47 protein-coding genes (1 of these 47 running past the window's edge) are annotated in these 57,221 nt (G+C 70.3%); 20 read left to right on the forward strand and 27 right to left on the reverse strand.

All coding sequences use genetic code 11. From position 1 onward, the window contains the following. Positions 1-20 precede the first annotated feature (20 nt). From D7X30_RS41775 to D7X30_RS36365, 5 genes are all read right to left on the reverse strand, one after another. A complete protein-coding gene (locus tag D7X30_RS41775; RefSeq protein ID WP_147443409.1) occupies positions 21-284 on the reverse strand; it encodes a hypothetical protein in 264 nt (87 codons plus the stop codon). 262 nt (positions 285-546) lie between these two features. After that, positions 547-927 (reverse strand): hypothetical protein, encoded by a 381-nt coding sequence (locus tag D7X30_RS41780; protein ID WP_147443410.1) that lies wholly within the window; start codon positions 925-927, stop codon positions 547-549. After that, positions 920-1,489, reverse strand: a complete 570-nt coding sequence (locus tag D7X30_RS41785; RefSeq protein ID WP_147443411.1) for a hypothetical protein — start codon at positions 1,487-1,489, stop codon at positions 920-922. The genes D7X30_RS41780 and D7X30_RS41785 overlap by 8 nt, the downstream gene beginning before the upstream one ends. Before the next feature lie 38 nt (positions 1,490-1,527). Then, positions 1,528-3,807 carry a glutamine amidotransferase gene (locus tag D7X30_RS36360; protein ID WP_120567572.1) on the reverse strand — a complete coding sequence of 760 codons (2,280 nt, stop codon included), beginning with the start codon at positions 3,805-3,807 and terminating at the stop codon, positions 1,528-1,530. A 28-nt stretch (positions 3,808-3,835) separates the two neighbouring features. Next, positions 3,836-4,594 (reverse strand): DUF4159 domain-containing protein, encoded by a 759-nt coding sequence (locus tag D7X30_RS36365; protein ID WP_120567573.1) that lies wholly within the window; start codon positions 4,592-4,594, stop codon positions 3,836-3,838. Positions 4,595-4,650: 56 nt separating this feature from the next. Here D7X30_RS36365 and D7X30_RS36370 point away from each other — a divergent pair, with 56 nt between their 5' ends. From D7X30_RS36370 to D7X30_RS36385, 4 genes are all read left to right on the forward strand, one after another. Then, on the forward strand, positions 4,651-4,959 hold the full coding sequence (locus D7X30_RS36370; RefSeq protein ID WP_120567574.1) for a molecular chaperone DnaJ: 309 nt from the start codon (positions 4,651-4,653) through the stop codon (positions 4,957-4,959). Positions 4,960-4,986: 27 nt separating this feature from the next. Beyond that, entirely contained in the window at positions 4,987-5,694 is a 708-nt protein-coding gene (locus D7X30_RS36375) for a hypothetical protein (protein ID WP_120567575.1), read from the forward strand. A gap of 81 nt (positions 5,695-5,775) precedes the next feature. Continuing rightward, complete coding sequence (locus D7X30_RS36380; RefSeq protein ID WP_120567576.1) at positions 5,776-7,251, forward strand: hypothetical protein; 1,476 nt, start codon at positions 5,776-5,778, stop codon at positions 7,249-7,251. A 29-nt stretch (positions 7,252-7,280) separates the two neighbouring features. Beyond that, a complete protein-coding gene (locus tag D7X30_RS36385) occupies positions 7,281-8,846 on the forward strand; it encodes a beta-ketoacyl synthase N-terminal-like domain-containing protein (RefSeq protein ID WP_120567577.1) in 1,566 nt (521 codons plus the stop codon). Positions 8,847-8,895: 49 nt separating this feature from the next. Here the strand turns inward: D7X30_RS36385 and D7X30_RS36390 are convergent, their stop codons facing one another. Then, positions 8,896-10,029, reverse strand: coding sequence for an RNA polymerase sigma factor RpoD/SigA (locus tag D7X30_RS36390; RefSeq protein ID WP_120567578.1), 1,134 nt, complete (start codon positions 10,027-10,029; stop codon positions 8,896-8,898). Between the two features lie 68 nt (positions 10,030-10,097). Here D7X30_RS36390 and D7X30_RS36395 point away from each other — a divergent pair, with 68 nt between their 5' ends. Next, entirely contained in the window at positions 10,098-12,524 is a 2,427-nt protein-coding gene (locus D7X30_RS36395) for a DEAD/DEAH box helicase (protein ID WP_120567579.1), read from the forward strand. Positions 12,525-12,557: 33 nt separating this feature from the next. Here D7X30_RS36395 and D7X30_RS36400 read toward each other — a convergent pair whose 3' ends face one another. Further along, a complete protein-coding gene (locus tag D7X30_RS36400) occupies positions 12,558-13,052 on the reverse strand; it encodes a helix-turn-helix domain-containing protein (protein WP_120567580.1) in 495 nt (164 codons plus the stop codon). Positions 13,053-13,120: 68 nt separating this feature from the next. Here D7X30_RS36400 and D7X30_RS36405 point away from each other — a divergent pair, with 68 nt between their 5' ends. The 4 genes from D7X30_RS36405 (at position 13,121) to D7X30_RS36420 (ending at position 22,543) form a co-directional block, all read left to right on the forward strand. Next, on the forward strand, positions 13,121-14,350 hold the full coding sequence (locus tag D7X30_RS36405) for a Glu/Leu/Phe/Val dehydrogenase (protein ID WP_120567581.1): 1,230 nt from the start codon (positions 13,121-13,123) through the stop codon (positions 14,348-14,350). Between the two features lie 86 nt (positions 14,351-14,436). Further along, positions 14,437-15,654, forward strand: a complete 1,218-nt coding sequence (locus tag D7X30_RS36410; RefSeq protein ID WP_120567669.1) for a threonine ammonia-lyase — start codon at positions 14,437-14,439, stop codon at positions 15,652-15,654. A 52-nt stretch (positions 15,655-15,706) separates the two neighbouring features. Then, positions 15,707-17,077 carry a hypothetical protein gene (locus D7X30_RS36415; RefSeq protein ID WP_120567582.1) on the forward strand — a complete coding sequence of 457 codons (1,371 nt, stop codon included), beginning with the start codon at positions 15,707-15,709 and terminating at the stop codon, positions 17,075-17,077. Between the two features lie 117 nt (positions 17,078-17,194). Next, positions 17,195-22,543 carry a hypothetical protein gene (locus tag D7X30_RS36420; RefSeq protein WP_120567583.1) on the forward strand — a complete coding sequence of 1,783 codons (5,349 nt, stop codon included), beginning with the start codon at positions 17,195-17,197 and terminating at the stop codon, positions 22,541-22,543. Between the two features lie 101 nt (positions 22,544-22,644). Here the strand turns inward: D7X30_RS36420 and D7X30_RS36425 are convergent, their stop codons facing one another. Next, entirely contained in the window at positions 22,645-23,271 is a 627-nt protein-coding gene (locus D7X30_RS36425) for a YceI family protein (RefSeq protein ID WP_120567584.1), read from the reverse strand. Positions 23,272-23,305: 34 nt separating this feature from the next. Then, positions 23,306-24,181, reverse strand: a complete 876-nt coding sequence (locus tag D7X30_RS36430; RefSeq protein ID WP_120567585.1) for a dioxygenase — start codon at positions 24,179-24,181, stop codon at positions 23,306-23,308. Between the two features lie 145 nt (positions 24,182-24,326). Between D7X30_RS36430 and D7X30_RS36435 the strand changes: the two genes are divergently transcribed. Next, complete coding sequence (locus D7X30_RS36435) at positions 24,327-25,967, forward strand: sigma-54-dependent Fis family transcriptional regulator (protein WP_120567586.1); 1,641 nt, start codon at positions 24,327-24,329, stop codon at positions 25,965-25,967. 23 nt (positions 25,968-25,990) lie between these two features. On the opposite strand, the gene D7X30_RS36440 is transcribed toward D7X30_RS36435, so the two are convergent. From D7X30_RS36440 to D7X30_RS36470, 7 genes are all read right to left on the reverse strand, one after another. Next, positions 25,991-26,722 carry a rhomboid family intramembrane serine protease gene (locus D7X30_RS36440; protein WP_120567587.1) on the reverse strand — a complete coding sequence of 244 codons (732 nt, stop codon included), beginning with the start codon at positions 26,720-26,722 and terminating at the stop codon, positions 25,991-25,993. A 131-nt stretch (positions 26,723-26,853) separates the two neighbouring features. After that, positions 26,854-27,051: a hypothetical protein gene (locus tag D7X30_RS36445; protein WP_120567588.1), complete on the reverse strand. Its 198-nt coding sequence runs from the start codon at positions 27,049-27,051 to the stop codon at positions 26,854-26,856. A gap of 188 nt (positions 27,052-27,239) precedes the next feature. Beyond that, positions 27,240-27,455, reverse strand: coding sequence for a hypothetical protein (locus tag D7X30_RS36450; RefSeq protein ID WP_014399195.1), 216 nt, complete (start codon positions 27,453-27,455; stop codon positions 27,240-27,242). 57 nt (positions 27,456-27,512) lie between these two features. Continuing rightward, on the reverse strand, positions 27,513-28,709 hold the full coding sequence (locus D7X30_RS36455; RefSeq protein WP_120567589.1) for an acetyl-CoA C-acetyltransferase: 1,197 nt from the start codon (positions 28,707-28,709) through the stop codon (positions 27,513-27,515). Positions 28,710-28,783: 74 nt separating this feature from the next. Further along, complete coding sequence (locus D7X30_RS36460) at positions 28,784-29,434, reverse strand: hypothetical protein (protein ID WP_120567590.1); 651 nt, start codon at positions 29,432-29,434, stop codon at positions 28,784-28,786. After that, positions 29,431-30,111, reverse strand: coding sequence for a 2-hydroxychromene-2-carboxylate isomerase (locus tag D7X30_RS36465; RefSeq protein ID WP_120567591.1), 681 nt, complete (start codon positions 30,109-30,111; stop codon positions 29,431-29,433). Before D7X30_RS36465 ends, D7X30_RS36460 begins: the two co-directional genes overlap by 4 nt. Before the next feature lie 27 nt (positions 30,112-30,138). Continuing rightward, positions 30,139-33,789 (reverse strand): serine/threonine-protein kinase, encoded by a 3,651-nt coding sequence (locus tag D7X30_RS36470; RefSeq protein WP_120567592.1) that lies wholly within the window; start codon positions 33,787-33,789, stop codon positions 30,139-30,141. Positions 33,790-34,141: 352 nt separating this feature from the next. Between D7X30_RS36470 and D7X30_RS36475 the strand changes: the two genes are divergently transcribed. The 5 genes from D7X30_RS36475 to D7X30_RS36495 all read left to right on the forward strand — a co-directional run bounded on the left by D7X30_RS36475 (position 34,142) and on the right by D7X30_RS36495 (position 38,419). Then, positions 34,142-34,807, forward strand: a complete 666-nt coding sequence (locus tag D7X30_RS36475; RefSeq protein ID WP_120567593.1) for a serine protease — start codon at positions 34,142-34,144, stop codon at positions 34,805-34,807. A gap of 120 nt (positions 34,808-34,927) precedes the next feature. Next, complete coding sequence (locus tag D7X30_RS36480; RefSeq protein WP_120567594.1) at positions 34,928-35,212, forward strand: hypothetical protein; 285 nt, start codon at positions 34,928-34,930, stop codon at positions 35,210-35,212. 149 nt (positions 35,213-35,361) lie between these two features. Then, the gene (locus tag D7X30_RS36485) at positions 35,362-35,760 is read left to right on the forward strand and encodes a response regulator transcription factor (protein WP_120567595.1); all 399 of its coding nucleotides are present in this window, start codon (positions 35,362-35,364) and stop codon (positions 35,758-35,760) included. A 150-nt stretch (positions 35,761-35,910) separates the two neighbouring features. Continuing rightward, entirely contained in the window at positions 35,911-37,566 is a 1,656-nt protein-coding gene (gene pruA / locus D7X30_RS36490) for an L-glutamate gamma-semialdehyde dehydrogenase (RefSeq protein WP_120567596.1), read from the forward strand. Positions 37,567-37,570: 4 nt separating this feature from the next. Next, a complete protein-coding gene (locus D7X30_RS36495; RefSeq protein ID WP_120567597.1) occupies positions 37,571-38,419 on the forward strand; it encodes an aldose epimerase in 849 nt (282 codons plus the stop codon). Positions 38,420-38,444: 25 nt separating this feature from the next. Here D7X30_RS36495 and D7X30_RS36500 read toward each other — a convergent pair whose 3' ends face one another. After that, entirely contained in the window at positions 38,445-39,632 is a 1,188-nt protein-coding gene (locus D7X30_RS36500; RefSeq protein WP_120567598.1) for a cytochrome P450, read from the reverse strand. An 86-nt stretch (positions 39,633-39,718) separates the two neighbouring features. Between D7X30_RS36500 and D7X30_RS42110 the strand changes: the two genes are divergently transcribed. Both D7X30_RS42110 and D7X30_RS36505 read left to right on the forward strand, forming a co-directional pair. Continuing rightward, positions 39,719-39,862 carry a hypothetical protein gene (locus tag D7X30_RS42110; RefSeq protein ID WP_158619453.1) on the forward strand — a complete coding sequence of 48 codons (144 nt, stop codon included), beginning with the start codon at positions 39,719-39,721 and terminating at the stop codon, positions 39,860-39,862. 107 nt (positions 39,863-39,969) lie between these two features. Further along, positions 39,970-40,593: a glutathione S-transferase family protein gene (locus D7X30_RS36505; RefSeq protein WP_120567599.1), complete on the forward strand. Its 624-nt coding sequence runs from the start codon at positions 39,970-39,972 to the stop codon at positions 40,591-40,593. Between the two features lie 118 nt (positions 40,594-40,711). Here D7X30_RS36505 and D7X30_RS42455 read toward each other — a convergent pair whose 3' ends face one another. From D7X30_RS42455 to D7X30_RS36530, 3 genes are all read right to left on the reverse strand, one after another. Continuing rightward, complete coding sequence (locus D7X30_RS42455) at positions 40,712-41,347, reverse strand: hypothetical protein (RefSeq protein ID WP_233592025.1); 636 nt, start codon at positions 41,345-41,347, stop codon at positions 40,712-40,714. Further along, positions 41,340-43,352, reverse strand: coding sequence for an AHH domain-containing protein (locus D7X30_RS42460; protein ID WP_199724650.1), 2,013 nt, complete (start codon positions 43,350-43,352; stop codon positions 41,340-41,342). Before D7X30_RS42460 ends, D7X30_RS42455 begins: the two co-directional genes overlap by 8 nt. 229 nt (positions 43,353-43,581) lie before the next feature. Further along, positions 43,582-44,508 carry a S9 family peptidase gene (locus tag D7X30_RS36530; protein WP_158619454.1) on the reverse strand — a complete coding sequence of 309 codons (927 nt, stop codon included), beginning with the start codon at positions 44,506-44,508 and terminating at the stop codon, positions 43,582-43,584. A gap of 407 nt (positions 44,509-44,915) precedes the next feature. Here D7X30_RS36530 and D7X30_RS36535 point away from each other — a divergent pair, with 407 nt between their 5' ends. The 3 genes from D7X30_RS36535 to D7X30_RS36545 are packed head-to-tail and all read left to right on the forward strand — an operon-like array spanning position 44,916 to position 50,057. Further along, positions 44,916-46,205 (forward strand): O-acetylhomoserine aminocarboxypropyltransferase/cysteine synthase family protein, encoded by a 1,290-nt coding sequence (locus D7X30_RS36535; protein WP_120567601.1) that lies wholly within the window; start codon positions 44,916-44,918, stop codon positions 46,203-46,205. Positions 46,206-46,209: 4 nt separating this feature from the next. Beyond that, complete coding sequence (locus D7X30_RS36540) at positions 46,210-47,547, forward strand: alpha/beta fold hydrolase (RefSeq protein WP_120567602.1); 1,338 nt, start codon at positions 46,210-46,212, stop codon at positions 47,545-47,547. Next, positions 47,544-50,057, forward strand: coding sequence for a bifunctional aspartate kinase/homoserine dehydrogenase I (locus D7X30_RS36545; RefSeq protein WP_158619455.1), 2,514 nt, complete (start codon positions 47,544-47,546; stop codon positions 50,055-50,057). Before D7X30_RS36540 ends, D7X30_RS36545 begins: the two co-directional genes overlap by 4 nt. Positions 50,058-50,063: 6 nt before the next feature. On the opposite strand, the gene D7X30_RS36550 is transcribed toward D7X30_RS36545, so the two are convergent. The 7 genes from D7X30_RS36550 to D7X30_RS36580 all read right to left on the reverse strand — a co-directional run. Further along, positions 50,064-50,873 carry a transglycosylase SLT domain-containing protein gene (locus D7X30_RS36550; RefSeq protein WP_120567604.1) on the reverse strand — a complete coding sequence of 270 codons (810 nt, stop codon included), beginning with the start codon at positions 50,871-50,873 and terminating at the stop codon, positions 50,064-50,066. A gap of 200 nt (positions 50,874-51,073) precedes the next feature. After that, on the reverse strand, positions 51,074-51,745 hold the full coding sequence (locus D7X30_RS36555; protein WP_120567605.1) for a hypothetical protein: 672 nt from the start codon (positions 51,743-51,745) through the stop codon (positions 51,074-51,076). A gap of 97 nt (positions 51,746-51,842) precedes the next feature. Further along, positions 51,843-52,934 carry a TrkA family potassium uptake protein gene (locus tag D7X30_RS36560; RefSeq protein ID WP_120567606.1) on the reverse strand — a complete coding sequence of 364 codons (1,092 nt, stop codon included), beginning with the start codon at positions 52,932-52,934 and terminating at the stop codon, positions 51,843-51,845. 12 nt (positions 52,935-52,946) lie between these two features. Beyond that, complete coding sequence (locus D7X30_RS36565; RefSeq protein WP_120567607.1) at positions 52,947-54,152, reverse strand: twin-arginine translocase subunit TatC; 1,206 nt, start codon at positions 54,150-54,152, stop codon at positions 52,947-52,949. Between the two features lie 39 nt (positions 54,153-54,191). Next, the gene (tatB, locus tag D7X30_RS36570) at positions 54,192-54,689 is read right to left on the reverse strand and encodes a Sec-independent protein translocase protein TatB (protein WP_120567608.1); all 498 of its coding nucleotides are present in this window, start codon (positions 54,687-54,689) and stop codon (positions 54,192-54,194) included. Positions 54,690-54,854: 165 nt separating this feature from the next. Continuing rightward, entirely contained in the window at positions 54,855-56,156 is a 1,302-nt protein-coding gene (locus D7X30_RS36575) for an MFS transporter (protein WP_120567609.1), read from the reverse strand. A gap of 30 nt (positions 56,157-56,186) precedes the next feature. Next, on the reverse strand, positions 56,187-57,221 hold the 3' portion of the coding sequence (locus D7X30_RS36580; protein ID WP_120567672.1) for a HAMP domain-containing methyl-accepting chemotaxis protein. 1,029 nt of this gene lie beyond the right edge of the window; only the last 1,035 of its 2,064 coding nucleotides appear in the window; the start codon falls outside the window, past its right edge; it ends in the stop codon at positions 56,187-56,189.

A 57,221-nucleotide genomic window follows, 5' to 3' on the forward strand; every position in this document is an offset into this window, starting at 1 on the left:
GCGCCGCTGACCCGCTCGAGTCACCCCTCCAGCCCAGTCCCTGACCAGCTCACTCCTCGCGGCGCTCGCTGAGCACGGCCGGGGCCTGTCTTCAAGCGTCCCGGCACGTCACTGGCCGGACGGATACGCAGGAAGAACTCGCCGCGCGGCCGCAGGTCGACGGCTTCCAGATTGCTCCAGTAACCCGCCGCCCACTCCCGGGTCGTGCCCAGGCGAGCTTTGACATCGGCCTGGACCTTCACCTGTCCGGACCGGTCATGGACCGTGAAGTCGAAGCCCGACATGTCTACACGTACCCGAACCGCCACCGCGCGAACCACTCCGCGCCGATTGCCACCAGATAGGACCAGAGGTCCCACAGCGACTGATCCTTCGCACGACTCATCTCCACCACAGACGGGACTAACCGTGGCACGTCCAACATTCCATCCTGAGCAGCTTGAACGCCTTGCCATCCATGAGGCTGGCATTCTGCTCCATACTATGCAGTCACCTCACGTCGTGCCGGTCTGCACAACCACTGGAGCCAAGGTTAAGAACAAGCCCTCATCCAACTTTCTTACAAGAAAACCGACCTGTATGAACCAGCGTAACAGCATCGCCATCCTCATTCCAAACGGTCTTCTTGAGCCCCCAATAAAAGACATGAAGCGTATCACCCACCCGATCTACCATCGAGCGATTATCGCCCTCCTTTGAATACAACAAAATATACGAACCAGCCTTGACCGGATACGTCGGAAACCAATACACATGCCTATTTAACTCAGAAACGCTACCATCACCAAGATACGTGTTATCAAGCAGAAGATAGTTCGCCAAATCACAATCGCGGTTGGCCTTTAAGATCACTCGTTCCCTGCTCAAATCCCCAGCATCGGAAACACCCAGAATCTCCAGATTCGTTATTGTCTGAAATTCAGCCATTCCCGCCACCCTCCTTCTTAGTCACCTTCTTCAACATTGAGATCACGGCAACAACGATCAGCAAGACACCTGTCGCACCTGCCAGGATTGCTTTTTCATTTGAAAATCCTGCCCCTGCCAACACCCCCCCGACAGCAAAGAGGAACGATTCCAGAACTCCTATTTGCCCAGCACTTCTCAAGCTATGTTCAGCAAGTGCGCACCTCTTATCCAAAGCGCCATTTGCATCTCTCAACCCCTGCTCTCGCACACGCAGTTCGCGGTTGCTCTCTTCCAACTCAGCAGACACACTGCGCCAGTAATCCCTTTCGTTGACTATGACTTGAGCCAGCGTGGGATCTCTGAATCTGTCCAACGAGATAGCAGTAGTTTGCGGCTCTACCCGGACAACCTCCGTACTTACTTTTTTATGAGTAACGGTCTCAGTCGTTGTTCGTTGAATTTCTACTGCCCCTTGAGCAAAGGCCCGTTCCTCCGAAAGAGATTGAAGCAAGGGCGATACGCCGGGCTGGGGTGTAGTCACTAGTTGGCCGTTTCCATCTTTCTTGTCATCCTGTTCCACAGGTTCCTCTCTGCGTATTACAGCCCTCATTAACAACGCTACACGTATCCGAACCGCCGCCGCGCGAACCACTCCGCGCCCAGGAGCGCGATGAGCGCCACCAGGTAGTACCAGCGGTCCCACAGCGGCTGGTCCTTCGCTCGTCCCACCTCCACCACCGGTGGATCCAACAGCGGTACGTCCGGCATGCCGTCCTGCGGCAGCTTGTACGCCTTGCCCTCCGTGATGCTGGCGATCTGCTCCATCAGCGTCGGCCGCACCGACGCGTCCGACAGCTCCGGGCCCACCGCGCGCACCGCCACCGCGTCCTCGCCCTTGCCCAGGTCCGTCTCGCCCTTCTTCGCGGACGCGAGCAGCTTGTACGGGCCCGGCGCCGGCGGCGCGAACTCCAGCCGCACCACGCCGTCCGCCCCCGTCGTGCCCGTCTGCACCGCCACCGGCTTCTGCGTCGCCACGGAGAACAGCTCCACCCGCACCTGCGCGCCGTCCGCCGGTTGGTAGTCCGCCATCCGCGCCTGCACCACCACGCCCACCGGACGCCCCGGCTCCACCGACGGCGGATCCGCTGTCACCTTCAGCGTCGTCAGGTCCGGGTCCCTCACCAGCCAGCGCAGCGCATTGCCCCAGAAGCGGTCATACGCCCGGTTCGGCGAACCATCCCGGTGCGCCGTGAACGCCCACGACCACGTCGCATCCGTCGCCACCACCATCGCCCGGCCCCGCCCGTAGTCCCACACCGACACGAGCGGCGCGTTCTTCCCGTCCACCGTCATGAACGGGTGGTCCATCAGCACCGTCGCGCCCGGCCGCGCCCGCGTCAGGTTCGCGCCCGGAATGGGCAGCAGCTCGCCCCACAAGCCTTCCGTGCTCGCCGCGCCCGTCCCAATGGACGTCACCGGATGCCGCAGGCCCTCTGGCGTCAGGCGCGGCTTGAACGGGTCCGCGTTCGCGGGGCCCGCGGCCTCCACCGGCAGCGCCTCCATCAGCGTGGGCATCGACGCGCGCCCTTCGCCCAGCACGCTGTCGCCGCCAATCATCACGAACGCGCCGCCCTCGTGGATGTAGCGCTCCAGGTTGCGCTCGTACTCCGCGATGGACAGCGAAGGGTCCGAGTAACCGAAGTTCTGGAAGATGACGACGTCGAACGTGTGCAGCTTCGTGTCGAAGATCTCCTCCATGGGGAACGGGATGAGCGACAGCTCCCGCTCGTTCGACACGCCCGGATCGTCCGACAGCGTGCGCAGGATGTAGAACGACACCAGGTCCACGTTCGCGTCCTGCTTGAGCAGCCCGCGCAGGAAGCGCTCGTCCCACGACGGCCGCCCCACCACCAGCAGCACGCGCACGCGGTCGCGAATCACCTTCAGCGTGAACGAGCGGCTGTTGTTGTCGCTCACCGCCTCATCCGGGAACGTGGGCACCGTCACCGTGTAGACGAACCGCCCCGTCTGGTCCGGCGTGAAGGTGAAGGACACCGGCTTCACGTCGTCGCCGGTGGTCATCTTCACCAGCTTGCTCGCCACCGTCTTGCCCTCCTGGCTCAAGACGACGGGGATGTCCTGCCCGGCGAACCCGCGGCCGTGGATCTCCACCTCCACCGTCAGCGAGTTGCGCACGAAGGCGAAGTCATCCACCTTCAGCCCCTCCACCGACAAATCCTTCAGCGCCTCCTGGCCCACCAGGAACGTGGACACCGGCACGCCCAGGTCCGTGAGCGCCGCGCGCGCCCGGCCCACCGCCCCGGCCTTCAATTCCGTGTTGTCCGCGCCGTCGCTGAACAGCATCACGCCGGACAGCTTGCGCGCCCCCTGCCCTCCGGACGCCGCCGACCGCAGCGCCGCGAGCAGGTCCGTCGTGCCCGCCCGCGCCGGCTCCTGGGCCAGCTGCGCGGCAGTCACCGGCGCCAGCTCCGGATCCACCCCGTACACCTCCACCGTGAAGCGGTCCTGCCAGGACGCGAACGTGGGCGCCGCCTTCTCCAGGAACGCCGCCACCTGCGCGCTGCGCGTGGGCCCGCCCGGCTCCGACGGGAAGTTCATGGACGCCGAGCGGTCCACCAGCACCGCCACCCGGTTCTTCATCCGCGCCACCTGCAGGTGCCGGATGCCGGGCTCCAACAGGAAGAAGAACGCCGCCACGCCCGCGCCGATGCGCAGGCCCCACAGCAGCAGCTTGCGGCCCCGGGACGGCTCGCGGCGCACGCCCCACGCCGCCAGCGCGATGCCCAGCACCAACCCCACGCCCAGCAGCACCAACGCCCAGACCGGCAGGGGCGACAGGCTGACGAGCTTCCACGCGTTGAAGGACGGGGAGTTCATTCGAGGGTTCGCGCGAGGAAACGCACTTTCAGCGCCGCTTGTTGAGGATGAGGGGCAGGTGCACCGCGTCGTCCTTGTAGTCCAGACAGAGCGCGTACATGCACAGGTTGATGCCCAGGCGGATGGCCAGCTCGCGCTGCGGCTCGCCACCCGGGGACACGTCGAACTCGTAGTCGCCGGACTCGCTGCGGCTCCACGCGCCCGCCACGTCGTTCTGCGAGTAGATGATCGCCGCGCGCTTGCCCACGCTCGACACCAGCGGCAGCGGCTTGTGCAGCAGCCGCCCCGGCGCCGCGTCCAGCAGGAAGAAGGACTTGAAGACGACGTGCGTGCTCGGCGCCTCCTTCAGCGGGCTCTGCGGCAGCACGCGCGCCATCTCCCGGCGGAAGCTGGCGTCGAAGCCGTCCCCGTCGCTGCCGTCGTTGGCGTCCCCGAACACGAAGCCGCCGTACGTCAGGTAGCGGCGCAGGTTGGACACCTCCGCGTCACTCAGCGGCGGGAAGGGCCCGTCCCCTCCGAAGTAGAGGAACGGGTACTCGAAGAGGTCCGGACTGTTCAGCGCGAACGGGCGCGCGTCCGGCACCACCTCCACGGACGTGCGCCGCTGCAGCTCCCACGCGAGCCGGCGCAGCCCCGACAGCCGGCCGTCCCAGCGGCCCCCGTGCCGGGCCACGGCGGGGATGAAGCGGCTCTTCTCACCGAAGGCGGCCGCACGCCGGGACAGCAGCGGGACGAGCGCGGACGTGGCGAGCAGGAGGTTTCGACGGGAGAGAGACCGCACAGGCATGGGGACCTGCTTATACCGTCGGCGGGTGCCTGCATTCCCTGGTATAGACGCGCCCCATGGCGAAAGGCGGACAGACGCCCCCGGAGCCCGGCGGCGCCCCCCAAGCTCCCGGCACCGCTCCCGGCTCCCTCCCAGGCTCCGAAGAAGTGCGCGCCGCCTGGGCCCGCAAGGACCAGGGTGACGTGGCCGGAGCCCGGCGGGACGCGCGGCGCATCCTCGCGGGCAGCCCCTCCCCGGAAGACCGCGAACGCGCGGAAGACCTGCTGCGTGCCACCGAAACGCCCCGCGCCCTCTACGGTTACGCGCTCCTGGGCGCCGTCATCCTGGCGATGCTGCTGGGGCTCGCCCTGACCCGCTATTCCTGACGGCCACAGCCGCTAGGATGCCGCGCCATGGAAGGCTTCCTCCAGGCGCTCAAGTCGTACCAGACCTTCAACCCCTCCGGCTGGGTGGGCATCTATCGACTGCTCCCCATGTGGGTGGGCGTGGTGGTCGCGCTCGTGGGGCTGGTGCTGCTGCTCGCGGGCGGCGGCAAGCTGTTCCGCGTCGTGGCGGGCCCGGTGGGCGCGGTGCTGGGCCTGGTGTGGACGGGCGCCATCACCCAGCGGCTGAACCTGGGCGACCTGGATCCGCGCATGCCCACCCTGGTGGCCGCGGCGCTGATGGCGCTGGGCTTCCTCTTCCCGCCCGCCGTCACCTTCGTGGGCGTGGGCGTGCCGCTGGGGCTGCTGGCGGGCCAGATTGCCGGCCCCAGCGACTTCCTGCTCGGCTTCGGGCCGGGCTTCATCGTGGGCGGACTGGTGGGCGCCATCCTCCACCGGCAGGTGAGCGGCATCGTCGCGTCGGTGGTGGGCGCGTGGCTGCTGGTGATTGGCGCATTGGCGGCGCTGCACCAGTTCGGCGGTCTGGTGGAGGCGGTGGCCAGCCGGCCCTGGGGCGTCATCATCGCCGCGCTCCTCTTCGCCCTGGCGGGCAGTGTCTACCAGTTGGCCGTGCGCCCCACGCCCGAGGAGTCGGATCAACAGAAGGCGGAGAAGCAGCGGCAGAAGCAACGCCTGGCGGAGCAGCAGGCGCTCGAGAAGCGCTGGGGGGTCAAGTAACCCCTGTCCCGGCAATCCTTTACGCCGGGGGGGCCGGGGCGTAGATTCCGCCGGCTTTCCCCTCCCCTTCCTCGAGCATCGATGGGCCAGGCCAGCCGCAAGGACAAGGACACGCAGAAGCAGGAAGGGTCGCCCCCGGCGGCCTCCGTCCCGTCTTCCCCGGACGCCGCCCAGCCCGCCGTGCCCCATGAGGGGTGGCGCAAGCCCGCCGGCATGAGCCGCAAGGGGTGGGCCATCCTCGCGGGTGCCGTCGCCTTCATCCAGCTCCCGCTCATCCACTACGCGCTCTTCCGGGGCCAGGCGGACGTCACCGCGACGGTGCCCTACCAGCAGTCGTTCAACGACCCGGCCGTCGTCGCGCGCGACTTCTTCTCCACCGGCGCCTACTGGCGCGTGACGAACGGGGAGCTGCTCGGCCCCGCGCCCAAGAACAACCCGCTGTGGCTCCAGGCCGCGCTGCCGGACGACGTGGCGGTGGAGTTCGACGTGCGCCCGGAGTACCCCGAGGGCGACATCCGCGTGGAGCTGTTCGGCAACGGCCGCGACCCGGCCTCCGGCTACGTGCTGGTGCAGGGCGGGTGGAACAACAGCCTGTCCGTCATCGCCCGGAAGGACATCAACGCCCCCGCGCTGGATGCGCTCCAGCGCAAGGCCGCGCGCGTCGCGGAGAAGGGCGGCGGCCAGGGCGCGGACCTCGTCGCCACCGGCGTCTTCAAGAAGGACACCCGGGTGCGCGTGGAGTCCCGCGTGGGCGCCCCCATCCAGTCCGGCCGCACGTACCACTGGCGCATCGAGCGGCGCGGCAACGTGCTCAAGTGGGCCATCGACGGACAGCTGGTCGCCGAGCTGGACGACCCGTTCCCCCTGAAGGGCAAGGGGCAGGACCGGCTGGGCCTGTCCGGCTGGGAGTCGCAGCTGTTCTTCGACAACCTGCGCATCGGCACGCCGGACTCCATGCCCGCCACCCTGGTGGCGAAGCAGGAGCCCACCCTGCCCCCGGGCCCCTCCGAGGACGACTTCAACCGCGACACCCTGGGTGACGCGTGGAACGTCACCAACCCCGCCGCCGTGAAGCTCGAGGACGGGGCGCTGGTGGTGCAGAACGTGGGCAACCGCCCGGTGTGGCTGAAGAAGCCCCTCCCGGAGAACGCCGTCATCGAGTTCGACGCCTGGGGTGACAGCCCTGACGGCGACATGAAGGTCGAGGCGTGGGGCGACGGCCGCTCCTTCTACGCGGGCGACCCGCGCCTGCAGTACACCGCCACCGGCTACGTCTTCATCTACGGCGGCTGGAAGAACACCCAGTCCATCATCGCGCGCCAGCACGAGCACACCAACGACCGCGCCGTGCGCGACGGCGCCGCGGTGGTGCCCGGCCAGCGCTACCACTTCAAGATCACCCGGCGGGACGGACTCCTGTCGTGGGAAGTGGACGGCAAGCCCTTCCTCACCCTCCAGGACGCGTCCCCGCTCTACGGCCCCCGGAACCAGTACTTCGGGTTCTCCGGCTGGCAGACGCGCGTCCACTTCGACAACCTCAAGATCCAGCCGCTGTAGCCTTCCCCCGGGCGGCGGAGGAAACACCCGTGCGCAGAGTCGGAATCTTCGGCTGGGGCGTGGTCGCCCCGCGTTCCCCCAACATCGAGGCCTTCGCGAAGAACCTCGAGTCGTCCGAGACCTGGCTGACCCCCTTCAACGGCTTCGGTCCGGACAACTTCCTCGTCGGCACGCCCACGTTCAACCTGGCGGACTACAAGCCGTGGATCGACGCGCGCTTCCCCGCCAACCGCTTCTCCCAGCTGGAGCGGAAGATGGGGCAGCCCACGCAGTACGCCATCGGCGCCTTCATCCAGTCGCTGTCGCAGAACCCGGGCATCGAGAAGGAGCTCCAGGCCCTGGGCACGAAGGCCCACGTCTACGTGGGCACCGGCCTGGGCGACCTGCCCACCATCCAGCACATCTCCCTGGACCTCTACCGCGCCCAGCGCCGGTGGGACCGCTTCTGGGCTTCCCCGGAGCGCAACGGCGCCGTTCGCCAGTGGCGTGAGACGCGCGAGCCCCTGCCCGGCCTGCCCCCGGAGCCCTCCACCATCGAAGAGGTGGAGCGCGACAAGGCGGAGGACGACTGGTGGCACTTCTGGGCCGGCCGCTCGCCGGAGCTGCGCGAGTACCTGGAGGAGCTGCGCGAGATTGAAGCCATTGGCGTGCCCGACGAGGGCGACGTGGAGTCCGCCAAGCTGGCCGTCATCAAGGAGAAGCGCACGCGCAACGGGCGCCTGCAGAAGAAGTGGAGCGCGCCCGAGCCGCCGTGGAACGCCGTGTCCTCCAACGTGCTGTGGAACATCCACAACACGCCCGCGTCCCAGGTGTCCATGCTGGGGCAGATCACCGGCATGACGTTCGCGCCGGTGGCCGCGTGCTCGTCCTTCGGCTACGGGCTGAAGCTGGCCATGAACGCCATCCGCCTGGGTGAGGCGAAGGCCGTGGTGCTGGGCATGACGGACGCGGCGCCCAACCCGCTGGTGGTGGGCGGATTCTACAACGCGCGCGTCATCTCCGCGGACGCCGCCGTGTCCAAGCCCCTCACCGCGCTGCGCGGCACGCACATCGCCGGAGGCTCGGTGGTGTGGGTGGTGGGCGACTACGAGCACTTCACGCAGAAGGGCTTCAAGGCGCTGGGCCTGGAGCCCGTCGCCGTGGGCGTCACCGCGGACGCGGACCACATCATCACCCCGTCCAAGGAAGGCCCCACGCTGGCCATCCGCGAGGCGCTGGGCGCCGCCGGTTGTCAGCCCCAGGACGTGGGCAGCTGGGACCTGCACGCCACCGCCACCCCGGGTGACTTCCTGGAGGTGCAGAACCTGCGCGACGTGCTGCCGGAGTCCGTGCTCATTACCGCGCGCAAGGGAACCTTCGGCCACGGCATGTCCGCGGGCGGCGGCTGGGAGCTCACGGCGCAGTACCTGGGCGCGGCGGCGGGCAAGGTGTACCCCACGCCGCTGGCCGCCCCGGAGCTCAACAAGCAGATCGCCAAGGTGCACGGCCGCTTCGTCTTCAACCAGGAAGTGGCGGCGCCCGAGGGGTGCTCGGGCAAGCTGTCCATGGGCGTGGGCGGCATCAACGCCTGCGTCATCTCCCGGCCCTGGAAGTAGCCGGGAGGCGCCGGGCCGCCGGTGGACGCGTTGTCCCGCGTCCCCCGGGTCAGCCCTTGGGCACCGCCACCATGTCGAAGTCCGGGATGCGTTCGCGCATGAACTCGCGCATCCGGTTGATGAGGGCCGCCTCAATCTGCCGGGCGCGCTCGCGGCTGACGCCGTACTTGTCGCCGATGTCCTGGAGCGTGAGCGGTTCGTCCGCGGTGAGGCGGTGCTCGAAGATGTAGCGCTCCTTGCCCTCCAGCGTCTGGGCGAAGGCGGCCAGGTTCTCCCGGAAGAGGGCCTTGAGCTGCTCGCCGCCCAGGCGCTCGTCGGCGGGCACCGCGCTGGACGGCAGGTAGCGGTCCGCCCGGGTGGAGCCCGAGTCCCCGTCGTTGCCCAGCGGCGCGTCGATGGACACCTCGTCGTGCCCCAGCCGCTGGTCCATCTCCACCACGTCCTGCTCGGTGACGTTGAGGCGCTCCGCCAACAGGCGCGGGCTGGCCTCGAAGCCCTGGGAGACGAGCTTCTCCTGCTCCTGGCGCAGCTTGAAGAAGAGCTTCCGCTGGGCCTCGGTGGTCCCCAGCTTCACCATCTTCCAGTTGTCCATGATGTAGCGAAGGATGTACGCGCGGATCCACCAGGCGGCGTAGGAGCTGAGCTTCACCCCTCGGTCCGGGTCGTACTTCTTCACGGCCTGCATCAGCCCGATGTTCCCCTCCTGCACCAGGTCCAGCAGGGACAGGGGGTTGCGGTGGTACTCGTGAGCCAGTTTCACCACGAGTCTCAGGTTGGAGGCCACCAGGCGGTAGGCCGCCCGCACGTCCCCCGTGGACTGGTACTCCTTGGCCAGCCGGTGCTCCTCCTCCCGGGTGAGCAGGGGGTGCTTCGTCACCTCGGCCATGTAGGCCTGGAGGGGGTCCCGGTTGGTGAGGGCGCTGCTGCCCTCCGCGCGCACCAGGGCGGCCGGCCGGGCGGCGCGGGCCGGAGCGGGGACCTCCTCGATTTCCGCCTCCGCTTCGTTCAGCTCCGCCAGGTCCGGCTCCAGGGCGTCCGGGTCCTGGGCGGCCTCCTCCCCCTCCTCCTCCGGAGCCTCAGGCGCGGATTCCCGGGCCTTCCCCGGCCGGGCGGAGGCCGCGGGGCGCTTCGCGCGGGGCCGGGGGGCGGCCGGACCATTGGTTCTCTTCCTCCCATTCGCCATGCGCGCTCCATACCCCAAAGTGCCGCGATTGTTGCCAGAGGGTAATGCAGGGGCTATGCCCATGCCCGATGAGCGACATCCAAGAGCCCACGCCGGGAGCCCCGGCACCTGACGAAGCCTCGACGCGTCCCGGCGAGTACATCGCGGACATCAGCTTCGAAGAAATGAACCTCTCCGAGCCCCTCCGCCGCGCGCTGGCGGAGCGCGGCTACACCAGTCCCACCCCCGTCCAGGCCAAGGCCTTCGGTCCCGCGATGGCGGGCAAGGACCTCATCGTCCGCAGCAAGACGGGCACGGGCAAGACGGCCGCCTTCGGCCTGCCCCTGCTGGAGAAGATCCCCGCGGACGAGAAGCGCGTGCGCGCCCTCATCCTCTGCCCCACGCGCGAACTGGCGCTCCAGGTGGCGGAGGAGCTCACCACCCTGGCCAAGTACAAGGGCGTGAAGGTGGCGGCCATCTACGGCGGCGCCTCCATGAAGCAGCAGGAGGACGCGCTGGAAGAGGGCACGCCCATCATCGTGGGCACCCCCGGCCGCGTCTTCGACCACATCAACCGTGGCAACCTCAAGCTGGACGGCTGCGACCACGCCATCCTCGACGAAGCCGACGAGATGCTGAACCAGGGCTTCTACGAGGAGGTCACGCGCATCCTCGACCGCCTTCCGAAGACGCGCCAGGTGCTGCTCTTCAGCGCCACCGTCCCCACGGACATCCAGAACCTCATCGCGCGCTACACGACGAACGCGGAGACGCTGCTGTTGTCCGGCGACGTCTTCACGGTGGAGCACATCCACCACATCCGCTACGACGTGTCGGACCAGTTCCCCAAGCCGCGCAACCTCATCTACATCCTGGAGAAGGAGGAGCCCTCCAACGCCATCATCTTCTGCAACACGCGGGATGACACGGCGCTGGTGACCGCGGTGCTCAACCGCAACGGCTTCGACGCGGAGCTGCTCAACGGAGACCTGCCGCAGAAGGAGCGCGAGCGGGTGATGGGCAAGGTGAAGCGCGGCGAGGTGGCCTTCATGGTCGCCACGGACATCGCGGCGCGCGGCATCGACATCTCCGGGCTGGAGTACGTCATCAACTACTCCCTGCCGGAGGACCCCGCCGTCTACCTGCACCGCGTGGGCCGCACGGGCCGCATCGGCAACAAGGGCACGGCCATCAACCTCTTCTCCGGGCGCGAGCTGGCGACGTTCACCGTGCTGGAGAAGAAGTTCGGCATCAAGTTCGAGATGCGCGAGATGCCCGCCCCCGAAGAGGCCATGCACCTGTGGACCGAGCGCCACTTGCGCGAGCTGCGCGAGGGCATGGGCTCCAGCATCTTCGAGGGCTTCCTGCCCCTGGCCTCGCAGCTCAAGCAGCGGCCGGACGCGGACGACCTCATCGCCTTCCTCATCAAGTACTACTTCAGCCGCCTGCGCATGGAGAAGGCCCAGGCCGCCGGTGAGACGGAGAAGCGCGAGCCGGCGCCGGAGCGCAAGCCCATGGAGCGCCGGGGCAAGGACCGCGACCGTGAGCGCGACCGCGAGCGTCCCCGCCGCGAGGAGCGCGGCGAGCGCACCGAGCGTCCGCGCCGCGACGAGCACCCGGACCGCGAGCGCCGTCCGCGCCGCGACGAGCCGCGCCGCGAGGACCGGGGTGAGCGCCGGGGTGCCGGTTCCGCCGCGCTGGAGGCGGGCCCGGGCGAGACGAAGCTCTGGGTGAACCTGGGCACCGCGGACGGCCTGGGGCCGGGCAGCATCGCCACGGCCATGGAGGACGCGGGCGCGCCGCTGGGCAAGATGGTGCGCGCGGAACTGCGCCCCACGTTCGCGTACGTCTTCGTGGCGGAGGAGGACTCCGCGGGCTTCGAGGCGCTCAACGGAAAGCAGCACGGCGGCAAGACGCTGCGCGTGGAGAAGAGCAAGCCGCGCAGCGAGCGCGACGCCACCAGCACCCGCCCGCCACCGTCCCCTGACGCGGGCCCCGGCGAGGTGAAGCTCTGGGTGAACCTGGGCATGGACGACGGCATGGACGAGGCGAAGCTGCCCGCCACGCTGGAGTCCCTGGGCGCGCCGGCGGGCAAGGTCATCAAGGCCCTCACCCGCCCCACCTACGGCTACGTCTACGTGCCGGAAGGTGACGCCGAGGGCTTCGAGTCGCTCAACGGCAAGGCGCACAACGACAAGCCGCTGAAGCTGGAGCGGCACCGTCCGCGCGGCCAGCGTGAAGAGCGCCGCCCCCGTCATGAGGCCCTGCAGGACATCCCCGGCCAGGCGCGCCTGTGGGTGGGCCTGGGCCGTCAGGAGGGCCTGGACGAGGCTGGCGTCACCGCCGCGCTGGAGGCCGCGGGCGCTCCGGCGGGCAAGGTGCTGCGCATCGACCTGCGCCCCACGTACGCGTATGTCTTCGTGGCGGAGGAGGACGTGGCGGGCTTCGAGTCCACCCACGGCAAGCCGCACGGCGAGGGCAAGACGCTCAAGGTGGAGCGCGCCAAGCGTAAGTAGTGTTTCCGTGCCTCGGGGGGGCTCACAGCTCCCTCAAGGCTCCGGAGCCGTCTTCTTCCTGCGGGCCCGGTGGTAGTGCGCCACGCACAGCCCCCGGGCCAGCACGGGCCGGCCGCACTCCGGTGAAGCGCAGGCCTCGCCGCCCACCTTCGCCGGAGGAGTCGAAGCGCCCGGCCCGCCGCTGAACATCGCCTCCGCCACCGCCAGCAGGCGGTCCACGTCGTCGCGCCCCAGCTTCTTCAGCCGCACCCACTCCACCAGCCGATGAGCCCCCGCGTCCTCCGCGTCCTCCAGCCGGAACAGCTCCCCCAGCGGCAGCTCCAGCGCGGCCGCGACCTGGAGGAGCGTGTCGTAGCTGGGGTTGCGCTCGCCGCGCTCCAGCAGGGACACGAAGCTCACGGAGATGTCGCACCGGGCGGCGAAGTCCTCCTGGGTGAGGCCCCGGCGCTCGCGCAACGTGCGGATCCGCCGCGCCAGTCCCTGCAGGGACGAACCGGCGTCGCTGTCGTCCGGGGAATGGGGGCGCATGGACGCCCTCATCGTAGCGCACCCCTTCTGTTAAGGTTTTCCGTCTGTCCTCAGGAGTGAAGCCCACCATGAACGCCGTCGACGGCACCAACTACTACTTCCGCAAGGCCGCGCGGGTGATGGACGTGGGCACGCCCATCGAGACGCTCCTGGCCACGCCCCTGCGCGAGGTGAAGGTCCAGGTGTCCATCGAGATGGACTCCGGCGAGATCCGCACGTTCCTGGGCTACCGCATCCAGCACGACAACAGCCGCGGCCCCATGAAGGGCGGCCTGCGCTACCACCCCGCCCTGGACCAGGACGAGTGCGTGTCGCTCGCGTCGCTGATGACGTGGAAGACGGCCGTGGTGAACGTGCCCTACGGCGGCGCCAAGGGCGGCGTGGCGTGCGACCCCGCGCAGATGAGCCTCAAGGAAGTGGAGCGGCTCACGCGCAAGTTCGTGGATCAAATCCAAGACGTCATCGGGCCCACGCGGGACATCCCCGCGCCGGACGTCAACACCAACCCCCAGGTGATGGCCTGGGTGATGGACCAGTACTCGCGCTACCACGGCCACTCCCCGGCGGTGGTGACGGGCAAGCCCCTGGAGCTGTACGGCTCCAAGGGCCGCGAGGCCGCCACCGGGCGCGGCCTGCTCTACGTGTGCCGTGAAATCCTGCGCGACCTGGGCATGCCGGTGAAGGGCACGCGCTTCGCCATCCAGGGCTTCGGCAACGTGGGCAGCCACATCGCGCAGCTCATCTGGGGCGACGGCGGCGTGGTGGTGGCCGCGTCCGACGTGCTGGGCGGCATGTACAACCCCATGGGCCTGGACGTGCCGTCCCTCTTCGAGCACGTGAAGCGCACCGGCACCGTGACGGGCTTCAGCGGCGGCACGCCGTGCTCCAACGAGGACGTGCTCGCGGCGGACTGCGAGGTGCTCATCCCCGCGGCGCTGGGCCACGTGCTCACCCGCGACAACGCCAACAGCGTGCGCGCGCGCCTGGTGGTGGAGGGCGCCAACGGCCCCACCCAGCCGGAGGCGGACGACATCCTGGAGAAGCGCGGCATCTTCGTGGTGCCGGACATCCTGGCCAGCGCGGGTGGCGTGACGGTGAGCTACCTGGAGTGGGTGCAGAACCTCCAGCACGTCTCCTGGGAAGAGGACCGCGTCAACGCGGAGCTGGAGAAGACGATGAAGGAGGCCTACGACCGGGTGGCGCAGATTGCACGGTCTCGTAAGGTTTCCATGCGGACGGCCGCTTACATCCTGGCCATTGGCCGGGTGGGCAAGGCCACGGTGCTGCGCGGCATCTGACGCACCCCGCCGCGCACGCGGCAGGCAGGCGTGGGGCTCCGGGCCGCTTCCGTGCGGGGCCCGCTTCCGCTAGACGCCCGGCCATGATGGTCACCCTGCAGGACATCCAGGCGGCGCGCGAACGGATCCGCACCGCGCTGCGCCCCACGCCGTGCCCCGCGTCGGACTACTTCACGGAGAAGACCGACTGCGCGGTGGTGTACTTCAAGCTGGAGAACCTCCAGCGCACCGGCGCCTTCAAGGAGCGCGGCGCGCTCAACAAGCTGCTGACGCTGACGGAGGAGGAGAAGCGCCGCGGCGTCATCGCGGCCTCCGCCGGCAACCACGCGCAGGGCGTGGCGTACCACGCGCGCCGGCTGGGCATCCGCGCCACCATCGTGATGCCGGAGCGCACGCCGCTCATCAAGGTGACTCGCACGCGTGACGACTACGGCGCGCGCGTGGTGCTCAAGGGCGCCAACTACGACGAGGCCTACGCGGAGGCCCTGCGCATCCAGGCCGCGGAGGACCTGGTGTTCGTGCATCCGTTCAACGACCCGCACGTCATCGCGGGCCAGGGCACCATCGCGCTGGAGCTGTTGGAGCAGTGCCCGGACCTGGAGCTGGTGGTGGTGCCGGTGGGCGGCGGCGGGCTCATCTCCGGCATCGCCGTGGCGCTGAAGCAGACGAACCCGCGCATCCAGGTGGTGGGCGTGCAGGCCTCCACCATCGCCAGCATGAAGGCGTCGCTGGATGCGGGGAAGCGCACGGAGCTCACCAACGCGGGCACCACCATCGCGGACGGCATCGCGGTGAAGGTGCCGGGGGAGCTCACCTTCGAGCACGTGCGCAAGTACGTGGACGCGATGGTGACGGTGGACGAGGAGGAGATCGCCGCCGCCATCCTGATGATGCTGGAGCAGGAGAAGTCGGTGGCGGAGGGCGCGGGCGCGGCGGGGCTGGCGGCGCTCGTCAACGGCCGGATTCCTCAGGCGAAGGGCAAGCGCGTCGCCATCATCGTGGGCGGCGGCAACATCGACATGAACGTCATCAGCCGCATCATCGAGCGGGGCCTCGTGAAGGCGGGCCGACTGGTGCAGCTGGAGGTGCGGCTGCCGGACCGGCCCGGCGTGCTCGCGCGGCTCACCACGCAGATCGCGGAGATGCGCGCCAACGTGGTGGACCTGCACCACGACCGCGCCTTCTCCAAGGCGGGCCTGGGCGAGGCCACGGTGGAGGTGATGCTGGAGACCACCGGGCACGCGCACATCCAGGAGCTGATGGCCGCGCTGGAGGCCCAGGGCTGGCAGGTCGCACGGACGTAGGGCGGGGAGGCTTGCGCGGGCGCTCGGGGCTTCGGCGATACTCCGGAAACCCATGAACACGCCCCTCATCGCCCTGCTGCTCCTCGCCGCAGCTCCTCCCGCGCAGAAGGCGAAGGAGCTGGCCGCCCACAAGGAGTGGGAGGAGCTGTACCTCGCGTTCGCCGCCGCGGATCCAGCCTCCTACCCGGAGGCGCAGCGGCCGTCCGTGGCGGGCCCGCTGCTCAAGGGCTGCGAGGCGCTGCTCGCTGAGGACGCGGTGATGGCGTACTCGCTGGGCGAGCGCGCCGTGGCCTTCCAGGAGACGTCGGGCGGCCTGCGCTGCCTGGCGCGCTCCGCGCTGAAGACGGATCAACGGGCCTCCGCGGAGGAGGCGCTGAAGAAGGGCCTGGCCAACTTCCCCAAGGACGGCGCGTTCGCGCTGGAGCTGGGCAGGTTGCAGTTGCTGGACAAGGACTCGGCGGGGGCGCTGGCCACGCTGCAGCAGGTGCCCGCGAAGTCGAAGGAGGCCGCGGAGGCGAAGAAGCTGATGCAGCAGGCGCGCGCTCAGGTGTCGGAGGAAGGGGCCGCGCGGCGCGAGGCGGAGCGCCTGGAGCAGCGGATGAATGGCGAGCCCTCCCCGGGGGACACGCGCCAGGTGAAGGGGACCGCGGGCGGAGAGGTCCGTCCGGCGAGCCTGAGCTACGAATCCGGCGTGGGCAAGGACGGCATGCGCGTGCGCCAGAACAGCCGCTTCGCCATCCGCTACTTCAACAGCGACCGGGACTTCGGGCAGCGCGCGGAGTACGAGGGCAAGGTCGTGTCCGCGCTCGATGAAGCCTATGACTTCACCCAGCGGACGCTGGGCCGGGCCCGCGAGCGGCAGCTGAACGTGGTGCTCTACACCCGCGACGAGTTCGCCACGCACCTGGGCCCCTCGTACGCGGCCCGGGTGGCCGGCCTGTACCACGACAACGCCATCCGCATGAACGACGCGGCGGAGCTGACACAGGCGACGAAGGCCACCCTGGTGCACGAGTACGTGCACGCGGCGGTGGACGAAATCTGCCCGCGCGGCGGCGGCGCCCTGCCCCGCTGGTTCAACGAGGGCCTGGCCGAGTACATCGAGTGGCGCTACCTGGGGCTGGACGGCCCCCCGCGCTACCTGCGCGACGTGATGAAGGGCCAGGCGAAGCAGGGGCGGCTGCCGAAGCTGTCGGACATGGACTCGCAGGCGCCCATCTCCATGTCCCAGCCGGAAGTCGCCTATGGAACATCCGCCATGGCGGTGCGGGAGCTGGTGCGGCTGGGGGGCCAGGAGAAGCTCCTGGACTTCATCCAGAAGGCGGGCCAGGCCGAGTCCTTCCAGGAGGCCCTGAAGGCCGCCTACGAGAAGGACTTCGCGGGCCTGGATCTGGCGGTGCGTGCCGCCCTCTCGGGGAGGTAGCGGCCGGTCGGGCGTGGCGGATTGGTTTACCCCCTGGCGGGAGTCCCCTACACTCGCGGGCCTCCAAGATTTTCGCTGCGGCGGTCCCCCCAAGACGCTGGCGCAGCAAGGTGACGGATGTCCGATACGCGCGCCGCGATGAGAGAGTTCCGCTTCCTGGATGAGAAGCGGAAGCTGGGAAGCCTGTCCGCTGTCGAGGAGGCTCGCTGGGTCGAGTTGCGCGGCCTTTTGGGCATCCAGGACGCGGCGGACACCGCGGCGGCGGCTCAGGCGTGGGCCCAGCCCGAGCAGCAGCCCCAGGGGTACTACGGCGAGGATGGCCAGTGGTACGCCTACCCCGCCGGCTACGACCCCAACGCCCAGGGCTACTACGGCGAGGATGGCCAGTGGTACGCCTACCCCGCCAGCTACGACCCCAACGCCCAGGGCTACTACGGCGAGGATGGCCAGTGGTACGCCTACCCCGCCGGCTACGACCCCAACGCTGCGGCGTATGATCCGAACACCGCGGCCCATGATCCGAACGCGGCGGCGGCCTGGGCGCAGCAGGGTTACGACCCGAACGCAGCGTATGACCCGAACGCGGCGGCGGGCTACGCGGCCCCGGTGGATCCGCAGGCCTATGCCCCGCAGGCGCCCGCCGAGCCGGACAGCCTGAACCTCAGCACGGACGACATCGACATCCCCTCTCTGAGTGAACCCGCGCCGTGGATGCCCCAGGCACCCGTGGCGACGGCGCCTGCTCCGGCGGAGACGTGGGACACGAGCGCCGAAGAGGACTTCTCCGGTCTGTCGACGGAGACGCCGCCCCCGGTGGCCGCCGCCGAGCCGGAGCCCTCGCTGGAGGATTCGTTCGCGGACCTGTCGATGGAGGTCGAGTCGGAGGCCCCGGCGACGTCCGGTCTGGATCCGATGGCGGAGGCGCTGGCCTCCGCGGAGCACGCGGTCGGAGAGGCGGAGCTGCTGGAGGCCGAGCCCGTCGCCGAGGCGGTGATGGCCGAGGACCTGTCGCCCGTGGACGCGGCGTGGGACGCGGCGCCGCTGGCGGTGGAGTCCGAGGAGTCCCGGGCCAGCGCGCTCGATACCGCGCCGCTCGCGGTGGAGCCGACGGCGCCGGCCGAAGGCGCGGCTTCGGAGTGGGACTGGAGCGACGTCGCGACGGCGGAGTCCTCCGCGCCGGTGGAAGCCGCCGTGCAGGAGGCCCAGGCGGTCGCGACGGAGACGGCGGGAGCGTGGGGGACGGATGCGGACCCTGTCGCTGGAGCGCCGGAGCAAGGTGGAGAGATCGCGCTCGGCGCGGGTGACATCGCGGAGGCGTGGACCGACGGCGCCGCAGCCACGGAAGTGCCCGCGGAGGAGATCGCCCTGGACGCGGGCGAGGTCGCCACGGAGTGGCAGCCGGAGACGGCCAGCGCGGAGACCTGGCAGTCCGGTGGAGAGGCCTTGGCGACCGGCACGACCGAGGTCGAGGCTGCGTGGCAGGCAACCGCGGAGGCGGAGGAGATCCCGCTCAGCACGAGCGACGTCGCCACGGACTGGCAGGCTGAGGGTGAGGCTCCGGCGGCCGATGCGATTGCGCTCGGCACGAACGACGTCGCCTCGGACTGGCAGACCGGCGGCGAGGCCGCGGCGGAGGAGGTCGCGGTCGCCTCGGACTGGCAGACCGGCGGCGAGGCCGCAGCGGAGGAGATCGCGCTCGGCACGAATGACGTCGCCACCGAGTGGCAGGCCGATCCGAGTGCTTCACCGGAAGGCGCGGGGGAGATCGCCCTCGGAGCCGAGGATGTCGCCACGGAGTGGCAGGCCGGCGCGACGGAAGCTCCCGCCGAGGAGATCGCGCTCGATTCGAGCGAGGTCGCCACGGATTGGCAGTCGGGCAACGCCCCGGCCAGCGAGGAGATTGCGCTCGGCGCGAGTGATGTCGCGACGGAGTGGCAGGCCGACAACACGGCTCCGGTGCAGACCTCCGCCGAGGAGATCACGCTCGGCACGGATGACGTCGCGACGGAGTGGCAGGCCAATGATCCGGCGGGGGTCGCCGCCGAGACGTGGCAGGCTGGCGCGGAGACGCCCGCCGAAGAGATCGCGCTCGACGCGAGTGATGTCTCGGCGGACTGGCAGTCCGGCGACGCCCCTGAGGCGGAAGTCCCCGCCGAGGAGATCGCGCTCGACGCGAACGATGTCGCCTACGAAGGCGCCGCGGATGGGTCCGTTGGCGGCGATGCTTCGGCGGTCGCGGCCGGTGTGGAGGCGCAGACCTTCGACGTGGCCGACCTGGGAGCCGAAGAGGAGCAGCAGCTCACTCCGCCGCCCTCCCCGTTCGCGAATGAGTCGGGCATTCCGTCGCTGCGGATCCGCAGCATCCCGGTCGGCCCGGACATCGAAGCCGACACGCTGGAGCTCGGCTCGGACGATGTCGAGCCTGCGGCCGAAGTGGCCCCTGCATCGGAACAGTGGGGTGAGCTGAGCGGCAGTGCCGACGACGCCGTGCCGCTGGCCACCGCCTCCGAGTCGCTCGCCGAAACACAGTCCACCGAGTCTTCCGCGTGGAACACCTCGGGTCAGGATGCGCAGGCGTGGTCCGCCGAGGGTGAGCCCTCGGACTCCACCGCCACCGTGGGCTTGCAGGACACGTCCGCCGCCATCGAGCTCCAGCCCGAGTGGGCCGCCGATGCCGTGGAGCCCGCCGCCCCCATCGAGCTCCAGCCCGAGTGGGCCGCCACCGCTGACACGGCGGAGGGCACCGGTTCGGAGCAGGCGTGGTCCGGCACCGCGTCGTCCGAACAGCCCACCGCGAACGCCGCGCCCGCGTGGGATGCCCCGGCCACCGAATCCGCATGGGCCGCATCCACGACGGCGCCCGTCGCGGATGCCCAGGGCGGATGGACGCCCCCGTCCGAAGAGGCTCCGCTGATCGAGGCCCAGTCCGAATGGGCCTCGCCGGAGGTCGACGCCGCGCAGCCGGCACAGACGTCCGACTGGAACGCCACGGAAGAAGCCGCCCCCATCGAGGCCCAGCCGGAGTGGGCCACGGAGGAAGCCGCGCCCGTCGCCGCGCAGCCGGAGTGGGCCGCCGCTGAAGAGGCCCCCATCGAAGCGCAGCCGGAGTGGGCCACGGAAGAAGCCGCGCCCATTGCCGCGCAGCCCGAATGGGCCGCCGCTGAAGAAGCCGCGCCGCTCGAGGCCCAGCCGGAATGGACCACCCCTGAAGGCAGCGCCACCGTTCCCACGCAGCCGCAGTGGGGAACCGCTGAGGCCGCCCCCATCGAAGGCCAGCCTGAATGGGTCGCGGCTGAAGAGACCGCGCCCGTCGCCGCGCAGTCCGAGTGGACCACCGAAGAGTCCGCACCGGTCGCAGAGCAGTCCGAGTGGGCCACGGAAGAAGCCGCCACACCGGTCGCCGCGCAGTCCGAGTGGGCGAGCACGGAAGCTGCCGCGCCCACGGCGCCGCAGTCGGAGTGGGCCACCGAGGAAGCCGCGCCCATCGAAGCGCAGCCCGAATGGGCGACCACGGAAGCCTCCGAGCCCGTCGCCGCGCAGCCCGAATGGGCCGCCGAAGAGGCCGCGCCTGTCTCGGCGCAGCCTGAGTGGGCCACGGAAGAAGCCACCGCGCCCGTCGCTGCACAGCCCGAGTGGGCCGCCGAAGAGGCTCCCATCGAAGCCCAGCCGGAGTGGGCCACGGAGGAAGCCGCGCCCGTCGCCGCGCAGCCCGAGTGGGCCGCCGAAGAGGCTCCCATCGAGGCCCAGCCGGAGTGGGCCACGGAGGAAGCCGCGCCCGTCGCTGCACAGCCCGAGTGGGCCGCCGAAGAGGCTCCCATCGAAGCGCAGCCGGAGTGGGCCACCGAGGAAGCCGCGCCCGTCGCGGCACAGCCCGAGTGGGCCGCCGAAGAGGCTCCCATCGAGGCCCAGCCGGAGTGGGCCACCGAGGAAGCCGCGCCCGTCGAAGCACAGCCCGAGTGGGCGACCACGGAAGCCTCTGAGCCCGTCGCCGCGCAGCCCGAGTGGGCGACCACGGAAGAAGCCGCGCCCATCGAAGCGCAGCCCGAGTGGGCGACCACGGAAGAAGCCGCGCCCGTCGAAGCACAGCCCGAGTGGGCGACCACGGAAGCCTCTGAGCCCGTCGCCGCGCAGCCCGAGTGGGCCGCCGCCGAAGAGGCCCCCATCGAAGCGCAGCCCGAATGGGCCACCACGGAAGCCTCTGAGCCTGTCGCCGCACAGCCGGAGTGGGCCGCTGCCGAAGAGGCCCCCATCGAAGCGCAGCCCGAATGGGCCACCACGGAAGCCTCTGAGCCTGTCGCCGCACAGCCGGAGTGGGCCGCCGCCGAAGAAGCCCCCCTCGAAGCTCAGCCCGAATGGGCGACCCCGGAGGCCGTGACCCCGGGCGCGGAGCAGCCGTGGGCCGCCACGGACGCCTCCGCGCAGTCGGAGTGGGCCGCCACCGAGGACTCCTCCGCGAGCTCCGCCTGGGCCCAGCCGTCCACCGACGCCCAGCAGCCCTGGGACGCCCCGGTCGAGGAGGCCGCCCCTGAGTGGAGCGCCGCTCCCTCCACGCCGGAATGGGGCGCCCCTGAAGCCCCTGCCGCGCGCTCCGCCTGGGCCGCGCCCCAGGAGGCCCAGCCCGAGTGGATGGCCGACGCCGCCCCCGCGGCGTCCACCTGGCAGGCCCCCCCCGCCCCCGCCGCCGAGTGGAGCGAGCCCGTCGCCGAGGAAGAGGTCTCCCTCACCGACATCACCGCCCCCACCCCGTCCGCCGGCTGGGAAGAGCCCGCCGTGGACGTGGACGCGGAGCTCGACGCCACGCCCGCCCTCGACGTCGAGGAGGTGGACTCCGAGCCCGTGGCCGACATCGAGCTCGTCGAGGAGCTCCCCGCCCTGCCTGTCGCGGCCATCCCTCCGCCGCCCGCGCCGGCCCTGTCACTCTCCGCCGCGCCCTCCCTGCCCGTGGCCCGGCTGACACCCGCCAGCCCGACACTCAAGAGCCCGGCGCCCGTGGCCCCCTCGGCACCGGCCGTCGCCGCGTCCGCCAACCACCTGCGCCCCACGGACGACACGCTCTTCGAAGTGCCGGGGCCCGGCTTCACGTCCGCCGCCAGCTCCTTCGTGGAAGGCGAACACCGCGTCATCATCCACACCGTCGAAGGACAGGTGAAGCGCGGCACCATCCGCGACGCGGACCTCCTGGAGGACACCATCTCCCTGGAGCAGCAGAGCGGCTTCGCCCCGGAGCGCATCCCCGGCAAGCGCGTGAAGGCCATCTTCTTCATGCTCGCCGCGGGCGCGCGTCAGCCGCAGGCGGAGGGCTCGAAGATCCGCGTCACCTTCAACGACGGCCGCCAGGTGGCCGGCTTCTCCCAGGACTTCAAGGGCCCCACCCCGGGCTTCTTCGTCATCCCCGCCGACACCCGCACCAACACCGCGCGCATCTTCATCTACCGCGCCAGCGTGCAGGCCGTGGCCGAGGGCTGAAGCGTCACACCGGGGGCGGCGCGGCCCGCCCCCACCGCGCATGAAAAGAGGGGCCCCGGTCACCCGAGGCCCCTCTCTTCATTTCAAGGCTGGGACGACGACTACTTCTTGTCGGTGGCCGTCGGGGCCGCCGCGTCCGGCTTCTTCGTGGTCTCCAGGTCCAGGGTGATGGTCACCTCGTCACCCACCGCCACGCCGCCGGCCTCCAGCGCCTTGTTCCAGGTCAGGCCGAAGTCGCTGCGCTTGATCTTCGTGGTCGCCACGGCGCCACGGCGCACGTTGCCCCACGCGTCCTTCGTCTCCGCCGTCGGGCCTTCCACGGCCAGCGTCACCGGCTTGGTCACGCCGTGCATCGTCAGGTCGCCCGTGACGTTCAGCTTGTCCTTGCCGGCCTTCGCCACCTTCGTGGACTTGAAGGTGATGGTGGGGAACTTCGCCGTGTCGAAGAAGTCCGGGCTCTTCAGGTGCTCGTCGCGCTTGGGCTCGTTGGTGTTGATGGTGGTCGCGTCGAGGGTCGCCTCGATGGTGGACTTGGTGATGTCCTTGTCATCCAGGTTGACGTTGCCCTTCACGTTGCTGAACGTGCCACGCACGTTGGACACCATCATGTGCTTCACGGCGAACTGCGCGCTGGAGTGCGACGAGTCGATCTCCCACGCGGACGCGAAGGCAAACGACGGGGCGGCGACGGCGAGCAGCGTGATGGCGGACTTGAGCGACATCTTCATGGTGTGAACTCCTTGAGGTTGCGGACTGCGAGGTTCAGGCGCGCAGCGCGAAGCTGCGCATGGACAAGGTTCCGTGATGGAAGCCCTCGAACACCGGGGTGATGCGGTCCTCGGGGAGGGCGGCTCCGAGGACGAAATAAATGGGCAACCAATGCTCGGCAGATGGATGCGCGACCCGCGCATTCGGTGCATCCATCCATGACTGAAGCCCAAGGAAGTCACGTGCGGCAAGTTTTCCGGCGACCCACGCGTCGAACTCGGCGGCCCATGGTTCGACGGACGCCAGCTTGGATCTGAAATTCACCCGGCGCAGGTTGTGCACCACCCCGCCGCTGCCCATGAGCAGCACGCCCTCCGAGCGCAAAGGACGCAGCGCCTCGCCCATGCGCGCCACCTGCGCGGGCGTCGCGTCCGCCGGCAGCGCCACCTGCAACACGGGCACGCGCGCCTCCGGGAACGCATGCCGCAGGGGCACCCAGACGCCGTGGTCCAGACCGCGCTCGCCGTCCGCCACCGCGGGCACACCCGCGGAGGACAGCCGCGCCACCACGTCTTGCGCCAGCGAAGGAGCGCCGGGCGGCGCGTAACGCAGCCGGTACATCTCCTCCGGGAAGCCGTAGAAGTCGTAGACGAGCGGCGGAGCGGCCATCGCAGTGACATGCACGCGCGCGTCCGTCTCCCAGTGCGCCGACACCACCACCAGCGCCTTCACCGCGCCCACGCCGTCACCAAAGCGCTTGAGCGCCTGGGGATATTCGTCCGCGTCCAGCGCCGTCATGGGCGAGCCGTGCGACACGAACAGCGCCGGCGCCACCTGCCGGGCGACCGAGGGACCGGGCCCCATCACTCCCGCCACCCCGGCGGCCGCCACACCCTGCAGCACCTCGCGTCTGTCCACCCCGGTTGGCATCGTGGCGGCTTGTACTGCAACCCCAGGACCAACGCAGCGGACGTGGCAACCACTGATAATTGCTCGACATCTCATTCCAGCACTGTGAAACGACTCTCAGATTGATAGAGAAGCACCTCAGACTGAGACACCTGGGAGAGACGTCGTGACGGGTCTGGAAGGTTTGGACTTGAAGGAGCTCCTGGCGTTCGAGCCGAAGGGCGGAGTCATCCGCTTCGCCGGGCAGCGGGCGCTGTTGATGGACCCGGTGACGCTGGGGCTCTTGCGCAAGGAGCTCATCGGGATGCTGGGGATGACAGCCGCGCGCGGCATCTTCACGCGGCTGGGCTACGCGCACGGCTGGCGCACGGCGGAGGCGATGAAGACCGCGGTGCCGTGGAAGGATGAAGCGGAGTGGCGCCGCTCGGGCGGTCGGCTGCACACGCTGATGGGCCAGGTGCGCGTGGAGCGCATCGAGCGCACGGCCCAGGACGGCCCGGAGCCCTTCGCGGAAGCGCAGTGGAGCGACTCCTATGAGGCCGAGCAGCACCTGCTCCACCTGGGCCAGGCGGAGGAGCCCGTGTGCTGGAGCCTCACCGGCTTCGCGTCCGGCTACCTGAGCTACTGCAACGGCAAGCCCATCTACTGCGCGGAGCTCAAGTGCGTGGGCAAGGGCGACGCGTTCTGCCACATCGTGGGCCGCCCGGAGGCGGAGTGGAGCACCGAGTGCACGGAGTTCCTGCGCTTCTATGAAACGCAGTGCATGGAGGGCGTGCTCGGACAGGTGACGGAGGCGCTGCGGCAGGCGGAGCGCAAGCTGCGCGCGAAGCGCCAGTCGCTGGCGCGCGTGTCCGGCGTGACGGAGGACCCCACCGGCATGGTGGCCCGCTCGGAGGCCATGCAGCGCGTGCTCAACCTGGCGCGCAGGTCCGCCAAGGTGGACACCACGGTGCTCGTCACCGGCGAGAGCGGCGTGGGCAAGGAGCGCATCGCCCGGCTCATCCACGACGAGTCCGGCCGCTCGCACAAGGCCTTCATCGCCGTGAACTGCGCCGCGGTGACGGAGAGCCTCCTGGAGAGCGAGCTGTTCGGCCACGCGAAGGGCGCCTTCACCGGCGCCACGCACGACCGGCCCGGCCTCTTCGAGGCGGCGCACGGCGGCACCCTCTTCCTGGATGAAGTGGGCGAAGTTCCCCCCGCCATGCAGGCGAAGCTGCTGCGCGCCCTCCAGGAGCGCGAGGTGCGCCGCGTGGGAGAGAACACCAGCCGCAAGGTGGACGTGCGCGTGGTGGCGGCCACCAACCGCGAGCTGTCCGAGGAGGTCCGCCTGAGCCGCTTCCGCCAGGACCTCTTCTACCGCCTGCGCGTCATCGAGCTGCGCATCCCGCCCCTGCGCGAGCGCCGCGAGGACATCCTCCCCCTGGCGCGGCTGCTGCTGGCGGAGACCGGTGAGAGGCTGGGCCGCCGCGTGAATGGCCTGTCCCCGGACGCGGCGGATCAACTGCTGCGCTACCCCTGGCCGGGCAACGTGCGCGAGCTGGGCAACGCCGTCGAGCGCGCGGTGGCGCTGTGCGAAGGCCCGCGCCTGGAGCGCGACGATTTGCCGGAAGAGGTGCGCGCCGCGCCACCCAGCCTGGTCCCCACCGGCAACCCGCGCCGGCTGGAGGACATGGAGAAGGAGTACATCCTCGCGGTGCTGGCGCAGAACGGCGGCAACCGCTCACGCACCGCGGAGCAGTTGGACATCGGCGTGGCCACGCTCTACCGGAAGCTCAAGCAGTACGGCCACCCGGAGGCCGCGCACTAAAAGGCGCGCGGCCGTCCGTGCCGTCAGTTGAGGTACTGGTCGCGGTCCGGCGGGCGGTTGCGGTCCACCACGCGCAGGTGCTTGGAGCGGTCGCGCAGCTGCCGCTGCAGGCGCCAGTGCTGCAACTGGAGCATCAGCCGCTTGGGGCTCGCGCCGCGCACGTACACGAACACCAGCACCAGGCCGAAAATCTCCGGCGCCACCGCGCGCCAGGAGCCCGCGGTCAGCATGTTCAGCACCGTGAAGCCCGCGCCAATGGCCGCGAACCAGTTGCCCGTCAGCGGGATGCCCCAGAAGTTCGTCTGCCCCTTGCCGATGACGAGCCCGTAGGCCACCCACATCACCGCCGTCATCACGGAGCCGCCCGCGTAGACGCTCATGGGCATCACCAGGGCCAGCGCCGTGGTGATGAGGCCCGCCACCACCGGGATGCCCACCGCCACCAGCAACAGCCGCTTGCCGCCCCAGGTGGACTCCAGGAAGCCACCGATGGACCAGATGATGAGGCCGCCGAAGAGGATGCCCAGCGGGCCCGTGGCCACGAAGGCGTAGGTGACCAGCTCCCAGACGCGGAAGCGCAGAATCACGTCCGCCGGGTTGAGCAGCAGCAACGCCCCCTGCCCTCGCGACGTCGCCAGGAACAGGGCGGAGATGCCCACGAACGCTATCGCCAGTTTGGCGGCCATCGAATCCAGGCTCGGGAACATGTCGCCGAAACCGCCGCCGCCTCGATTGAAGCCCCGCATGGGTCGCATAGAGGCCCAAAGGTGGTGGAAGCCCGCCCGGTCCGCAACCCCAAATCCAGAAACGATGAAGGGCGCCCCGCCCTGGTGTCACCAGGGAGAAGCGCCCTCGCATCCCACGCCTTCGCTGTACCTGCCGGGGCTTACGCCTTGTGGCGGTAGAAGAGCGTGATGGTCAGACAGTGAAACTCCTTGTCCGAGGACTGCGTGACGATCTTGTCCACGATCTCCACGGCGGAGTTCTCCTTCAGCCACTTGGTGATGTTCTCACCCATGTTCTCGCGATCGCGCGCGAGCGTGGTGGAGAACACCTTGACTCCCGTGAAGCTGATAACGGCCATTCCACCCTCGTGTCACCAGAGATTACAAATGTTTACCCCGAGTCGGGGGCGCCATCAAGAAACGGGCCCGACAATCCGGCCCGGGAGCCGCCTCCCGCCCCTTGGGGAGTCCACCTGGGAGCGGGGCCCGCCCATCGTCCACCCGCCGACAGTGCGGCGGAGGGGGTGGGCGCATGCCCCCGGCTTGTTCAGCGACCGGCGGCGGCGCGCCGGGCCTGACAGGTGACTTCATCCTTGCAGGCGGGACCGATGCCCTCCGGGTGGGCCGTCAGGGGCGTCTTGTCGCTCTCCTCCACACCGCACACCACGCAGCGGCGCTTGCGGTTGCGGCGCTCGGCCCGGCGCTGCTCGGCGATGGCCTTCGCCCGCTCGCGGGCCGTCTTCGCGTCCACCTCGTTGCTCATCTCACCACGTCCCGTCCGGATGTCGTCTGCCCCGTACCCCGTCGCCACGGCGCGCGCCTACAGCGCCTCGACCAGTACGGCGATGCCCTGGCCGCCACCGATGCAGGCGGACCCGATACCATAGCGGGCGCCCCGGCGCTTCAGCTCGTACGCCAGCGTCATGGTGATGCGGGCCCCGGAGGCGCCCAGCGGGTGGCCCACGGCGATGGCGCCGCCGTTGACGTTGGTGGCGTCGCGTGGCAGGCCCAGGTCCTTCTCCACCGCCAGGTACTGGGGCGCGAAGGCCTCGTTGACCTCGAAGAGGTCCACGTCCGTCAGCTTCGCGTCCGCGCGCTTCAGCAGGTTGCGGATGGCCGGCGCCGGGCCAATGCCCATGATGCGCGGGTCGCAGCCGGCGATGCCCCAGTTGACGAGCCGCGCCACGGGCTTGAGGCCGTGCTTCTCCACGAAGCTGCGCGTGGCCATGACCATGGAGCCCGCGCCGTCGCAGATGCCGCTGGCCGCGCCCGCGTGCACCACGCCGTCCTTCTTGAACACCTTGGGCAGCTTGCGCAGCCCCTCCACCGTGGTCTCCGGACGGTTGTGCTCGTCCTTCGAAACCACCGTGTCGCCCTTCTTGCCCTTGAGCGTCACCGGCGCGATTTCATCCGCCAGCCGGCCCGCCTCCTGCGCCGCGGCGAAGCGCTTCTGGGTGAGCACCGCGTACTGGTCCACGTCGTCCTGCGTGAGGCCGTAGTCCACCGCCAGCTGCTCGGCGGTGAGCGCCATGGGCTGGCCGGTGTAGCTGTCCGTGAGCGCCGTCCAGAGCATGTCCTCCAGGCCGCCCTTGCCCAGGGGGATGCCCCAGCGCGCGCCGCGGATGACGTGGGGCGCCTGGCTCATGGACTCCGTGCCGCCCGCGAGGACGGCCTCCGCGCCGCCCGTCAGCATCATCTCCGCGGCCGTGACGAAGGCCTGGAAGCCGGAGCCGCACAGCCGGTTGACGCCCAGCGCGGGCACCGGCACCGGCACGCCCGTGCGCAAGCCCACGTGGCGCGGCAGGTAGATGGCGTCCGAGCTCGTCTGGACGACGTTGCCGTAGACCACATGCTCAATCTGCTCCGGGGAGACGCCCGCCTGGGCCAGGGCCGCCTTCGCGGACTCCACGGCCAGGTCGGTGGCGCTCAGGTCCTTGAGGCTGCCGCCGTAGGTACCGAACGGGGTGCGCTTGCCGGACAGGAAGTAGATTTCCTCGTTCTTGGACACGCTCTTCATGGTGCTCGTCTCCCTACTCTTCCGGGGCGCGCGGTGCACGCACGACGTGACGCGGAATAGCGTCCAGGGGGCCGTCAGCCCGCGCGCCGTCCCAGGAAGGCGCTGGCGACGATGGCAAGCGCGATGGCCGTCCACAACAGGCCCTGGAGGTTCTGGCGGCGGATTTCCTTGCGCCCCAGGCCCAGGTACCAGGCCCTGGCCGCCTGGACCCGCCCCTCCCAGGTGAAGCCCTCCGGCCCCGCCGGTTCCAACCCCTCGAGTCGTCGCACATGCGCGCGCAACAGGCGCTCCGGTGCTGCGTCCTCCAACGACCCGGAGCGGTAGCCGGGCACGTCCAGCGCGGGGCGGCGGTAGCTGGCCGTCACCACGAAGCCCCCGGAAGCCAGGGGGGTGAGCAGGTAGAGCCGGGGCAACAGGTCGCTGCCCTCGTGGAGGGTGGCGAAGACGCGCTCGCCCGGGTGCGCCCAGTCGTAGGAGCGGGTGGCCTGCTGGAGGAGCGGCTTCTCCTCGTGGCTGCCCAGGGGCGTGAAGCCCAGCGCCTGGAGCTGTCCCGCCAGGGGGCTCAAGGACTCCGGCAGGTCCATCTGGTCCGCGGGGGCCTCCGGCTCCACCCGGACGGTGTGGGGGAAGAGGTAGAGCAGCGCGCGCCAGAAGTTGAGGAACAGGAGCACGCCGGCCAGCACCAGCCCGGCGACGGCCACTCCCAGTTGCCCGAGCACGTTCACGGGCGGGGCTTTCCGCCCTGGCGCCGGTCCGCGGTGGCGGGCAGGTGCTGCCACTTCGCCAGGTCCGCGGGGGTGAGCGGGTCGCGGCCCTCCAGGAAGCGCTCCAGGTGGCCCAGCGAGTCCACGCCCCAGAACATCTCGTCGTCCACCAGCACTGACGGCACGCCGAAGGCGCCCTGGGCGAGCGCGGCCTCCGTGTTCTTGCGCAGGCGGTCCTTCACCTCCGGCAGCTGGGCCCGCTCGAGCAGCGCCCGCGCGTCGAAGCCCGCGTCCGTCAGCACCGCGCCCACCTGCTCCGGCGTCTCGATGCCCCGGCCCTGGCCCCACGCGGCCGAGTAGAGCGCGGTGGTGAGCCGCGTGCGCTCCGCCACGTCGTCCACCGCCGCCGTCACGCGCAGGGACAACAGCGGGTTGAACGGGTGCGAGGGCGGCAGGGTGAACGGCGCGCCCTGCTCGTGCGCGATGCGGAACGTCTGCTTGAAGACGTAGACGCGCTTGGCGGGAATCTCCGCCGGGCCAATGGAGCCCACGGCATTGAGCAGCCCCGCGAGCAGCACCGGCACGGGCTCCAGCACCCGGCCGTGACGCTCCGCGATGGCGGGCATGCGCAGCCAGGCGAGGTAGGCGTACGGGGACAGGTAGTCCAGGCAGAAGCGCAGGGGGGAGGGGGGGGCCATGGGCCCATCCTAAGCACGACCCGGCCGTCAGGCGCTCTGCTTCACGTCCTCGTGCTGGCGCGACAGCGGGCCGCGCAGCGACTGGGCAAGCTGTTGCAGATGCGTGGCCCGGGCGGTGGTGAAGGCCCGCTCGGCGATCTCCAGCTCCCGCATCGCCTCTCCCGGCGTGCCGTGCCGCTCCGCGTGCTGCATGTACACGAGGCCCATCTGGAGCACGTTGCCGGTGGACTCCGCCAGCAGGCGCGCGTGGCGCAGGTGCGCGTCCCCCTCCTCCTGGGACACCAGCGGCGCCAGGGCGCGGCGGGCCAGGATTTCGTCCCAGGGGTTGGCGAAGCGCGGGTCCAGGGCGCGCTCCAGCGCGGCCTCGGCGGCGGCGAGCGCGGCGGGCAGCCGGCCCTGTTCCCGCTCGAAGCGCGACTGGTACACGCGCACCAGCGTCTCCATGCGCAGGCCGCCCTTCCGCGCGGACTCCAGGGCGCGGGGCAGCGACTCGCGCGCGGCGGCCGCGTCCTCGAAGAGCACGTCGCGGCACGCCTGGTACACCTGCACGTGCGCGCGCAGCCAGCGGTCCCCGGGCAGCACGCGCGAGAGCGCCTCGCCGCGCGACACCACCGCGGCGACGAGCTCGTGCTCGCCGCGCTCCAGGTAGTACGGCGGCGTGAAGAGGGCCAGGTTGCGCTCCATCAACCGGGGGCTGCCCAGCCGCCGCACGAGCTCCGTCTTCTGCGCGAGCGCGGACGCGAACGCGGCGCCGTCGCCGGTGAAGGCCGCGCGCGCCACCTGCGCGAAGAGGTGGTAGGCGCGCACGTCGGTGAAGCCCTGCGCTTCCGCCAGGTGCAGCCCGTCCTTCAGCAGCGCTTCGTCCAGCGGCTCGCCGCGCAGGGCCAGGTTCACGTTGAGCAGGTAGCCGCCCATGCCCAGCGCCCACGCCAGCCGCCGGGGCGGACGCCCCACCGCGTCGCGGAACTCGCGCAGCCGCTGCACCTGCTTGCGCTGCTCGGCCACCCCGCCCGCCCAGTGGCCGGTGTACGCGCACAGCGTCGAGCGCGCCACGGACAGCCCCGCCCGGTACGGCGAGTCCTCAGGGTGCTCGGCGGCCACGCCCTCGATGAGCGCCTCCAGCTCATCCGTGCGCCCCAGGATGGCCAGCGCCATGCCCTGGAGGATTTGCAGCTCGGAGCGCTTCCAGAAGACGTCCACCGGCGTCATCCGCCCGTCCGCCGACACCTCGCGGAAGAGCGGGATGAGCAGCTCCTCGCGCTCCGCGGGCGTGGCCACGCGCGCGGACTCCAGCCGGGAGAGCGCCTCGCGCCGTCCAGCCTCCACGTCCACCGTGGCCGCCCAGTGCGCGAAGAGCCGCTCCGCGTACGCCACCGACGTCGGCGGATCACTTGAGTAGCCCACCTCCACCAGCGACACCCACGTGCGCAAGAGCTGCTCCGAGCGGCCCGGGAAGTCCGGCGCGGACTCCAGGAGCCCCGCCGCTTCCTTCAAGAGCAGCGTGGCCTCCAGCAGCGCCTCCGCCTCGATGGCGGCATGGCCTGCCTCCAGCAGCGACTGGATGGCCTCCGCGGGCGCGTCCGAGCGCGCGAAGTGCCAGCCCACCGCGCGCACCACACCCGAGCGCCCCGCGGGCAGCGCCTGGAGCACCCGCGCCACCTGACCGTGGTACGCCCGGCGCTCCGCCTCCGGCGTGCTGTCGTAGACGGCCTGGTGCACGGTGTCGTGCGTGAAGACGTAGCGGCCTTCGACATCCTGGAGGAACTGCCGCTCCACGATGCCGTCCAGCACGGCGAACAGCTCCGCCTCAGGCAGGCCGGACAGCGCGCGCAAGAGCGGCAGGTCCAGCATCCGGCCCGCGGGCGCCAGCTTGCGCAGCAGAGACACCTGCTCCGGCGGCGCGCTGGCCAGACGCACCAGCACCGCCTCCTGGATGCTCGCGGGGAGCCGTCGCGTGCCCAGTCCGTCTTCCGCCTCCCACCGTCCGCCCACGCGCCGCAGCGCGCCCGCCTCCACCAGCATGCGCAGGCATTCCGTGGCGAAGAAGGCGTTGCCTCCGGTCGTCTCGTGCAGCCGCTGCACGAAGCCCTCCGGCACGTCCAATCCCGGCAGCACCAGCCCCACCAGCTTGGCCACGTGCTCGGCGGACAGGGGCTCCAGGTCCATGCGGGACGTGAGCTTCTCGTCCACCGTCTGGAACGCGAGGCTCAGGCGCGACAGCTCCTGCGAGCGGAACGTGCCCACCACCACGCCGCGCGTGCCGTGCAGCGCGCGGATGAGGACGTTGAGCGCCTCCAGCGACGCGCTGTCCGCCCACTGCAGGTCCTCGAAGCACAGCACGAAGGACTGCCGCCCGCCGAGCGTGTGGGTCCACTCCGTCAGCGCCTCGAAGAAGGCGGCCTTCTCCTCGGAGCCGTCGCGCGGCAGCTGATCGTCCTGGTCGCCCTCCAGCACCTCCGGCGACAAGAGGCGCGCGAGCGGGGCCTTCACCCGCTCCATCAAGTCCGAGGGCGTCTGCGGCACCAGGCAGCGCAGGGCCTGCGCCACCGGCGCCAGCGGGGACAGCCCCTCCGCGCGGCACTGGCCCCGGCCGAAGGGCAGCTCCGCCAGCTTCGCCTGGAGCTCGAACTCCTGGAGCAGCCGCGTCTTGCCCACGCCCGCGGGGCCGCCCACCAGCATCGCGCGCGACTGGCCCCAGTCCGCCTCCGCCAGGCCGTTCATCAGCCCTTCCAGCTCCGCCTCGCGCCCCACCACCTCCGGCACGTGCAGGTAGCTGGCGCGCGCGGACAGCGGCTCCTCGGGGACGGGCTCGCCGCTGGCGTGGCAGAGCGCCTCCAAGAGCTCGCCCGCGTCCTGGAAGCGCTCGCGCGGGTCCTTCGCCATCAAGAGGAGGATGATCTCCTCCAGCTGCGGATCCACCGGGCAGAGCGTGGAGGGGCGCGGCGGCGGACGCGTCAGGTGGTCCGCGAGCAGCACCGCGGGGCTATTGCGCTTGAAGGGCAGCTTGCGGGTGGCCAGGTACCAGGCCATCACGCCCAGCGAGTACAGGTCCGCGCGCCCGTCGATGCTCGCGCCGCGCTGCCACTCCGGCGCCAGGTACTCCAGCGTGCCCTTCAGCTTGCCGGGGCTGGGCGTGCCCAGCTGGTGCATCACGCCGAAGTCCATCAGCTTCACCGCGCCGGACTCGGTGATGCGCACGTTGCTGGCCTTGATGTCGCAGTGCACGTACAGGCGCGAGTGGATGAACGCCAACACCTGCGCCATCTGGATCAACACGCGATACAGCGTGCGCGTGTCCAGCGGCGCGTCCCGCACCAGCGTGCTCAGGTCATTGCCGCCCACCACCTCCATGGTGATGAAGCGGTTGCCGGCCTCCGTCATGCCCCAGTCGAAGACCTTGAGCGTGGACGGGTGCTGGAGCTTCTTCATGGCGAAGAACTCGTGCCGGAACAGCAGCACCAGCTCCTCCACCTTCGCCGCGGACAGCTCCGAGGGGACGTGCATCTCCTTGAGCGCCACGCGCCGGCGCTCCTGCAGGTCGTCCGCCAGCCAGATGCGGCCCATGCCGCCTTCGCCCAGCAGCGACTCCACGCGGTAGCGCCCGGTGACGATGACGCCGGGAATCAGCGAGCGCCGCTCTCCGATGCCCGAGCCCGGCAACGTGATGGGCGTACGCATCCGCTCCCCCCAGGTGCTCGGAGGGCGGGTGCGTTCATCCAATACCGTTGTCTTCTCGTCGTCGCTCACGAGCCAAAGGGCTGGCCGCTTCCGGGGCCAGGGTCTGGATTCCAGAATCCAGACGTAGCGAGGAATAGCACGTTTCAGTGACACCGCCTCCGGGACATCCGAGCAGGTGCACGCTCTGCTGCCATTCTCTATTTCACCGCCTTGCTGGAAGAAGACAGGGCATTGCGCCCGGACGCCTGCTGGGGAGCCACTTCCACACCCGCTCCCACGACACACCCGCACGCATGCACACCGTTCCTTCGAACCCCTGGGCCCGTCGCCCGGGGGAGGAGGGGGAAGCGGCATGCGTGCATGGAAGTGGAGCGGCGCCACGGTGGCACTCGCGGCCGTGACCGCCTGGATGGCCTGCGGCCAGTCCGGCCCTGGCGGAACCGAAGGGCTGCAGAAGGCCGAAGCCGCGACGGTGACGCTGGGCGACGGACACTGCGCGGGCGTGGTGGTGGGCCAGGGCCGCCACGTCCTCACCGCGGCCCACTGCGTCGCACGGGACGCGGGCGAGGAGCGGACGAACTTCGAGGACGGCCGGCAGCTGAATGGCCGCTACGTGTTCGTGGATCGCGGCCGGGACATGGCGGTGCTGGAGCTGGAGGCGAAGGCGCCGGTGGCGCCGCTGGAGGTGGCCGAAGGGCTGCCCATCCCCGGCGCGATGCTCGTCTTCACCGGACGCCACGACCGGCCCGGCGATCCGCAACGGGTGATGGTGGAGCGCTGGGGCCGCTGCCCGTCGCTGCCGGACGTTCCCAACGCGCTCTTCACCACGATGCACGGCGTGCCGGGGGACTCCGGCGCGCCGCTGGTGGACGAGCAGCTGCGCGTGGTGGGCCTGGTGCATGGCGGCGCGCGGTGCAGCATCGCCGCGCCCACCGGGGACGTGGCACCGGAGGTCCAACGCCTGTCGCGGGAGGACACGCAGCCGCTGGCTCAGCGTCCGCCTTCCGCACCGCGCTGACGCGGCGGGACGGCGCACATCGCCCTTCCCGTACCTGGACGGCCAGGCAGGCGGCGTGCGCACGCGCCGTCATTGCCTGGTCATCCCGGTGCGTCCCACCTTCCCGTTGGAGGTGACACCATGGCTTCGGACAAGGGCTCCAAGAACTTCCAACCGCGCAACCGGGGACAGATGGAGGACGCGCTGGACCGCGGCGCCGCCGAGCTGGCCCGCGAGCGCTCCCAGGCCGCGGCCCGCGAGGACGAGAACCCGGGCCCGCTGGAGGAGACGCGCTGGGAGGCGGAGGTGGAGCGCGGCGCGGAATGGAAGGACGACGAGGTGCCCGAGCGCGAGGCGCGAGGCGACGAGGAGCCGGACTCCGAGGTTTCCCGGCGCGGGCTCGTGAACCCGCCGCCCGAGGGTTAGCGGCGTTGGCGGCAAACCCGTGAGGTGGAGGCTTTCGGGAATTCTCACGGGTGAGGGGGGACCTCTTGCCCGGTGCGCACCGCGGGGGGATGCTGTGCGCGCCGTCCCCCTTTGCCGTCCGTCGTTGCTTCCCCAGGAGTCGATGCACCGTGAAGCCCAAGGTCCTCATCGTGGAGAACTCCTGGACCATGCGCGAGACGCTGCGGTTGCTCTTGTCGGGTGAGTTCGACTGCACGGTGGCCGCGGATGGAGAGACAGGGCTCGCGCACGCGCTGGCGCAGCCGCCGGACGTGCTCCTGTCGGACGTGAACATGGAGGGCATCGACGGCTACGAGCTGTGCCGCCGCGTTCGCGCGGAGCCCTCCCTGACGCATCTGCCGGTGATGTTCGTCAGCGGCTACCCGCCGCGCACGGACCTGGAGCCCGGGCAGCCCCAGCCGGACGCGTACCTGGTCAAGCCGGTGAAGCCGCCGTACCTCATCGCGCAGCTGCACGCCGTGCTGCAGCGCGCGAGGGGCTCCACCGCCAAGGCCGTGGGCGAGGGCTGAACCGGACGGCCGCCGGGCACGCGCCTGGAAGCAGGCGCGGCCTTCGCCTCTGTCTCGGCGAGGACGCCCCACGCTTCTGTCACTGACCTGGGACACGGGGAGGGCTATACCTTGCCCGAACTTCCCTTCCTCTCGTCCCGAGGTCCTCGCGTGCTCAACGCCATCCCCCGCGTCCCGGCTCCCAAGAACGAGCCCGTCCTCTCCTACGCCCCCGGCACCCCGGAGCGCTCGGAGCTCCAGTCCACCCTCAAGCGCATGAGCGGGGAGCGCATCGAGATCCCCGTCGTCATCGGTGGCAAGCACGTGAAGTCCGGCAAGACGGACACCGTGCGCATGCCGCACCGGCACCAGCACGTGCTGGCCACCCTGCACGAGGCCGACGCGGGCCACGTGGAGCAGGCCATCCAGAACGCCATGAGCGTGAAGGAGGACTGGGCGCGGATGCCCTTCCACGCCCGCGCGGCCATCTTCCTGCGCGCCGCGGAGCTGCTCGCCACGCGCTACCGCCCGCTGCTCAACGCGTCCTCCATGGCGGGCCAGTCGAAGACGGCGCACCAGGCGGAGATCGACGCGTCGTGCGAGCTCATCGACTTCCTTCGCTACAACGTCCACTTCGCGCAGCAGATCCTGGCCATCCAGCCGGACAACTCGCCGCAGATGTGGAACATGACGGACTACCGTCCGCTGGACGGGTTCGTCTTCGCCATCGCGCCGTTCAACTTCACCTCCATCGCGCTGAACCTCTGTCTGTCGCCCGCGCTGATGGGCAACGTGGTGCTGTGGAAGCCGTCCTCCACGCAGGCCCTGAGCGCCTGGTACAGCCTGGAGCTGATGCGCGAGGCGGGCCTGCCCGACGGCGTCATCAACATGCTGCCCGGTGACGGCCCCACGGTGGGCAACCCGGTGCTGGCGAGCCCCCACCTGGGCGGCATCCACTTCACCGGCTCCACGCCCACGTTCAACAACCTGTGGAAGACGGTGGGAGAGAACATCGGCCGCTACAAGCAGTACCCGCGGCTGGTGGGTGAGACGGGCGGCAAGGACTTCATCTTCGCGCACCCGTCCGCGGCGGACGACCTGGAGGCGCTCGCGGTCGCCATCGTGCGCGGCGGCTACGAGTACCAGGGCCAGAAGTGCAGCGCGGCCAGCCGCGTCTACGTGCCGGAGTCCCTGTGGCCCAAGCTGAAGCCCCGCCTCCAGGCGCTCATCAGCGAAATCAAGATGGGCGACGTGGCGGACTTCCGGAACTTCATGGGCGCCGTCATCGACGAGCGCTCGTTCAAGAAGGTGTCCTCGTACATCGAGCTGGCGAAGTCCGGCGGTGACGCGACCATCGTCGCGGGCGGCGGCACGGACAAGAGCGAGGGTTACTTCGTGCAGCCCACGCTGGTGCAGTGCAACAGCCCGCGCCACCGCATCATGACGGAGGAGATCTTCGCGCCGCTCGTCGGCGTGTACGTCTACCCGGACGCGAAGCTCGAGGAGACGCTGAAGGAGTGCGACCAGTCCGCGAGCTACGCGCTGACGGGCGCCATCTTCGCGCGCGACCGCAAGGCCATCGAGCACATGATGAGCGCCCTGCGCAACGCTGCGGGCAACTTCTACATCAACGACAAGCCCACGGGCGCGGTGGTGGGCCAGCAGCCGTTCGGCGGCAGCCGCGCGTCCGGCACCAACGACAAGTCCGGGTCGATGATCAACCTGTTCCGTTGGTCCAGCCCGCGCACCATCAAGGAGAACTTCGCGCCGCCGGTGAAGGTCCCCTACCCCTTCATGGACAGCGACCCGAAGGAAGGGGCCATCTAGTTCCATGAGCGGACCGTTCCCGGGCATCGCGGGGCTGGAGACGTATGCGCTGGAGGACGGCGGCTGCCGCGTGGAAGTCATTCCCACGCGCGGCGCGCTCGTCACGCGCATGGTGGTGGACGGCGAGGACGTGCTCTATCTGGATGAGAGCACCGTCGCCGACCTCACGAAGAGCGTGCGCGGGGGCATCCCCGTGCTCTTTCCCAACGCCGGTCCCCTGCCCGGGGACACGTATCCGGCGGACCGCAAGGCGTACTCGCTGCCGCAGCACGGCTTCGCGCGGAAGCTGCCGTGGACGGTGCGCCAGGCGGAGGAGTCGCTGCTGGTGCTGGGGCTGACGTCGTCGGAGGAGACGCTGCGCCAGTACCCGTGGGCCTTCGATGCGCAGCTGGCGTTCTCGCTGGCGGGCCGGAGGCTCACGGTGGACTTCGACGTGGAGAACCGGGACACGCGGCCCCTGCCGCTGCACCTGGGCTACCACCCGTACTTCCGCGTGCCGCAGGCCCAGAAGGCCCAGGCGCGCGTGGAGACGGACGCCACGCACGCGTGGGACAACCGCGCGAAGCACGAGGTGCCCTTCACCGGCCTGGACCTCACGGCGCAAGAGGTGGACATGCACCTGCGTGACCACTCCGCGCCGGGCACGGTGCTGGAACGCGGGCCGGGCCTGTCTCCCGTGAAGCTGTCGTGGAGCCAGGAGTTCCGCCTGCTCGTCGTGTGGACGCTGCAGGGCAAGGACTTCGTCTGCGTGGAGCCGTGGACGGCCGCCGCCGGGGCGCTGGCCACCGGCGAGGGCCTGCTGCACGTGGCCCCGGGCGAGCGTGTGTCGCTCGCGTTCGACATCGAGGCGTGAAGCAGGCTCCTTCGTCCCGCGAGCCTCAGGCGTGCGGGATGAGGGGCAGGCTCAGCGGGCCGCGCACGGTGAGGGAGGTGTTCCACTTCACCGGGCCCGTGGGCGTGAAGCGCGTGAAGCGGGACAGCAGCACCTCCAGCCCCACGCGCGCCTCCAGCCGGGCCAGCGGGGCGCCCAGGCAGAAGTGGATGCCGTGGCCGAAGGGCATGTTGTTCACGCCCTCGCGGTCCATGTCGAAGGTGTCCGGGTCCTTGAAGCGCTCGCCGTCGCGGCACGCGGAGCCGATCATCAGCGCCACGCGCGCGCCCTCCGGAATCGTCACGCCCGCGACCTGCGTCTCCTTCGTGGTGACGCGCACCAGGCCGTGCACGGAGGGCTCGTAGCGCAGCACCTCCTCCACGAAGCGCCCCACCTGCGACGGGTTCTCGCGCAGCCGGGCCACCAGGTGCGGCTGCTCCATCAGCATGCGCACGCAGTGGCTGACGAGTTGCACGGTGGTCTCCAGCCCTGCCACCACCAGCAGGAACAGGAAGCTCATCAGCTCCGCGTCGGAGAGCGCCTCGCCGTCCACGCGCGACTTCACCAGGTCCGACACCATGTCGTCCTGCGGGTGGCGGCGGCGCTCGGCGACGACGTTGGACAGGTAGTCCTCCATCTCGCGCACGGTGGCCTTGATGGAGTCGTGCCGGTGGGTGTCCTTCTCCGTCGTGCCGGACACGCTGGACAGGTCCACCGACCAGCGCTTGTAGCGGGCCGTCATGGTGGGGTCCAAGGCGAAGAGCTCGCCAATCACGCTCGCGGGCAGCGGCATGGCGAAGGCGTCCACGAAGTCCACCTCGCGCTCCGGGGACAGCCGCTCCGCCAGTATCTGCGCGAAGCCGCGGATGCGCGGCTCCAGCCGGTTCACCGCCGCGGGCGTCCACGCGCGGCTCACCAGCGTGCGCAGCCGCATGTGGTGCGGCGGATCCATGACGATCATCGACTCGGAGAAGGGGTTGTGCCCCAGCCACGGCGGCGCGGTGGTCGTCCGCACCCCGGCGGAGGAGAACACCTGCGGGTTCTTGAAGGCCGCGGCCACGTCCTCGAAGCGGGTGATGGCCCACAGCCCAGCGGGTTCCACCTGACACACCGGCGCGGTGCGGCGCAGCTCCGCGTAGACGGGGTAGGGATTGGCCCGGACTTCCGGCGCCATCAGGTTCACGCGTCCAGTCATGGAAGAATTTCCTTTCCAGGCTGGAATTCTATACCCGGTATACTGGCTGCTGAACAGAGGCGCCTCCTCGCCTCCCTTGAGTCACCATGTCCCGCTTCGAGAAGGCGGAGGCGTACCTGGGCGGGCTCGGGGTCCCGGTGAACGACAAGGTCATCCCGGGCGCGCAGCACTGCGCGTTCGACCAGGTGGGCCGCGTCACGGAAGTGTGGAACGAGGCCACCGCGCAGTAACCGTGGGTCCCCTGCTCCGCTTCTCGCGGTGATTCCGTCGCAAGAAGCGGAGTGCGCGGGGGGATTGAAGTCCGTAGCGTCGCGCGCCTCCTCTTGCTGGAGCCTGGATGCGCCTCTACGACTATCTGCCTTCCGCGAATGGCTACAAGGTCCGCACGCTGCTGAAGCAGCTGGGGCTCGCGTATGAGTTGGTGCCGGTGGACATCCTCGCGGGGGAGAGCCACACGGCGGACTTCCACGCGAAGAACCCGGACGGCCGCATCCCCGTGCTGGAGCCGGAGCCGGGGCGCTTTCTCGCGGAGTCCAACGCCATCCTGTTGTTCCTGGCGGAGGGCACGCGCTTCTTGCCCGAGGACCGCTTCGCTCGCGCGCAGGTGCACCAGTGGATGTTCTTCGAACAGAACGCGGTGGAGCCGAACCTCGGCACCGCACGCTTCTGGCTGCTTACGGGCCGGCAGCCACCGGAGTCCGACGTCCTCCGCAACCGCGTGCAGAACGGTGAGCGGGCATTGGCCGCGATGGAGCGGCACCTGAGCCGGCACCCGTTCCTGGTGGAGGACCGCTACACCGTCGCGGACGTCTGCCTCTACGCGTACGTGCACCTGGCGCCGGAGGCGGGCGTGGACCTGGCGCCCTACCCGTCCGTGCGTGCGTGGCTGGAGCGCGTGAAGGCCCAGCCCGGCTTCCTGGGCCCCCTGCCGCCCTACTCCGCGAACGCGCGCGTGCGCTGACGCGGACTACTCCTGCTCGGCGGCGACGGATTCACGGACCTCTGCGTCCGTGAGCCTCACCGTGGGCGCGTCCGCCTTCGCTTCCAGCACCCGCTTCGCCAGCAACTCCGTCACGGGCTCACGGTTGGGGGCGCCACCACAGGCCCTTCAACCCCGCCTGCGCACACGCCTGTCGTGCCTCCTCGGTGTAGCAGTAAAAGACCAACTCGGGGACGGAGAACACGGGCGGGAAACCTCCTGGCGGAGGGCGGAGCACGAGCGGCTCGGCCTCCTCCTGACCCAGGAACTCTTCACCGCATTGGTGGAAGGGCACGCCCTTCACGAGGGTGCGCTCCCGGTCGAGACAATCGGTCCGCTCCAGCAACTGGAGGATGACGAAGTCCTCGTTCTTCAGCGCAGGGTCCGTCACCGAATGCCAGGTTCGCCTCCGAGGGTACCCTTTGCTCACGAGGTGCCTGATGCGTTCCGAATAGATGACGGTGGGGATGAGGCGGTGGCGGAACGGGCCCACCGCTTCGAGCACGCGCACCATGCGCCGGGAGATCAGCAACCACATCAAGGGCGCGCTGTGCAGGTGGTCGCGCCCGGCGATCCTCTCCAGGTTGCCGACGAACTCCATGACCTCGGGCGCGCCCTGCTGGCGCTGGTAGTCGATGCCGGGCTCGAAGAACGTCACGTCCTCGAAGCCGTCGAACTCGATGAGTTTGACGTCGTGGATATCCGCATCGTCCTCGATGTGGGAGGCATCAGACATCAATGCATACATCATGTGGTGTGTGACTCCCCATGGAGGGCAGCTCCAGCAAGGCCAGCTTCTTTCCCGTCAGCACCTTACCGCCGTGCTGCTCCTGGATCACCTTGATGGCCGGCTCCGTCAGGGTCCCGGATTGAATGACCTGACGAAGCTCGGTCTCGACCTTGAGGATCGCGTCCTCGATGGCCTGCGGCGTCCAACTGGAGGGCGCCCCCTTCATGCGCAGCTTCTTCAGGGCGGCCTCAAGCCGGAGCTCCACGAACTTGCTGTAGTGGGGATGGCTGCCCGAGTGGATGAGCTGGCCCTCCACGTTGAGCCCGGAGTGCATGTCGAGGATGTTCGACCCTCGGTCAATCGTGTAGCCCTTGAGCCGCTCCATGGCCATGCGGATCAGCGGGTGGGTTTGGGCGACCCCGTCAGGGATGAGGTGGTGCATGGGATGACCGGCGGAGAGCCGGACCTCCGCCGCCGCCCGCGCCGCCGGGCCCTGGGTCTTCTCCACCCAGTCCAGGTAGTTCTTCCGGTAGCGGGTGAAGATGCTGAGGCGGGGCGTGCCCCTCCCGACCTTGAGCACCACCAGCCCGTCATCGGTCACCGTGAGCGCCCCGTACTCGTCGCCCAGGGCCTTCCCGTCCGGACGGCGCAGCCGGTAGGGCTGGGAGTCCGAACTCAACTTCTCCAGACGATAGCCCGCGGCCTGGAGCTCCCGCTTGAACGCGTTGAACTCAGGCGTCCCCTCCTGCGGGATGCGGCGTCCGACGAAGTCCTTGAGCTTGTCCCAGTTGGGGAGCTTCTCCAGCAGCTTCTCCAACTCGGCGTCGCTGAGCGTGCGCTCGGTCAGGCTGGGCTCGGAGTCTGGCTTGGACGTCCCGCCTTCCTTGACGGCCTTTGACAGCAAAGGCGCGCCGGAGCTCCAGGGGTTGAAGGGCAGCGGAATGGCCGGAGCGGCGGTGATGGAGCCCGGCTGGAACACGGGGACACCCGCGTAGGCACCACCGGGGCCCGCCGCCATCATGTAGATGCGGGGCGGGGTGATTCTCACGGACGTCATCAGCTTGAGCCCACGTCCCGCGTTGGTCTTCGCGCCCATCAGCGCAAGCGCGGCCATCGCGATGCTCACCAGCATCCGGAGGAAGGACTTGCTGGCCTCCTTCAGATTCTCTGGTGAGCCATTGGCCTCCCAGGCCTGGGTGAGCCACAGCTGCGCGTGCTTCAGGGCCTCCCCTCCGGCCTCGATGAGGCCATGGGCTCCGAACGCCGCCAGGCCCAGTTGGATGAGCGCCGCCGCGAGCTGTCCGACGCCGGTGGGCGTCGCAGCCAGGAAGGTGGACAGCGCCTCCGCGGCGATGAAGCCCACCACCATCGCGGAGATTTCCAGCCAGTTGTCCAGGATGGCCTTGCCGTACTGGCCGGTGACCTCTCCGAAGTACTGGTCCGCCTGCCTCACGGAGGTGAGGACGTCCTCCAGATGCCGGGCGGCCTTGCGCGCCTGGGCGATCGCCTCATGGGTGATGGAGCCGCTCGACACGATTCCCTGGAGCTGGTTGGCGAAGGCGATGCTCACCAGCCAGATGCGCTCGCCCGCGACCAGCCGCACGTCACCGTCGACGCGCTGGACCCCCTTGCGGCCACTCTTCACGTTCACGTGATGAATGACATTCTCGTAGAAGCGCAGGTCCCGCCCCGGCTGGATGGCCTGCCGGTAGATGCGCGCGGCGATGGGCTCCAGGCGGTCCCCTGGACGGACCGGATAGAGCGTCGCCGCGGGCTCCGGCAGTTGGGTCGTGATGCGCAAGGTCTGCACATAGCCTTGCAGCAGGTATCCCCCCACCACGGTCGAGACGTAGGACCAGCCAGGTGCCTGGGCATGGTCCCGGATGACGCTCACCCGAGTGCCCGGAGGCAGGGGCGCTGGCGTCAGGCAGGTGGAGCCCTTCATCTCCGCGGGAAGCGTCCGCAGGTTGGCGCCATCACCCTGGTCGATGAACCCGAACTGAATCGTCATGTCCCCCCCTGTCTTGGGACTGAGAGGATTCAGCCACCCGGACCAGGAATGAAGGACCGGCCGGGTGGGCATGACAATGACTTACAGCCGCTGCGCGGCGGGTAACCGCTCACCGGAGTGAGCTGCTTGAAGGCACCCCGTCCGTCACCGCGTGGGCGGAGCGCGTGAAGGCCCAGCCGGGCTTCCTGGCCCCTTGCCGCCCTACTCCGCGAACGCGCGCGTGCGCTGACTACTCCTGCTCAGCGGCGACGGCCTCGCGGACCTCCGCGTCCATGAGCCGTACCGCAGGCCCGTCCGCCTTCGCCTCCATGAGCCGCTTCGCCAGCAACTCCGTTACCGGCGCGAGCACACTGAAGTGCGTGGCCCCAGGCACTGCGAGGAATGACAGCGGCGCGCCCTTCGCCGCCACGCGCAGCAGTTCGAACGCGCCCATGTTGCCCTCGTCCGAACCCTCGATGACCTGCGTGGGCACACGCAGGTGCTCCACGTAGCTCACCGGGTTGCGCATCCACAGCTCCGGTCCCCGGGCCTGCCCCAGCAACGGGACATAGTGCGCGTACCCCGACACGTCGGCCACCGGGCCGAACGCGTAGGCGCCCTTCAGACGCGGTGACAGCACCGCCGCCATCAACGCCATCGTGCCGCCCGTGCTGTGCCCCGCCACGTAGATGCGCGCGGGATCCACGTCTGGACGCTTCGCCACGAAGTCGATGGCGGCGACCACGTCATCCACCTCGCCCAGGAAGTACTCGCGCGCGCCCGGGTTGTCGTCCGACCCGCGCAGCGACGGCAGCATCAACACCAGCCCGGCCTCACGGAAGGCCCGCGCGCTCTGATCATTGCTCCGCGGTGAAGGCGCCCAGGCGAAGTCGTCGAGCCCCCAGTTGAACCCGCCGTGGATCCACACCACCGCCGGCCGCTTCGCGCCCTCGCGCACGGGCGTGACGTAGGCCGCGTTCGTGCCCAGCGGCGCGGGATAACGCACCAGCTCGAACAGCTCCTTCGGCGGCGTGGGCGCGGGTGCTCGCTGCGTGGGCTCCACCTTCAGCTGCGTGCGGAAGCTCTTGCGAAGATTCACGGACGTGGGCGGCGCGGGCTTGGAGCACGCGGCGAGGAACACACAGGCCAACAGGAGGACAGGGCGGGAGGACATCATTCTGGGAATACGCAGTGAATCGGTGTCACGGGTCCGCGACACATGCGGTGCTGTTCTGGAGGGTGGCTTGACAGCTCGCGCCATCGCGTCTACTTCTTCTCGCAGAATGTTCGTCACCTCCGCCATGTGCATGTGTTCGATGCCTGTTCCGGGTGGGCCCAAGCCCGCCGCGGCCGGCTGACGCACAGCCTGCCCCTGGCGAGCCAACCGGAGCCCACCCACCCGCGAGGGTCGGTGGGCTTCGTCGTTCCGGGCCTCCGCTCTCGCACCCCTGCCGAGGAGCGTCGCAGCGCCCACCGTGTCCTGAAGTCCTCCCCGCCGCCCGCAGTGCCCTGACGTCCCCACCACCCGTCTGCCTTCACGCACGCGCGTTCCTTCCGGAGCGACGCGAACAGGAGTCCCTTGCCATGAGCACGCCCAACGAACGCCCGCTGCACCCCGACACGCTCGCGCTGCACGCCGGCTATTCGCCCGACCCCACCACGGGCGCTCGCGCGGTGCCCATCTACCAGACCACCAGCTACCGCTTCCGCGACGCGGACCACGCCGCCGCGCTCTTCGGCCTCAAGGAGTTCGGCAACATCTACACGCGCATCATGAACCCCACGACGGACGTCTTCGAGAAGCGCATCGCCGCGCTCGAAGGTGGAGTGGGCGCGCTCGCGGTCGCGTCCGGACAGGCCGCGCAGACGCTGGGCATCCTCAACATCCTCAAGACGGGGGATGAAATCGTCTCCGGCGCCAGCCTCTACGGCGGCACGTACAACCTCTTCAAGGTGACGCTCGCGCGCCTGGGCATCACCACGAAGTTCGTGGACGCGGGCAACCCGGACGCGTTCCGCCAGGCCATTGGCCCGAAGACGAAGGCGCTCTACCTGGAGTCGCTGGGCAACCCGCGCCTGGACGTGCCGGACTTCGACGCCATTGGCGCCGTGGCGCGCGAGGCGGGCCTGCCCCTCTTCGTGGACAACACCGCGCTGTCCCCCGCCCTCTTCAACCCGCTGCGCCATGGCGCGAACATCGTGCTGCACAGCGCGACGAAGTACATCGGCGGCCACGGCACCTCCATTGGAGGCGTCATCGTGGACGGCGGCAACTTCCCCTGGGAGAACGGCAAGTTCCCGGAGCTGACCGAGCCCAACCCCGGCTACCACGGCCTGCGCCTGCGTGAGGCCTTCGGCCCCGCGGCCTTCATCCTCAAGGCCCGGCTGGAGGGCCTGCGCGACCTCGGCCCCGCGCTCAGCCCCTTCAACGCGCACGCGTTCATCCTGGGCCTGGAGACGCTGCGGCTGCGGCTGGAGCGCCACTCGCAGAACGCGCTCGCGGTGGCGAAGTGGCTCAAGCAGCACAAGAAGGTGGAGTGGGTGCGCTACCCGGGCCTGGAGGACGACCCCTCGTTCCTCAACGCGAAGAAGTACCTGCAGGGCGGCTTCGGCGGGCTCGTCACCTTCGGCGTGAAGGGCGGCCTGTCCGCCGGGCGCAAGGTGATTGACGGCGTGAAGCTGTGGAGCCTGCTCGCGAACATCGGAGACACGCGCTCGCTCATCATCCACCCCGCGTCCACCACGCACGAACAGCTCACCCCGGCGGAGCGCGCCAGCACGGGCGTCACCGACGACCTGGTGCGCCTGTCCGTGGGAATCGAGCACCTGGACGACATCGTGGCCGACCTCGACCAGGCCCTGAGCGCGGTCTGACGCCATGCGACCCGTGAGGCCTGGCCAGGAAATCCCCCCGCGCGCGGAGACCCCGCGCGTCTTCGACTTGTCGCTGCCGGACCTGCCGCTGGAGGCCGGCGCCCGCGTGGCGCCCCACCTCGTGCGCGGCTGGTGGTGGGGGCCCCCGGAGGACCTCGCGTGGTTGCAGTCCCGTGCCCACGTGCAGTCCGAGGAAGCGACGCGAGAAGGCAGGCTGCGCGTGGTGCGGAGGACCGCCTCCGAGCTGCGCGACGCCGCCACCGACGCGCGCCGCACCGGGCCCCGCCGCACGCCGGATCCGGTGCCTACCGTGCTGCTGGTGCACGCGCTCACCGGGGACATGAACGCCGGAGGAGAAGGCGGCTGGTGGGCCCCTGTCATCGGGCATGGCCGGCCGTTGGATCCGTCGCGCGTGCGGCTGTTGTGCTTCAACAACCTGGGCTCCTGCTACGGCACCTCCGGCCCCGCGGACGAAGGCTTCCCGCAGCGCACCGACGACACGCGCTTCGGCCCGGCGCCGGTGCTGCCCAAGGGCGACCTGCGCCTGGATGAGCGCAGCCTCCCCGCAACCCTCACGCCGTGGGACCAGGCACGCTCCATCCTCGCGGCGCTGGACGCGCTGGGCGTGGATGAGGTGGCGCTCGTCACCGGCGGCTCGCTGGGAGGCATGGTGGTGCTGTGCCTGGCGGCGCTCGCGCCGGAGCGCTTCCAGCGCATGGTGCCCATCGCGACGGCGGAGGCCGCGTCCGCGTGGGTGGTGGGCTGGAACCACGTGGCCCGGCAGGCCGTGCTGCTGGACCCCGAGTATCCCGAATCCCCCCGGCGAGGCCTGGAGCTGGCCCGTCAGCTGGCGACGCTCACCTATCGCGCGGAGGCCGGACTGGAGGCGCTCCAGCCGCGTCCGCAGGCGTGGTCGTCACGCGCGCTGTACCCGGTGGAGAGCTACCTGGAGTACCAGGGCACGAAGCTGGAGGCGCGCTTCGACGCGCGGTCCTACCTGGCGCTGCTCGGCGCCATGGACCATCACGACCTCACGCGCGTGCCCACGCCGAACGGCGGGCCCGGCGTGGACCGCATCCGCGCGAGCACGCTCACCATCGGCATCGACCGGGACGCGCTCTTCCCGCCCGAGCACATGAAGAACCTGTCCCGCCGCCTGCGCGCGCAGGGACTGCATGCCGAGTACGCGGCCCTGTGCAGCGTGCACGGCCACGACGGATTCCTCATCGAATGGGACGCGCTCGCGCCCCTGCTGGTCCGCGCGCTGGCCCTGCCTCCGGGCGTGGGCCGCGACGCCCGCCTCTCCTCCACTGCCGGCGTCCGCGCCCGGAAGACTTCATGACCGCCCCTGTGAGCATCACCCGCTACGCCCCCTTCCTGCTCGACACCGCCCAGGGACTCGCGTCCGTGGCCACGCACCTGTCGCGCCGCGACGCGGGCAGCACGCGCGCCGCCATCGTGTCGTCACCGCCCTGGCTCGCCGCGGGGCTGGAGTCCGCGCTGTCCATCGCGTTGGAGGGCAACTCCACACTGGCCCGGCAGGAGCTGGATGGCCTGCTCGCGCGGGGCCTGTTGATGCTGGAGGAGGCCGAGCGCCGGCTGGGCGCGCCCCCGGGCTCCACGTCGGTGGAGGCGGACGGCTCGCGCACGCTGGCGTCGCTGCTGGAGCCCGCGCGCCGCGCGCTGGATGGCGCGAGCCTGGTGCGCGAACGGCGGCCCGCGCTGGAGGACGTGGTGCGCGGCACCGGCGAGCGGCTGACGGCGGCGCTCCTGGCGAAGCTGCTGGGTGCGCGCGGCGTGCCGTCGCTGGAGGTGGACGCGGCGGACTGGACGGTGACGGAGGGTGAGCCCGGACAGGCGCGAGTGAATCGCGAGCACACCCGCGCCCGGGTGGCCACGCTGCGGCCTTCGTGGGAGGGACGGCTGACGTTGCACGCGGGTGGCCGGGGGACGGCGGTGGATGGCCGCTCCACGACGCTGGGCGTGGAGGGCGCGGACGAGACAGCGGCGGTGCTGTCCGTGCTGCTGGGCACGCCGCTGACGCTGTGGACGGACGTGCCCGGGGTGATGACGGCGGATCCGCTGCACGTGGCGGATGCGCGGCCGGTGCCGCACCTGAGCTACACGGAGGCGCTGGAGCTGGTGTACCTGGGCCTGCCCACGCTGCACCCTCGCGCGCTGTCCACGCTGCGCGACGCGGACATCCCGCTGCGCGTGCGCCACCTGCAACAGCCCGACGAGCCCGGCACGCTCATCGACGTGCGCGGCGCGGGCAACGGCAGCGTGCCCACGTGCGTGGTGTCGCTGGAGGACCTGGCGCTGCTGGGCCTGGAGGGAGGCACGGAGGAGGCGGCGCGACCAGTGGGGCCTCGCGCGTTGCAAGCGCTGGAGGCCGCGGGCATCGACGCGTGGATGGCGGCGCAGTCGTCGCCGGGGCGCTCAGTGGCGGTGGTGCTGCGCCGGGCGCACGCGGCCCGCGCGGAGGAGGTGCTGCGGCGGGAGCTGGCGCCAGAGCTGGAGCGCGGCGCGTTGCAGCCGCCGCAGGTGCGCGCGCCGGTGACGCAGGTGGCGCTGGTGGCGGAGGCCATGGGCCAGGGCGCCAACGTGGCGGGACGGCTGTTCCAACCGCTGGGCGCGCTGGGCGTCAACGTGCGCGCCATCGCGCAGACGGCGAGCGCTCGCTCCATCTCGTTCATCGTGGATGGGGCGGAGACGGCGCTGACGGTGCGCACGGTGCACGCGGCCTTCCACTTCGCGCATGAAGAGGTGAGCCTGCTGGTGCTGGGCCATGGCGTGGTGGGCAGCCAGCTGCTGGAGCAACTGCGCACGCTCCAGGAGTCGCTGGCGCAGGGGCACGGCATCCAGCTCAACCTGGTGGGGCTCGCGGACAGCCGGCGGGTGCTCTTCTCACCGGAGGGCATCCCGCTGAAGCAGTGGCGCGAGCGCATCCAGTCCGTGCCCGAGGGCGCGTCACCACCCGTGGTGCGCGCGCTGCTGGAGCCGCTGCGCCGGCTGCCCGTGCCGGTGCTGGTGGACTGCACGGCGTCGGAGGGCATGGAGGAGCTGTACCTGGAAGCGTTCCGCAGCGGCATCCACGTGGTGGCGGCGAACAAGAAGCCGCTGACCCAGCCGCTCGACGTCTGGGAGCGGCTGCGGAGCACGGCGCACCTGAACCACCGCGCGTACCACTACGAGACGACGGTGGGCGCGGGGCTGCCGGTCATCCAGACGCTGAAGGACCTGGTGCGCACGGGGGACCGGGTGCACGGCGTGGAGGGTTCGTTCTCCGGGACGCTCGGCTACTTGAGCCAGCAGTTGATGGAGGGCGTGCCGCTGTCGAAGGCGGTGCGCACGGCACGCGAGAAGGGCTTCACGGAGCCGCACCCGCGCGAGGACCTGGCGGGCACGGACGCCGCGCGCAAGGCGCTCATCCTCGCGCGTGAGCAGGGCCTGAGCCTGTCGCTGGACGACGTGGAGGTGGAGCCGTTCGTGCCGCGCGAATACCTGGAGGAGGCGGACGTAGAGCGCTTCCTCGCGGGGCTGGAGAAGCTGGACCGGACGTTCACCTCGCGCATCGAGGGACTGCGCGCGGAGGGCAAGGTGCTGCGCTACCTGGCGCGCATCGACCCGGCGGCGAAGGACGGGCCGGTGCTGCGGGTGGGCCCGGTGGCGGTGCCGAAGGAGCATCCGGCGACGCGGCTGCGCGGCTCGGAGGCGTTCGTGGCCTTCTCCACGGAGCGCTACGCGGACTACCCGCTGCTGGTCCAGGGCGCGGGCGCCGGCGGCCCCGTGACGGCGGCCGGCGTCCTCGCGGACATCCTGAAGATCGCCCAGAACCTGCGGGGGCGATAGGCCGGCTCAGTAGCCGACGTAGCCACTGCCGCCGTTCATCGCCTGGATGCCCGGCGTGTTGGACACGGAGCCGTAGCGGTCCACCGCGTAGCGCACCGCCGCGATGATGTTGTCCACCGGGTTGCGGATGTTGTCGTGGCCCGGGAGCTTGTGCGCGTCGAACGTGGGCTGGATGGTCTGCATCAGGCCGATGGAGGGGTGGCCATCCTTGGCGTTCTGGTCCCAGAGGTTGATGGCGTTCGGGTTCCCACTGGACTCGTGCTGGATGATCTTCGCGATGTCCTGCGGGTTCATCTTGTCCACCGGGACGCCAGCGGCCTTGAGGATCTCCATGGCCTGCTTGATCCAATCGCCCACCTCGCCCTTCGGGGCGTCCCCGGTGGCACCGGCCGACTGGGTGGAGCCGGTCTGGAACGAATCACCCGCGCCCGGCGCGCCGCCCGTGCTGGGCGCACCGTCGACGCTGGGAGCGCCACCCTTGCTGGATGCACCGGACACGCCCGACGGAGCCTGGGCTCCGGCCGCGCCGTCCACGGGGGCAGCGGCGCCGCCCATCTGGGTCTGGAGAAGTTGGACGAGCTGCTGCAGCTGCTTCGCCACGTCCTCGAGCCCCTCCGCGAACTGCTTCCACTGCGCGCCCTTCGCGGGGCCCGCGCTGAAGCCGTCCTGCTGGAACGAGGACACCGAGCCCGAACCCGGCTTCTGGCAGGAACCGCCCTGCACCCTGCCGCCGGACACGGCATCCGGACGGGAGGCGAAGTCCTGGGAGGGGACGCGGAAGGAAGCGAGGCGGGCGGAACCGGGCGCGATGACCATGGGGATTTCCTCGGGAGCTTGAGTGCTGCTGACGAGGAACACCTACAGCAGGGGACATGCCAACCCATGGGCCGACACCTGCTCGAGGCCAAGTGCTTGATGTCCTTGGAAACGCGCGAGGCGCGGTGGGACGAACCGGGGCCCGTCCCTGGTGACTGGAGTCACCGCCCGCCAACAGCGGTCACCAGCCGCGCTGCGCCCTACTTCGTGCGCCCGGCCTTCTTCGCGGCCACGGCCTTCTTCGCGGCCACGGCTTTCTTCGCGACCGGAGCCTTCTTCGCACCGCCCGCCTTCTTCACGGCCCGGGGCTGCTTCGCGGCCACGGCCTTCTTCGTGCCTCGTGCGGGGCCGTGCTTCTTCAGCAAGGCCGCGCCCTGCTTCGCGAGGCCCTGCTCCAGCGCGGGAGGCTTCTTCGCGCCCTTCTTCCCCGCGGGCTCGCGCTTCGGAGCCCCTTCGCGGGTCACCTCCACGGTCCGTCCGGAGAAGGCGTTCCAGCCCTCCAGTGCACGCGTCCAGCGCGCCAGCAGCTTTTCACGCGCATCCGCGTCCGGCAGCCCTTCCGCATGCAGCGCCACGGTGACGCCATGCACCGACGGCAACACGCGAAGCTGCACGGTGCGCGCACGGGGCCAGTCGTCCCGCTCCAAACGCAGGCGCAGCTGCCTGGGCGGGACCTGACGCACCACCGTGATGCGCGTCCCATCCGCGAGCGCGACCTGCTCGCCCTCCGTCAGCGCCTGGGCGCCGCCCCCAACCCAGCGGGCCAGTCCCGACGCCTCGCCCCACGCGGCCCAGGCCATCTCCGAGCCCACCGCGAAGGAGCGCCGCACCCCTGCTTGATAGCCACCACCCGCGACCCGGCCCGTCGACATGGACACTCCTGTCTGACCCATCTTGTTGTCCCAACCTAGGAGGGACGGTGCGACATCTTTCGAGGTGCCCTGCAACTTCCAGCGGCCGTCAGGCACCTCACCCCGTGGGGCGGTAGCCCGGCATGAGGAAGTTGTCGTGGTCCGCGTACGCCGGCGCGTCCGCCTCACCGGTGAAGGCGCGCAGGGTGCAGTACTCCGGATAGGACGCCTGGACGGTGATTTGATCCCCCACCTGGAGGACCACGTCACCGTTCGGGTGCAGCGTCTCCTCTTCGCCCCGGATGAGCGACAGGGCCAGCCCGCCGAAGCGGTCGCGCACCTGGGAGATGTTCATCCCCGGCAGCCCCTCCCGCACCACGAACAGCGACACCACCATCAGGTGCTTGCCAATGCGGAACGAGTGGACGAGCCGCGGATCCAACGCCGCCAGCGCCATGGCGGGCGCGGCCAGCGAGGAGCTGGACAGGGCCTCCGCCTTGAACGTGTCGCGCACCTTCGCGCCCAGGTCGTCGTCGAACAGGCGGATGACCACGCGGATGCCGGGGTTCAGCCGCCGCGCGTCCAGCGCGATGTTCAGGTTCGCCAGGTCGTCGTCCGTGGCGCAGACGATGGCGGACGCCTTCTTCACGTGCGTGCGCGGCAGGCACAGCGGGCTGCGCGTGTCGTCGATGAGCAGCGGGATGTTCTCGTCGCGCAGCGCGGACACGAACGTCGCGTCCTCGCGCTTCTCCACCACGACGACGTCCTTGCCCATCTCCCGCAGCTGCGTCACCACGCGGTAGCCCACGCGTCCCGCGCCGCACACGACGACGTGGCCCTTCATCGTTTCGGACACCACGGTGACCCACTCCTTGTCGTTCTTGTGCCGCGCGAAGAAGAGGTACGCGAAGCGCACCACGCCATCCACCACCAGCGCGATGCTGACCGGCGGGATGAGGATGTTGAGCGTCTCCACGAACCAGTCGCTCACGTAGGGCAGCGACGGCTGGCCGAAGAGCAGGAAGTAGACGTGGTGCAGCGCCTCTCCGTAGGAGATGCGGTCCCCGTCCGGCCCCACGTAGCGCCAGTGGTACAGCGCCGGCCCCACCCCGAAGATGACCGCCGCCAGCAGCAACGTGCTGCGGAACCTCCGCGACAACGCGCGCAGGTACCGCAGGTCCATCATCAGGCGCGCGGCGGGGCTCTTCATGCGCGCGGGAGTCTACGCCGCCGGGGTGATGTCCGTGGAGGCTTCCGCCTTCGCACGGCGCTTCTCGATGAGCCACACCGCCAGCACACCCAGCTCGTAGCAGAGCAGCATGGGGCCGGCCATGAGCGACAGGTTCACCACGTCACCCGTGGGCGTCAGAATCGCCGCCGCGATGAGGCACACCACGAACGCGTGGCGCTGGTAGCGGATGAGGAAGCTCGACTGCACCACCCCGACGATGCCCAGCAGCGCCATCACCAGCGGCAGCTCGAAGATGACGCCGAAGGCGAGGATGAGCAGCAGCACCAGTGACAGCTGCTCGTTCATGGTCAGCATGGGCCGCGTCCAGCGCGCGGCCTCCGCTTCGGCGTGGCCCTTGGCCAGCTCCTTCTGCAGCCGCCACAGGCCGGACATCTCCTCGGCGCGCGTGGGCGCCACGCCCGCGAGCAGGCTGGCCGCCTGGTCCATGGCGGCCTCCGACGCGACGTAGTCCTGCTTGCCGAAGGCCGTCACCGCCTCCACGCGCTTCTCCACCGCCTGGCGCAGCACGCCGCGCGCGGGCACACCCAACCCGTCCGCCGCCGCGTCCAGCAGGTCGCCCAGGCCCTTGAGGCGCGCGGTGAGCTCCACGCTCTTCGCGGACGCCACCTCCGGCTCTTTCACCTGGCCTTCACCCACGGCCGTCAGCGCGGCGCTGGTCTCCTTGGCCACGTGGCCGGCGCGCTCCACCTCGCCTATGCGCAGGAAGCGCAGCGCGTCCTCTCCGCCCATGCGCGCGGTGTCCAAGCGCTGCTCCAGGGCGAGCGTCTCCTCCTCGTTGAGGAGGAACTTGAACATGGAAGGCAGCACCAGGAAGTAGCAGAACAGCGCGCCCACGATGAACGCGACGGAGCCCAGCACCACGAAGGGCGATGCGTACTTGCGCTCCTCCGGGTAGAGCCCCGGCGCCACGAAGCCCCAGATCTGCCAGAGGATGACGGGCGTGGTGAGGAAGATGCCGCAGTACACGCCCACCTTCATCAGCACGTTGATTTCTTCGATGCCGGATGTGTAGACGAGCGAGCGCCCCTCCGGGGGCAGCGCGTCCAACACCGGCCGCATCAACACGCCGAAGATGGGCTTGGCGAAGATGAGCGACACGGCGCCCAGCACGAGCACCGCGAGCGAACACTTCACGAGCCGCGTGCGCAGCTCCGTGAGGTGCTCCGACAGGCTCATCCGGAAATCCGACAGGTCAACCCCTTGGCGATTCAGGGCTCAGCTCCGTTTCGGCGCGTTGCGCGCCACCGTGCCCGGGATGGGGGCGAGTTGCGGAAGGCCGTTCTCGTCCTGCGCCGGCGCCGCACCCGTCTGCGCCGCGGCCTGCGTGTCCGCGGCGGGAGCAGCGTCCACTGCCACGGCCACGGCGGCCTCCGCGGGAGCGGGCACGTTGGCGGGGTCCACCGTCGCGGCGAGCTCGGGGGCGGGCTCGGCGAGCACGTTGGCGGGGGCAGCGTCCGGGAGGGAGGACGGGGCGAGCTCCGGCGGCGGGGACGGCACGCGCGTGCCCGGGCGCGTCGGGGGCATGCGGTTGAAGTCCTCGTCCATGGCGTAGAACTCGCGCTCCACCACGTTGCGCACGTCGTCCGTCTGCCGGCGGAACTCGCGCATGAACTTGCCGATGGCCCGCGCCAGCTCAGGCAGCCGCTGGGGGCCGAGCACGATCAGCGCGGCCACCAGGATGAACACCATTTCGCCTGCGCCGATGTTGAACATGGGTGGTCGTCATCCCCTTGGAGGGGACGTCCAGGGGTTATCGCGCCCACAGGCGGCCCGCGCAACCGTCAGCAACCGTCCAGCGTCCGTCTGGCCTCGTGTCCGGGAGGCGGGCGGCCGGGCTCCCCGCCCCACTCCCATGCTCCCCTGGGGCACATTGCCCCATCAGCCGTGGGAGTGGGCCTCGGGTGACAGCGGCGCGGCCATCCCCTGGGCCGGGGGTACCGCCAGGGCCCGGGCCTGTTCGCGCGAGCGCACCCGCCCCTCCACCACCCGCAGCATGACGGGCACACCCGCCGCCAGCCCGATGGACACCCAGGCGATGGTGTCCATGCCGCCGAGCGTCCCGTCCGGCAGGTCCACCAGCAGGCGCGACGACAGGAAGGCCCCCACCGCGGAGGCCATGTGCTGGGTCGCGGACTGCAGCGACATGAAGCGGGCGCGCACCGGGTTGTCCGGCACGCGCGAGGTGAGCGTGTTGTACGCCACGTTGCGCACGCCCATGGCCAGCATGAAGACCATGAACAGCAGGGGGATGGGCAGCCACGCGGGGTAGTGGATGAAGCCCACGTACGTGGTGAGGGCCGCCAGCACCACGCCCACCGTGCCGATGCGGAAGGAGCCGAGGCGGTCCACCAGCGGCCCCGTCAGCCGCAGCGTGAAGAAGCTCACGATGCCGCCCGCGGCGTAGAGGATCCACAGGTTCTCGCGCGGGTAGCCCAGGTTCTGCTGGAGGTAGGCGGAGATGTTGGGGATGACGATGAAGCCGCTCATCATCACCAGCGCCGTCATCAGGTAGGACAGCTGGACGTCGGTGTTGCCCAGGAGCTGCGCCACGCCCGGGGCCCGGGTCGCGCTGCCGCCGGGCTTGAGGTGCCCGCGCACGGGCGGCAGGAGCCCGAGCGCGGCCACCACCAACACCAGCCCCAGCGCCGCCACCACGAAGAAGGGCGTCCGCCAGCTCCCCAGCTCCGCGACCTTCAAGGCCAGGGGCACGCCCAGCACGGAGGCCACGGAGAAGGACGCCATCACCGCGCCCAGCGCCCGGCCCCGGCGCTCCACCGGGATGAGGTCCGCGATGATGGACAGGGACAGCGCCGTCGCCGGTCCGCCGAAGAGCCCCGCGAACACCCGCGCCAGCAGCAGCGTGGACAGCCCCACCGCGAGTCCCCCCGCCGCGGTGGCCGCCACGAGCCCCAGCATGCACACGGCCAGCGCCTTGCGCCGGTCGAAGCGGTCCAGGAAGTAGCCGCCCAGCAGTCCCGCCACGCTCGCGGCGGCGGTGTAGCTGCCGCCAATGGTCCCGATGTGCGAGGACTCGATGCCCAGCCCCTTCGCGAAGTCCGGGCCCAGCGGCATCACCATCACGAAGTCGAGGATGTTGACGAACTGCACCGCGCCGATGAGGAGCACCACGGCGCGCTCGGACACGGGACGGGGGGAGGCGGACTCGGACGACTCGGGCATGGAGGCCTTCAACGGGGAACGGCTGGTGCGTCAGACGCGGAAGCGGCGCACCTCGGCGCGGAGGATTTCGGCCTGGCGCGTGAGGTTGTCGATGGCCTCCTCCAGCTGGCGCACCGAGCGCGTCTGGTGCTCGGACACGCCCTTGATGGTCTCCACGGCCTTGAGGACCTGTTCGCTGCCCTTGGTCTGCTCCTTCTGGGCGCGGTTCAGGTGGGTGACCATCTCGTTGATGCTTTCGATGGAGCGGGTGATCTGCTTGCTGCCGTGCGCCTGCTCCTGGCTGGAGCGCTGCACGTGCTGGGTGAGCGTCTTCATCCGCTCCGCGCTCTTCATGATCTGCTCGCCGCCCCGGGCCTGCTCGTTGGAGGCCTGGGAGATCATCGACACGGTGGCGGAGATGCGGTGGATGGCGGCCGTGACCTGCTTGCTGCCGCGCGCCTGCTCCACCGTGGCGCGGGCAATGGCCTTCACCATCTGCGTGGACTTCTGGGTGCTGTCGTTGATCTTCCTGAGGGCGCCTTCCGCCTCGCGGCCCAGCAGCACGCCCTCCTCCACGCTCTTGACGCCCTGGTTCATCACCACCACGGCGTTGCGGCTCTCCTCCTGCACGCCGCGGATGAGCTCGGCGATCTCCTTGGTGGACGCGCCGGTGCGCTCAGCCAGGTCCTTGATCTCCTCCGCCACCACCGCGAAGCCCTTGCCGTGCTCGCCCGCCTGCGCGGCGATGATGGCGGCGTTGAGGGCCAGCAGGTTCGTCTGCTCCGCCACGTCGTCGATGACGTTGAGGATGTTGCCAATCTCGCTGATGCGTCGGCCCAGGCTGTCGATGACGCCCGCGGCGGTGCGGCTGGTGTCCTTGATGCGGTCGATGCCGGAGAGCGTCTTGCGCAGGGCCTCCACGCCCGTCTGCGCGTCCTCGAAGACCTGTTCGGACAGGCGGGCCGTCTCGTTGGCGTTGGCGTCGACCTGACCGATGGCGGCGTCCATCTCACTGATGGCGGAGGAGGTGTCCTCCGTGGACGCGGAGAGGTCCTCGATGTTCTTGGCGACCTCCTTGATGGAGTA

This window comes from Corallococcus sp. AB011P, assembly GCF_003611605.1.
In the GTDB taxonomy this organism is placed as follows: Bacteria; Myxococcota; Myxococcia; order Myxococcales; family Myxococcaceae; genus Corallococcus; species Corallococcus coralloides.

Bases quoted from the DNA above. Each gene is read 5' to 3' on its own strand.
- D7X30_RS36505 (WP_120567599.1), top strand. From the start codon at position 39,970: ATGCGCCTCTACGACTATCTGCCTTCCGCGAATGGCTACAAGGTCCGC.
- D7X30_RS42455 (WP_233592025.1), bottom strand. From the start codon at position 41,347: ATGTCTGATGCCTCCCACATCGAGGACGATGCGGATATCCACGACGTC.
- D7X30_RS36395 (WP_120567579.1), top strand. From the start codon at position 10,098: ATGAGCGACATCCAAGAGCCCACGCCGGGAGCCCCGGCACCTGACGAA.
- D7X30_RS36540 (WP_120567602.1), top strand. From the start codon at position 46,210: ATGCGACCCGTGAGGCCTGGCCAGGAAATCCCCCCGCGCGCGGAGACC.
- D7X30_RS36465 (WP_120567591.1), bottom strand. From the start codon at position 30,111: ATGGCCCCCCCCTCCCCCCTGCGCTTCTGCCTGGACTACCTGTCCCCG.
- D7X30_RS36370 (WP_120567574.1), top strand. From the start codon at position 4,651: ATGGCGAAAGGCGGACAGACGCCCCCGGAGCCCGGCGGCGCCCCCCAA.
- D7X30_RS36470 (WP_120567592.1), bottom strand. From the start codon at position 33,789: ATGCGTACGCCCATCACGTTGCCGGGCTCGGGCATCGGAGAGCGGCGC.
- D7X30_RS36405 (WP_120567581.1), top strand. From the start codon at position 13,121: ATGAACGCCGTCGACGGCACCAACTACTACTTCCGCAAGGCCGCGCGG.
- D7X30_RS36380 (WP_120567576.1), top strand. From the start codon at position 5,776: ATGGGCCAGGCCAGCCGCAAGGACAAGGACACGCAGAAGCAGGAAGGG.
- D7X30_RS36530 (WP_158619454.1), bottom strand. From the start codon at position 44,508: ATGATGTCCTCCCGCCCTGTCCTCCTGTTGGCCTGTGTGTTCCTCGCC.
- D7X30_RS36560 (WP_120567606.1), bottom strand. From the start codon at position 52,934: ATGAAGAGCCCCGCCGCGCGCCTGATGATGGACCTGCGGTACCTGCGC.
- D7X30_RS41775 (WP_147443409.1), bottom strand. From the start codon at position 284: ATGTCGGGCTTCGACTTCACGGTCCATGACCGGTCCGGACAGGTGAAG.
- D7X30_RS36450 (WP_014399195.1), bottom strand. From the start codon at position 27,455: ATGAGCAACGAGGTGGACGCGAAGACGGCCCGCGAGCGGGCGAAGGCC.
- D7X30_RS36375 (WP_120567575.1), top strand. From the start codon at position 4,987: ATGGAAGGCTTCCTCCAGGCGCTCAAGTCGTACCAGACCTTCAACCCC.
- D7X30_RS36415 (WP_120567582.1), top strand. From the start codon at position 15,707: ATGAACACGCCCCTCATCGCCCTGCTGCTCCTCGCCGCAGCTCCTCCC.
- D7X30_RS36475 (WP_120567593.1), top strand. From the start codon at position 34,142: ATGCGTGCATGGAAGTGGAGCGGCGCCACGGTGGCACTCGCGGCCGTG.
- D7X30_RS36400 (WP_120567580.1), bottom strand. From the start codon at position 13,052: ATGCGCCCCCATTCCCCGGACGACAGCGACGCCGGTTCGTCCCTGCAG.
- D7X30_RS36430 (WP_120567585.1), bottom strand. From the start codon at position 24,181: ATGCCAACCGGGGTGGACAGACGCGAGGTGCTGCAGGGTGTGGCGGCC.
- D7X30_RS41780 (WP_147443410.1), bottom strand. From the start codon at position 927: ATGGCTGAATTTCAGACAATAACGAATCTGGAGATTCTGGGTGTTTCC.
- D7X30_RS42110 (WP_158619453.1), top strand. From the start codon at position 39,719: ATGTCCCGCTTCGAGAAGGCGGAGGCGTACCTGGGCGGGCTCGGGGTC.
- D7X30_RS42460 (WP_199724650.1), bottom strand. From the start codon at position 43,352: ATGACGATTCAGTTCGGGTTCATCGACCAGGGTGATGGCGCCAACCTG.
- D7X30_RS36365 (WP_120567573.1), bottom strand. From the start codon at position 4,594: ATGCCTGTGCGGTCTCTCTCCCGTCGAAACCTCCTGCTCGCCACGTCC.
- D7X30_RS36495 (WP_120567597.1), top strand. From the start codon at position 37,571: ATGAGCGGACCGTTCCCGGGCATCGCGGGGCTGGAGACGTATGCGCTG.
- D7X30_RS36410 (WP_120567669.1), top strand. From the start codon at position 14,437: ATGGTCACCCTGCAGGACATCCAGGCGGCGCGCGAACGGATCCGCACC.
- D7X30_RS36565 (WP_120567607.1), bottom strand. From the start codon at position 54,152: ATGAGCCTGTCGGAGCACCTCACGGAGCTGCGCACGCGGCTCGTGAAG.
- D7X30_RS36420 (WP_120567583.1), top strand. From the start codon at position 17,195: ATGTCCGATACGCGCGCCGCGATGAGAGAGTTCCGCTTCCTGGATGAG.
- D7X30_RS36360 (WP_120567572.1), bottom strand. From the start codon at position 3,807: ATGAACTCCCCGTCCTTCAACGCGTGGAAGCTCGTCAGCCTGTCGCCC.
- D7X30_RS36425 (WP_120567584.1), bottom strand. From the start codon at position 23,271: ATGAAGATGTCGCTCAAGTCCGCCATCACGCTGCTCGCCGTCGCCGCC.
- tatB (WP_120567608.1), bottom strand. From the start codon at position 54,689: ATGTTCAACATCGGCGCAGGCGAAATGGTGTTCATCCTGGTGGCCGCG.
- D7X30_RS36500 (WP_120567598.1), bottom strand. From the start codon at position 39,632: ATGACTGGACGCGTGAACCTGATGGCGCCGGAAGTCCGGGCCAATCCC.
- D7X30_RS36545 (WP_158619455.1), top strand. From the start codon at position 47,544: ATGACCGCCCCTGTGAGCATCACCCGCTACGCCCCCTTCCTGCTCGAC.
- D7X30_RS36550 (WP_120567604.1), bottom strand. From the start codon at position 50,873: ATGGTCATCGCGCCCGGTTCCGCCCGCCTCGCTTCCTTCCGCGTCCCC.
- D7X30_RS36445 (WP_120567588.1), bottom strand. From the start codon at position 27,051: ATGGCCGTTATCAGCTTCACGGGAGTCAAGGTGTTCTCCACCACGCTC.
- D7X30_RS36535 (WP_120567601.1), top strand. From the start codon at position 44,916: ATGAGCACGCCCAACGAACGCCCGCTGCACCCCGACACGCTCGCGCTG.
- D7X30_RS36455 (WP_120567589.1), bottom strand. From the start codon at position 28,709: ATGAAGAGCGTGTCCAAGAACGAGGAAATCTACTTCCTGTCCGGCAAG.
- D7X30_RS36480 (WP_120567594.1), top strand. From the start codon at position 34,928: ATGGCTTCGGACAAGGGCTCCAAGAACTTCCAACCGCGCAACCGGGGA.
- D7X30_RS36575 (WP_120567609.1), bottom strand. From the start codon at position 56,156: ATGCCCGAGTCGTCCGAGTCCGCCTCCCCCCGTCCCGTGTCCGAGCGC.
- D7X30_RS36555 (WP_120567605.1), bottom strand. From the start codon at position 51,745: ATGTCGACGGGCCGGGTCGCGGGTGGTGGCTATCAAGCAGGGGTGCGG.
- D7X30_RS36390 (WP_120567578.1), bottom strand. From the start codon at position 10,029: ATGGCGAATGGGAGGAAGAGAACCAATGGTCCGGCCGCCCCCCGGCCC.
- D7X30_RS36440 (WP_120567587.1), bottom strand. From the start codon at position 26,722: ATGCGACCCATGCGGGGCTTCAATCGAGGCGGCGGCGGTTTCGGCGAC.